Below are 41,684 nucleotides of genomic sequence, written 5' to 3' on the forward strand. Positions count from 1 at the left end.
GCGAGATGCGAGATGCGAGAGAGTATGGCAAAGCCAAATTACAGGCAATAAAAAAGGAGAACCGAAGTTCTCCTTTTCTTAAACCTTTAAGCTAACTCTAAATTATAGAGATGCTTTCGCTTTTTCAACTAGAACAGCAAATGCTGCTTTGTCGAATACTGCGATGTCAGCAAGAATCTTACGGTCGATCTCGATAGATGCTTTCTTTAGGCCATTGATGAAACGGCTGTAAGATAGACCATTTTGACGAGATGCCGCGTTGATACGTGCAATCCAAAGTTGACGGAATTGACGTTTCTTGTTGCGACGGTCACGGTAAGCGTATTGACCAGCTTTGGTAACTGCTTGGAAAGCTACGCGGTAAACACGTGAACGTGCTCCGTAGTAACCTTTAGCTTGTTTTAGAACTTTCTTATGACGTGCACGAGCTTGTACACCACGTTTTACGCGAGGCATTATGCTTCTCCTAAACTAAACGAATTTATAAACTAAAAAGAATTAAGCGTATGGCATCATACGTAGAACTTGAGCAACTTCACATTTAGGAAGGATCGAGTTCGGACGTAGCTGACGCTTGTTCTTAGTAGTACGCTTAGTCAGGATGTGACGTTTACCAGCGTGCTTAAACTTAATACCACCAGCAGTTTTCTGGAAACGCTTAGCAGCACCTTTGTTGGTTTTCATCTTAGGCATGATGAATAACTCCGCATTGTTGAGTTGTTAATAACATAGTAATTAGGGCGAATAAAACCCCGCAACCTGAGGCTGCAGGGTTCAATTACTTGCAAAGCCGTTAATTACTTCTTTTTAGGGGCCAACACCATGATCATCTGGCGACCTTCAATTCTCGTTGGGAAAGATTCGACTACTGCAAATTCTTCAGTATCCGCTTTCAAACGATTAAGAACGTCAACACCGATTTCTTGGTGAGCCATTTCGCGGCCACGGAAGCGAATTGTTACCTTCACTTTGTTGCCGTCTTCTAGGAAACCAGTCAGGTTGCGTAGTTTTACCTGATAGTCTCCAATATCAGTTCCAGGTCGGAATTTAATTTCCTTGATCTGAACCTGCTTTTGCTTCTTCTTCTGCTCTTTCGCAGCTTTGCTCTTCTCGAAGAGGAACTTACCGTAGTCCATCACACGACAAACTGGCGGCTCGGCGTTAGGGCTGATCTCTACAAGATCCATACCAGCTTCATTTGCAGCTTCCATCGCTTCAGCGATTGATACTACACCAACAGCTTCGCCGTCTGCGCCAGTTAGACGCACTTCACGAACGCCACGAATGTCACCGTTTAAACGGTGCTGGTTTTGTTTGGCCGGTTGTTGGCCACGTCTTCCGCCTTTAATAGCTATTCCTCCAGATTGAGCTTACGGCTTGAAACCTCGGCTTGGATGTATGAAATAAAGTCATCCACTTTAAATTTGCCAAGGTCCTTACCTTTACGTGTACGTACTGCAATTTCGCCGGCTTCCATTTCTTGGTCACCACACACAAGCATGAACGGTACACGTTTCAAAGTATGTTCGCGGATTTTAAAGCCAATCTTCTCATTTCTCAAGTCTGCTTTGACTCTAAATCCACTTTTTTGCAGTTTTTTCGTAATTTCTTGTACATATTCAGACTGTTTGTCTGTAATGCCCATTACAACTGCTTGTTCTGGCGCCAACCACGTTGGGAAGAAGCCAGCGTATTCTTCAATAAGAATACCAATGAAGCGTTCTAGTGAACCTAAAATCGCGCGGTGGATCATAACTGGCGTGTGACGCTCGTTATCTTCACCTACGTAAGTAGCACCTAAACGTTCTGGTAATGCAAAATCGAGCTGCACTGTACCACATTGCCAAGCGCGGTCCAAACAATCATGCAAAGTAAATTCAATCTTAGGTCCGTAGAACGCACCCTCGCCTTCTTGAATCTCGTATGCAATGTCCATTGCCTCTAGCGCTTGCTTAAGGTCAGCCTCTGCACGGTCCCACATTTCGTCTGAACCTACACGCTGTTCTGGACGAGTAGATAGCTTAACAACGATGCTTTCGAAGCCGAAAGTTGTGTAAGTATCGTAAACCATTTCAATACAAGCTTTAACTTCTTGTTGAACTTGGTCTTCAGTGCAGAATACGTGAGCATCATCTTGAGTGAAGCCACGAACACGCATAATGCCGTGAAGTGCTCCAGACGGCTCGTTACGGTGACATGAGCCGAACTCAGCCATACGTAGCGGTAGATCACGGTAAGATTTCAAACCTTGGTTGAAGATTTGAACGTGACCAGGACAGTTCATTGGCTTGATAGCGTATTCACGGTTCTCTGAAGAAGTAGTGAACATCGCTTCAGCGTACTTATCCCAGTGACCAGAGCGTTCCCAAAGAACACGGTCCATCATTAATGGGCCTTTAACTTCTTGGTAATCGTACTCAGTCAGTTTTTGACGAATAAATACTTCTAGCTCACGGAAGATAGTCCAACCGTTGTGGTGCCAGAACACCATGCCTGGTGCTTCTTGCTGCATGTGGAATAGGTCAAGCGCTTTACCGATTTTACGGTGGTCACGTTTAGCCGCTTCTTCTAGGCGCACAAGGTGAGCTTTAAGTGCCTTCTTGTCGTGGAATGCAGTGCCGTAGATACGTTGAAGCATCTTGTTGTCACTGTTACCACGCCAGTATGCACCCGCTACGTTAAGTAGAGTGAAGTGCTGGCAGAAGCTCATGTTAGGCACGTGTGGACCACGACACATATCGATGTATTCTTCGTGATGGTACAGGCCTGGACGATCGTCTTTAGAAACGTTCTCGTCCAAGATTTCAATCTTGTAAGTCTCGCCGCGAGCTTCGAATGCGTCGCGCGCTTCCTGCCAGCTAACTTTCTTCTTAACAACCTGGTATTTGGTCTTCGCTAGCTCTTTCATGCGCTTTTCGATCTTTTCTAGATCGTCTTGCGTTAGAGAGTGCTCAAGATCGATATCGTAGTAGAAACCGTTATCGATAGTAGGACCGATCGCCATTTTCGCTTCTGGAAAAAGCTGCTTAACCGCGTGGCCTAAAAGGTGAGCACAAGAGTGACGAACGATTTCAAGGCCATCAACTTCATCTTTAGCTGTGATGATTTCTAGGCTTGCATCGTTTTCGATAAGATCACAAGCATCAACACGCTCGCCGTCTACACGACCAGCAATGGTAGCTTTCGCAAGACCAGGACCGATTGATAGGGCAACATCTAGAGTTGATACAGGGTTGTCAAATTGACGCTGACTACCGTCAGGAAGAGTAATAATTGGCATTATTTGTCCTTTACAGTGGTGTTGCACACCAAGCAACACATGAAAATGTTTAATATATGTCTTTCAATCAACGAGTACGCTGATTGGGGATATATGCATAATAAATATACCCACATAGAAGCAAATACAGATGCCACATCTGTGAGTAGCCGAACATTGTAACGAAATTATATGAAATGACAATGACAGAGCGGATTTGCAAGCTATCCAACGGCTTCGTTTGGTAAGGTAAACCATACTTGTGATGATTTACCTGCTCTTCTAATCCTCTTAATTACCCAGCTGTATCAACTTAACAACTGCACCCTACCTGTTCCGAGTTCGCTCATTCAACTTATCTCTTACAAACTAGTTATTTAGAACTAAGCTATATAGAAGCAACGGAATGCAGATGAGGTACATATGGAGAAACGGGCTACTTGTATATCGCTCATACGACCTTTACCGCTAGTAATAGCCGCCATGTTTTCTGCGCCAAACGCATGGGCCAACAAAGATTACGGCCCCTTAATCAGTTATACCCAAGCACCACTGCAGTCGGTTCGCCTCACCCCGTCGCTCCGTTCAGGCTTCCCTCTTGAAGAGAATAAGGTTGAAGTATTTACAGCCTTAACTGCTGCGAGTATCTGGGCTAACTCCCACGGCTATCACTTAGACTATTATCAAAACCAACTTCAAACAGGCCTGCGATGGCAATTGACTACAGCGTGGCAAGTAGAGCTCAATTACCGCTGGTTATACGCCGCCAATAATCATCTCGACAAAATCACCATTAACTTTCACGACCTATTTAGCATCGACCAAGCAGGTCGAGATCAGAAAGAGAGACACCAATTCGACATCTATGCACCAGACCATGGCGTCAAATATCGAGACTTCTCCGGCGACACATTGACTAGCGCTTTCACGCTCTACACCCAATATCAGATCATAGATATAGAAAACCATGGCTTATCTTTTGGCGTCTCCCTTTATCATAACAAAGTCAGCCACGGTGCATTTAAGGGAAACAGCACCGAACAAAGCGCTCAACTCAATTATGCATACCAACTCGACATCAATACCTTCTATACAAGCTTAGGATTAGCGAATCAGTCCAGTAGAGAAGTGGAGAATAGCTTTTCACATAAAAAAACGACATGGTCATGGATGGGAGGATATCAACTCACGCTATTTGAAAATCATGAGTTACACCTAGAGTATCGTTGGTATGAAGGCGCAGAAGACGGTGAAACTGAGTTTTCAGAAGCCGCGAATGAAATGATGTTTGGCTATCGCTATCTCATGCAACGCTCGGCAATTGAGATATCCATAATCGAGAACATTTTCAATATGGACAACTCCACCGATGTTGCTTTTCAATTGGCCTATCGGCACCAGTGGTAAACCCATTTCAGGACGGGGCAGATAGTAGAATCAAAAAAGCCGAATGGTTAAGTTCGGCTTGAAAAGTTGTATTGTCTCTATTAATTAATAGACAGAGCGACTGCTAACAGAGAGGGAACTACGCACTCATGATTCTTGATACAGCGTTGCGAATGTCTGAGTCGGCCGCATTAGCAGGTAAGCTGAATGAGATGTATTGGTCGCCGCGGAAGCTCATTGAGCGGTCGATTTCTGCTAGGCAGTGAACCATTGAACCTTCAACGATGAATGACAGCTCGATCTCTTTATTATTCATGAAGCCGCCGCAGCGAAACTCAATCTCTTGGTAACAGCCCGAACGAGAAGCAAAGCTGTTGCCTTTTAAGAAGCCCTTCTCTACGTCTGCTTTCACCATTGCCATACCTGATGCTTCCACGCCTCGGATGATTTTAGCCACTGTTGGCAATGGGTGTACGGAGATAAAGTCACGGTCTTTAGGGTCAATCGCGAAGCCTATATCTAGGTTGGTTTCAACCCACACATGGCATTGGTTCATTTGTGCGTTCAACGCGGTGACTGGCGTTTCATCATTTAACTTAAGACGGAATGGAACCAGTTTGGTTTCGTCCGGTTGGATAACGAAAGGCTCTACGGCTTGAATACGACCCAGTGAAAAGGTTTCGTAGCTGGTGCTATCTTCCGTTTCTACTTTTACTTCTGTGTTGAGAACCAAGTTGATCAGGTCGATTTGTTGCTCAACGTCACCACCAACAATGTGAACATTGCCAGACAACTCTCCACCTTGGAAAACTTCAATATTATCTAAGACAGTATCAACCTTTGCTGCACCGATGCCCAACGAGGCCTTTAATTTCTTAAACATATTATTTCCCTTTCTAATTATCTGATTTACGAATAGTTATTGCGTGACAATTTGCGACACTTGCCTCACAGAATCAAGCAATTTGCCCCATCTATGTTGAATAAGGTCACATTGCCCGAGGAAATGTTGAAATCGTGAAAAATTCCGTTACTCTATTTGTATAGTCAAATAAGGTTTCATTATGTCGAAAGCACCACTCTACCTTCAGATAAAACAGTTCATAGATGACAAGATCAGCAGTGGTCATTGGCCGGTGGGTTACCAAATCACCACAGAACTCGAACTTACCGAGCAGTTCAATGTGAGTCGAATGACGGTCAATAAAGCCATTCGAGATCTTGTGTCTGAAGGCAAGCTCATCAGGAAACCAAGACTGGGGACTTTTGTTTGTGAACCCGACGAAAAAGCGCAATCTCCGTTGCTTGATATCAACAACATAGCGCAAGAGATCAAAGACCGAGGCCAAACGTATACTAGCCAAGTTATCAAGCACGATAGTATCAAGGCTGATGAAAGCACGGCTACACGGTTAGGTGTGATGATTAACGCAGAAGTGTTCTATAGTGAAATCATACACTTTGCGGACAACGCACCGATTCAATTGGAAGCGCGCTGGGTGAACTCTCAAGCCGCTCCAAAATACCTAGAGCAAGACTTTTCAACTTCCACACCTAATGAATACCTTTCAAAAAGCTGCCCGTTAAGTGCTATCGAGCACACAGTTGAAGCCATTATTCCAGACTCTCAAATCAGAACGTCACTAAAGCTATCTGAATCAGAGCCTTGCCTTCTTTTGAATAGAAGAACATGGAGCAAAGAACGCCTCATCAGCTTTGCATTGCTCTACCATCCTGGCTCTAAGTACAAATTAAGCTCCAAGATACTTCTAGATTAAAGAACATCATCCTGATCGCCGATCACATTTTTGCAACATCAACTTGATTCGGGTCAGCGTTTAGCCTATTTATTTGTATATACATTTAATATTTAGCAAAGATCTAGGTGATTATGAATTTGATCCTCAAAAACGCACGAGTGGTCTCCATGAGTTCGGGATCCGACGGTTATCAGCCCTCTTCCCCTCAAGATATCGTTATCGAAAGCGGTAAAATCGTGTCCATCTCTTGTTCAAACCAAGGCGTACTTGCTTCTGAGGTAGAACAACCGAGCACTGATAACTCTGAGGATTACATCACCTATGATTGCAAGAACAAGCTCGTCACCCCAGGTCTGATTGATTGCCACACTCACCTCGTATTTTCAGGCAATCGCGCCAACGAATTTGAACAGCGTTTGAATGGTATCTCTTACACCGACATCGCCAAACAAGGCGGCGGGATTCTTGCGACAGTCACTGCAACACGCGTAGCACAAGAGTCTGAACTGGTTGAAATGGCACTACCTAGACTCGATGGCCTGCTAAGAAGTGGCGTAACCAGCATCGAAGTAAAATCGGGCTATGGTTTAACACTTGATGATGAACTCAAAATGTTACGTGCAGCTAAAGCGTTAGAAAATCATCGCCGAATTAAGATCACTACCACTCTCCTTGCAGCACACGCAGTACCGCCAGAATACAAAGAACAACCAGATCGTTACATAGATCTGGTTTGCCAAGAGATCATTCCTAAAGCTGCGGGGCAAGGGCTCGCCGATGCCGTTGACGTGTTCTGCGAATCTATCGGCTTCAACTTAGAACAAACCGAACGTGTATTTGCAGCTGCCAAAGCACATGGGCTAGCGATTAAAGGTCACACTGAACAACTTTCAAATATGGGCGGCAGTGCGCTCGCAGCTAAATACGGTGCACTCTCTGTCGACCATGTTGAATACCTTGATGAAACCGGAGTAAAAGCACTGGCAGAATCAGGCACAGTCGCCACCTTATTACCCGGGGCTTTCTACTTCTTGAAAGAGACTCAACAGCCACCTATTGCTTTACTTCGTGAACACAAAATCCCAATGGCGATCGCGACCGACCTAAACCCCGGCACATCTCCCTTTGCAGACTTAACCCTGATGATGAACATGAGCTGCACCCTGTTTGGTACGACGCCTGAAGAAGCGCTACGCGGTGTAACTTGTAACGCGGCGGCTGCCATTGGTGAGTCACAAACCAAAGGCAAAGTCGAAATCGGTTATGCCGCAGATTTGGCTATCTGGAACATCGACCACCCTGCAGATCTAAGCTATCAAGTCGGTGTTCCTCACCTGCATAAACGCATTGTTAATGGCGAGGTGTGTCATGACTCAATCTAAATCCAACGCTATCCAAGAGAACGCAACAACCGTGCATAACTTTGTGTGGACCGGACGTAATGATCTTGAAGATGGCGCACTCGGTACTCGCGTTCATCACATTACCAAGCAAGTGCAAAGTAGTGAGTTAAGTGACAAGCTGACTGACGGTGATATCGCCTTGGTAGGCTTTGCCAGCGATGCCGGTGTTGCAAGAAATAAAGGACGTGTGGGCGCGAAACAAGCACCTAACTTGATACGCCAAGCGTTGGCGAATATGGCTTGGCACAGTGACGCACACATCGCCGATCTTGGTGATATCGAGTGCAATGATGGTCAATTAGAAGTCAGCCAAAAACAGTGTGCTTCTGTGATTGCCAATGCCTTAGCAACCAACAAAGTGATTACCCTTGGCGGTGGTCACGAGGTGGCTTGGGCAACGTTCCAAGGTCTCGCTGAGCATCTACATAAAAAAGCTGAACACCTTGATAAAATTCAACCAGAGCGCAAACCTAAGATAGGCATCGTTAACTTTGATGCTCACTTTGATCTTCGTGAATTTGAAAGCGACATCGCTGACGTCAAACCAAGCTCAGGCACACCGTTTAACCAAATAAGTGACTACTGCCAAACGCATCAATGGCCGTTTCATTACGCTTGTCTTGGTGTGAGTGCAGCTAGCAATACCAAAGCGCTGTTTAACAAAGCCGACCAACTGGGCGTTTGGTATGAACACGACCGCAACATGACCCAAGTAAACCAAGCCGCTCAACTGGTTAAGTTGCAAAAATTCATCGTTGAGTGTGATTATCTCTATCTCACCATTGATCTCGATGTTTTCCCCGCAGCTACTGCGCCGGGCGTAAGTGCACCAGCGGCAAGAGGCGTGAGCTATGAAGCGCTTGCTCCTTTTCTAGAACAGATTTTCCAACACAGTGAAAAACTCATTATCGCGGACATAGCGGAATACAACCCAGACTACGACGTCGATGGCCAAACGGCTCGATTAGCGGCTCGTTTATGTTGGGATATTGCCAGTGCAATGGCCAGCGACTAATCCAGCTATACCGATAACTACAACTACAACTACAACTACAACGATATAACGTGAAACAGAAGGAATTCCAAAATGACGGAACACCACAACAGTGACCCTCGTCTCGACACGACTCGCGAAATTCGCGCACCTCACGGCACCACTTTGCGCGCTAAATCTTGGTTAACAGAAGCACCCCTTCGTATGCTAATGAACAACCTAGATCCTGATGTGGCAGAACACCCACATGCACTGGTTGTGTATGGCGGTATTGGTCGTGCGGCACGTGATTGGAAATGTTACGACAAGATTGTTGAAGTATTAGAGCGTTTAGAGGACGACCAAACGTTACTTGTTCAATCCGGTAAACCTGTGGGCGTGTTCCCGACTCATAAAAACGCACCTCGCGTACTGATCGCTAACTCGAACCTTGTTCCACACTGGGCGAACTGGGAACACTTCAACGAGCTCGATAAAGAAGGCTTGATGATGTACGGCCAAATGACCGCGGGCAGCTGGATCTACATTGGTTCACAAGGCATCGTTCAAGGTACTTACGAAACCTTTGTCGCTATCGCGAAGAAGCACTTCCAAGGTGAAGCAAACGGCAAGTGGGTTCTAACGGGCGGTCTTGGTGGAATGGGCGGCGCTCAACCTCTTGCTGCAACGATGGCTGGCTTCTCAATGATCGCAGTGGAGTGTGATGAATCACGAATCGACTACCGCTTGCGTACTGGCTATGTAGACAAAAAAGCCACCAGCTTAGATGAAGCGATGGCAATGATTAAAGAGTCAGACACGCCAATCTCTGTTGGCTTATTAGGTAACGCCGCAGACGTCTTCCCAGAGTTAGTTGAACGCAATATCACACCTGATGTGGTGACTGACCAAACCTCTGCCCACGATCCTCTTAACGGCTACTTGCCGCAAGGTTGGACGATGGAGAAAGCCGCACAAGAGCGCTCCATTGATGAAGCAAAAGTGGTGAAAGCCGCTAAGCAATCTATGGCGATTCAAGTACAAGCGATGTTAGACCTGCAATACCGCGGCGCAGCGACCGTGGATTACGGTAATAACATTCGCCAAATGGCACTGGAAGAAGGCGTAGAAAACGCGTTTGATTTCCCAGGTTTCGTTCCGGCTTATATTCGACCTTTATTCTGCGAAGGTATTGGTCCTTTCCGTTGGGCGGCACTATCTGGTGACCCAGAAGACATCTACAAAACAGACCAAAAAGTAAAAGAACTGATTCCAGACAACCCACATCTACATAACTGGCTAGATATGGCAAGTGAACGCATTCAGTTCCAAGGCCTACCAGCTCGTATTTGTTGGGTTGGCTTGAAAGACCGTGAACGCTTAGGCCAAGCATTCAATGAAATGGTCAAAAATGGCGAACTTAAAGCACCGGTTGTTATTGGTCGTGATCACCTAGATTCAGGTTCAGTAGCAAGCCCGAACCGCGAAACAGAAGGCATGATGGATGGATCAGATGCCGTATCAGATTGGCCTCTATTGAACGCCCTTCTAAATACGGCAGGTGGCGCAACATGGGTTTCTCTGCACCATGGTGGTGGCGTTGGCATGGGCTTCTCACAACACTCAGGAATGGTGATTTGTTGTGACGGCAGTGAAGATGCATCGCAGCGCATTACTCGTGTACTTCACAACGACCCAGCAACAGGCGTTATGCGTCATGCTGATGCGGGTTACGATATTGCCAAGCAGTGTGCTAAAGAGCAGAAGCTTGATTTACCTATGCTAAACGAAGAACTTCGTCGCCTTTAACTTCTGGAGAGAACATGTTGAATTTATTACTTAAACCAGGACTTCTAGGCCTGCCTGAACTTCGAAAAATCAGCCGTAGCCCTGTAAACTTATCACTCGATCCAGCAGCGATTCCTGATATTGAAGCGAGCATGCACGTTGTAGAACAAGTGATTGCTGAAGATCGCACTGTGTATGGCATCAATACGGGTTTTGGCTTATTGGCAAATACCAAAATTGCGCCTGAAGATTTAGAAGTACTACAGAAAAGTATCGTGCTTTCTCACGCGGCCGGCATTGGTAAATTCATGTCTGATGAAACCGTGCGCTTGATGATGGTGTTAAAGATTAACAGCTTGTCTCGTGGTTACTCGGGTATCCGACTCAAGGTCATCAATGCTCTTATCGATCTTGTGAACGCACAGGTTTATCCGTGTGTTCCACAAAAAGGATCTGTGGGTGCTTCAGGAGATCTTGCTCCCCTCGCCCACATGAGTACGGTACTTCTAGGTGAAGGCCAAGCGCGCCACAACGGCAAAATCATCACTGGCTTAGAAGCAATGCAGATCGCTGGCTTGGAGCCAATCACACTTGCTCCGAAAGAAGGCTTAGCTCTGTTAAACGGCACACAAGCATCGACTGCCTTTGCATTAGAAGGTCTGTTTGCAGCTGAAGACTTATTCGCGTCTGCAACCGTATGTGGCGCGATGTCTGTAGAAGCAGCGCTGGGTAGTCGTCGTCCGTTTGACCCTCGAATTCATCGCGTTCGTGGTCATCGTGGTCAAATGGATGCCGCGCTTGCTTATCGCCATATGCTTGATCAAAAGAGTGAGATTGGTGAATCACACACTTGCTGTGAAAAGGTTCAAGACCCTTACTCGTTGCGCTGTCAGCCTCAAGTGATGGGTGCCTGTTTACAGCAAATTCGTAATTCAGCAGAAACGTTAAACGTTGAAGCGAACTCGGTATCGGATAACCCACTGGTATTTGCTGAAGACGGCGACATTATTTCAGGTGGTAACTTCCACGCAGAACCTGTGGCAATGGCAGCGGATAACCTAGCACTTGCGATTGCAGAAATTGGTAGCCTTTCTGAACGAAGAATGGCACTGCTGATTGATAGCGCACTAAGCAAACTTCCACCTTTCTTAGTCGATAACGGCGGCGTTAACTCAGGCTTTATGATTGCTCAAGTAACGTCTGCTGCTCTGGCAAGCGAGAATAAAACACTGGCACACCCAGCTTCAGTAGACAGCCTTCCAACATCGGCAAACCAAGAAGATCATGTATCTATGGCAACCTTTGCGGGTCGTCGACTGCGTGACATGGCAGAAAACACCCGTGGCATCTTGGCTGTTGAATACTTAGCAGCAGCACAAGGCTTGGATTTTAGAGCACCAAATCTCTCTTCTCCTCGAGTAGAAGAAGCAAAACAGATACTGCGCGAGAAAGTCAGCTTCTACGACAAAGATCGCTACTTCTCACCAGATATCGAGCAAGCTAACTTATTGCTCAAATTGTCTGTACACAACCATCTAATGCCTGAAGGTATTTTGTGTAGCTTCTGAGTCGTGAAATAACACGTCATATAAACAAGGGCTATCGATTAGCCCTTGTTGCATTGAGCCAGTCACCATATCCCCTGTAAAACTGCCACATACCATCCAACGTATTTATCTAATTGACTGATATATAAGCAAAGTTAACTGGATAGACCATTAGATCGAAGTTAGTTAGCTATAATCCACCCCAGATTTGATGACTAATAGCGATACTATGTTTCTGACACCTTACTTTTCTACTAAAGACAATCAATTTCAATTCACTCGTGAACAAGCAAGCCACTTTGCTAAAAAAGTAGCTGGCGATTTCAACCCGATTCACGATGAAGACAACAAGCGCTTCTGTGTACCTGGCGATCTTTTATTTGCAGTACTTCTGCAAAAAGAAGGCATCAGCCAAAAAATGCGTTTTGATTTTTCAGGTATGGTTGGTAACGGTATTGCGTTAAGCGTTGACAACAAGTGTGAAAAAGAGAGCTCACTTATCGATGCAAATGGTAAAGAGTACCTACACATGTCTTGTGAAGGTGAGAAGAGCCATGATCAAGCATTCATCGAGCACGTAGTAACAAACTACGTTAAGTTCTCTGGCATGAACTTCCCACACATCATGGTTCCTCTTATGGAAGAACAACAAATGATGATCAACTGCCAGCGTCCTCTAGTGATTTACGAGAGCATGGAAGTTGAATTTACTCGCCTAGACCTGTCTCACCCAGAAGTTGAATTCTCTGGCGCGACTTTTGATGTTGAAGGAAAACGTGGCATCGTGACCCTGAACTTCGATTTCAAAGAAGACGGCGAAGTAGTAGGTAAAGGCGTGAAGCGTATGGTAGCAAGTGGCCTTAAGCCATACGACCAAGCTTCTGTAGACGACCTAGTAAACCGCTTCAACGAACGCAAAGAGATGTTTCTAGCTCAGTTCACAGCCGCTGCTTAATCAGCTCTAGAACAAGATCAATAAAGCCCAGCTTGATAATCTCAAGCTGGGCTTTTTTATTTCGATTACTAAGCCAGCACTTAAATCATCACTAAATCCAGCGTCTAACCTTTTGTTTGTAATCAACATATTCTGCGCCGAATAATTGTTCTAGTGCTCGCTCTTCGGGTTTGATTTGGAAGTAATTCATGTAGATTACGAAGCCAAAGCTAAGTAGTACACTGAAGATATTCTGGAAGAAGTAGCCAAAGCAAAATAGCAGGATGAACAACCCTAAGTACATTGGGTTTCGTGTGTAGCCAAAAATTCCACTGTCCACGACGGCTGAAGCGGTTTCTACTTTGATCGGGTTAACGGTGGTTTTCTGTTTTCGAAATTCCAATATGCCGGATATTCCGATCACACCACTCAATGTGACTCCGATTCCTAACACAATCATTCCATAAGGCAATGCCAGTGTCCCTTGGCTCAACTGTTGAGCGCAGAAGTATGATGCTACGAATACAATAATGAACAGTGCAACTGGTGGTACTTTTAATTCTAGAAATTTCATACTTTTCCTTATTAACATTCCTTTGTTAGTTTAGAAAAAAGCCCAGCAATTGCTGGGCTAAATGTATTAGAGAATTTTTGCTAGCGCCTGTAATGGGTGAGCAAGCTTCTCACCTTCAAAACGCTTCACTTGGCTGCGGCAAGAATAGCCCGTCACCAAGCAACGATCTTTTGGTAAGTCCTGCATTTGAGGCTTCCAGCTTAAACCATATATGTCTTTCGACATTTGTAGCTTATCGACTTCGTGGCCGAAAGTTCCCGCCATACCACAACAGCCGACAGGAACGCTGGTTAACGCCGCCCCAAAGTGTTTGAAGATAGTACCCCACTCTTTTTCAGCGTTCGGCATTTTGGTTTTCTCAGTACAGTGAGCAAACAAGTACCACATATCTTCACTTGCTGAGCGTGCTTCGAACTCACCTAGCGATGGCATTAACCATTCATGCACAGTAAGTACATCAAAGTCGCCGCGCTTGTCACCTAAGATCTCGACGTATTCATCGCGGTAACAAAGCACAAGAGCAGGATCAACACCGACCAAAGGAATTCCGATATCCGCCACCATCGACAAGAAATCCGAAGTCGATTTCGCCTCACGTGCAAAACGATTTAAGAAGCCCTTGATGTGCAACGCTTTACCATTCGGTTTGAACGGCAGCAGTACCGGAGTTTTGCCAAGTTTTTGAGCCAGAGTGACGAAGTCTTCAATCACCTCGGCATCATAGAAGCTGGTAAACGGGTCTTGAACGATCAGCACATGCTGTTTCTTCTGTTCAGAAGACAAGCCTTCTAAATACTGTAAATCGAAGAGTTGCAGCTCTTTACTCGCTAGACGATTTTTGAGCGTAGGCACCGACATCAATGGTGCATCAACATAACCGACCGTTTTAGCTGTTGCCGTTTGGATCCACTTTTGACCCAATGCAGCGTTGACTACTTTTGGCGCTTTCGCCATCAGCGGCAGCATGGTTTCAATGTTGGCAACTAGATAATCTTTTGCAGGGCGCTGGTAACGCGAGTAGTAGATGTTCAAGAATCGAGAACGGAAACTTGGTACATCGACTTTGATCGGACATTGACTCGCACACGCTTTACACGCCAAACAACCGTTCATCGCCTCATGAACTTCATGCGAGAAATCGTACTCATGGCGTTTGTTCATCGTATTGCGAACACGCTCAATCATAGTCTTAACGGGTGTGTTGTCTTTCAACGCTTCTTGCTCAAGGTCGAGAATATCAACGCCTTGTTCAGTCAGTTGACGCAACCACTCTCTTACCAAGCCTGCGCGGCCTTTGGGTGAGTGACGTCGGTCAGCCGTAACTTTCATTGAAGGACACATTGGCGAGCTAGTATCGTAGTTGAAACACAAGCCGTTACCGTTACATTCCATTGCTTGCTTGAAGCTGTCACGAACTTGTACGTCGATCTGACGGTCGTAGAAACCACGCTTGGTATCGGTGACTTTCACCAATTCAGCGTCACTTTCTAAAGGCGTACAGATCTTGCCTGGGTTCATCTTGTTGTGCGGGTCGAATGCTGCTTTAATACGTCTTAATTCGGTAAACAGCTCTTCACCAAAGAAGTCTGGGCCATACTCAGAACGGAAACCTTTACCGTGCTCGCCCCACATTAAACCGCCGTATTTCGCCACCAGCTTAACCACTTCATCAGAGACTTCATGCATCAATGCTTCTTGCATCGGGTCACACAGATCCAATGCTGGACGAACGTGTAATACGCCCGCGTCAACGTGACCAAACATGCCGTAATTCAACTCTTTTGAATCGAGTAACACTCTAAATTCAGAGATGAAATCCGCGAGGTTTTCTGGTGGTACACAAGTATCTTCAGCAAAAGCGACTGGCTTAGCTCGGCCTTTCGCCGCACCTAACAGACCCACTGCTTTCTTACGCATGTTGTAGATTCGGCCAATGCTCGCCAAATCGCTACAAACTTGAAAACCAATCACGCCGGCTTCTTCGCTTTCAACCATGGTTTCAAGGCGTGCAGTCAGCGCTTGAACTTGCTGTTCAACTTCCGCTTCATCTTGGCCTGCAAACTCAACCATGTTGATGCCAAGCATCTCTTTGTTCGGAACATCAGTCAGCAAATCGCTCACGGTGTGCCAAACGATGTCTTGCTTCGCTAGGTTCAATACTCTTGAATCTACCGTTTCAACAGACAGTGCTTTCGCTTCCACCATGAACGGCGCATTACGCAGCGCAGAATCAAACGTGTTGTATTTCACGTTAACCAGTGTGCGCGCTTTTGGAATCTTGGTTAGGTTTAACTTTGCTTCAGTGATGAATGCTAAAGAACCTTCAGCGCCACATAGAACGCGAGTTAGGTCAAAGCTGTCATCTTGTTCGTTGATTGCATTCTTTAGGTCATAGCCTGTTAAGAAGCGATTCAGCGGAGGGAATTTATCTAAGATTTGAGCGCGTTTGTCTCGACAAACCGCCTCTGTCACCGCAAGTGCATGGTGAGCGAATTCACCCTCTACAGGTAAGCCGTGTGATAAATCAGATTCTAGACATGAACCATCTGCGAACACCGCTTGCAGCGACAATACATGGTCAGACGTTTTGCCGTACTTCAATGACCCTTGGCCCGAAGCATCGGTATTGATCATGCCACCCAAGGTTGCTCGGTTACTGGTAGAAAGGTCTGGAGAGAAAAAGTAACCATAAGGGCGAACAGCGTCGTTCAATTGATCTTTAACGACACCAGACTGAACTCTTACCCAGCCCTCTTTCTCGTTAATCTCAAGAACCTTATTCATGTATCGCGACAGGTCAACCACGACACCTTTTGTTAAAGATTGTCCGTTGGTTCCGGTACCGCCGCCACGAGGGGAAAAAGTCACGCGTTCGTAAGCGGATTTAGAAACCACTTTACCGATAAGCACAACGTCTTGCGTTGTTTTAGGAAGGATGACCGCCTGCGGCAATTGCTGATAGACACTATTATCAGTCGCCACAGCCAAACGGCTAGAATATTGAGATTCAATGTCGCCAGTAAAGCCCGCTGTTTTTAGTTCATCTAAAAAGCGTACGACAACTGGATCGACATCAGCATTGAGTTGAAGTCTTGGTAACATTTGCTTCCTGCCCCTACTTCGCTGATCCTATCAGCATTGGGTTATCTGAGATTTTTAATAATTTTCTTTGAATTTCGTCACTTTACTACTATTCAGATCATATAAAAAGGTGATCAAATCAGAATCTCAGTGCAAGAATGGAGAAATAGTCACTTTCGTCTTAATTCAGTAACAATATACTGAATAACATTTTGTTTAAGACATCTCCACGAGCACATCACAATGAAAAAAAACAAAACAGTCACAACTGAAGATATCCTTCTTAAACTATGCCAATCAGTCTCAAGCGTACTGACTTCAGCGACGGCTTCTCAGGTGTCCTATTCAGCCATGGTTCAAAAGATCAACAAGACAAGCCTAAAGCCAGATTTTGGTTGCTTCGTTCTGTTTGACGGCGGCTTTTCTGGTCTCGTTGTTATTAATTTTACGTCCAAAGCAGCGCTAGAGATCTACACCAATTACATGCGCAATATGGGCATGCCTGAAAACGAGCTTGCTGTGCTTCATACTTCAGACGAAGTGGGTGATGTATTGGGTGAGTTGATGAACCAATTAGTTGGCGATTTCACCAATAAAATCCGCAAAGAGCTGCAAACCAACATCACACAAAACCAACCGAAAATGCTGGCTCTGAACAAGCAAGTTAACCTTTCTGTTGATACCAATCTCGACCGTCCACAAGCTCGTCGTGTGACCTTCTCTACCGCTAATAACAACATCTTCTACCTTGAGCTTGCGATGGATAAGACTGAGTTCATTCAATTAGAAGAATTTGAAATCGCAGAAGACGAATGTCCAGATAGCATTCTTGAGGCGACTCAGAAAAAAATGCAAGAAGCGAACAAGCCAGCTCAAAGCTCTGGCAATGATTCTGCGGCAGATCTACTCGATGAACTGGGTATCTAGTTTACGAATGCTCTAGACATATTGAAAAAACGTGTCACTAACGCCATCAATACGCTTGATGGCGTTTTTGTTTTTACCGCCAACTGGGCTCATGCAGTTCAATGTTCACCGCCTTCCTTGTTCATCAAACCAGTTTTGCCTTTCTGTTACCCGCGAAAACATGTAAAATGTTGGACTTTTAAAAATTTGCGGTACTGATTAAATTGTCGATGGATAAGAAAAAAGCCCTAAAGAAAATTGCCAAGTGTCTTGAGCTTGGAAATTCTGCGAACGTCAATGAAGCTGCCAATGCGATAAAAATGGCGCATAACTTGATGCTGAAATATGGTCTCGAAAAAGACGATATTGAATTTATCAAGATGGGGAAAACTCAGTCCAGTCACCTGTTACCTGCAAATATCAGTTCTACACTGCTGCGTGTTATTCGCGGTATCAACACCAAATTTGGCGTAGAAGCCGTATTGCTGAATCATAAAGGCCTCAAGCGTGTTGAGTTCATTGGTGAAGCCGACCGCGCGATCTTCGCAGCGTTCGCTTTCGATATCATTTATCGTGAACTGAATGAACACACCGGCCAATTCAGAAATAGCTTTGCTGGCTCTGGCACAGGGTCCTTAGAAGTGACACGCCGCGTGAACTCGTTTGTTTCAGGCTGGGTTGAAGGTGCGCTTGAAAAGCTACCAACCATTACTCCCGACGACGAATCAAACAACAAGATCAATAACTACATTGATAAAGAATTCAAAAATATCGACCGTGAAACGTTCAAGCAGCAACTGAGAGAAGCGATGAAAAACCTCACCGCCGATTATGAAGTTGGTTTGAAGAAAGGTCGTAAATTGTCTGTTAATCGACCAGTTGGCGGTACCCAGGCAGCTAAAAAGATAACTAAATCATAGAGCCACTTTACATTGCTTCGACGTATTGATAAAAACCATCAATAAGATTTACAGGACTATGTTTGTCACTCGGATTCATTCGTTTGACAGAAGTACATGATGGAGAAATACGTTAAAAAAATCACACTAGCCCTAGCGCTTACTATCGCTTTAACGGGTTGTCAGGCAACTCAACGCCAAAACGCGACAACTGGCGAATCTGAGACTAACTCTGCAACTCAAGGCGCTCTAATTGGTGCACTCGCTGGTGCCGTTGCTGGTGCTGCAACTGGTGACTCTAAAGACCGTGGTAAACGTGCACTTATTGGTGCTACCGGTGGCGCCGCTGTTGGTGGTGGTATTGGTTACTACTTTGACCGACAAGAAGCTGCCCTTCGTGAAGAGCTAATGAATTCAGGCGTTCAAGTTGAACGTGTCGGTGAGAACCAACTTCTACTTCGCCTAGAAAACGGCATCGGTTTTGATTCTGGCTCTTACGCTTTGGAATCAAGCATTCACAATACCCTTCGCGGCGTTGCTCGCATCCTCGTTGAATACCCAGATACTAGCCTAGTGATTGAAGGTCACACTGACAGCACTGGCAGCGAATCGACGAACCAAATCCTTTCTGAGCGTCGAGCTGAATCTGTTCGTGCATTCTTGATCTCTCAAGACGTTGCTGCAGGTCGTGCTATTGCTCGTGGTAACGGTGAGCGCTACCCTCTATGTGACAATAACACCTCTCAAGGTCGTGCTTGTAACCGTCGCGTAGAAATTCAAATCTTGCCGCTTAAGTAGCACGATTAAAGCCCAGTCCATCTTTATCTATTGAATTAACCTCTATATAGTTGTTTATCAGTTATGTTACTCATTTAACGTGATAATAATAATCAACGACCATAAAGCGTATTCATACTGACATATCGATTCTGGGCTTTTTTACGAGACTTATCTTTTGCTGATCCTATCCAACATTCTGTCATCATCATTTCTTAGAACACTATTTCTAGCCCTCATCTTTTCCACGATTCAACTGTCCACCACACATTTCGTGCACGCAGCAAGCAGTGATGAATTTTCACTAGAATCACAACCTCAAGATCCAGTTTCTCAATACCAATTGGCTCAAGCTTATGAATCGGGTGTCGACGTTCCTGTTAGCACCAGTGATGCATTGTATTGGTACACGCAGTCAGCAGAAAACGGCAACCCAAACGCGCAATTTAGACTGGGTGAATGGTACTTGGCAGGTACAGGTGTTGAACAAAGTAACAAGCTTGCTTTGGAATGGTTTATTAAAGCGGCGTTGCAAGGTAACCAGCGCGCACCTATCGAGGTAGCAAAACTCTACGAATCCTCGCTAGAACAAGACCTCCTTCAACCATTAGATAAAGCGCAGCTATGGTATGAAGCAGCCTTAAAAGATAATCCACAAGCAGAAGAGGGCTACAACCGCATTTTGGAAGCACAATTCAACCAGCAACGTGCAAAACAGATCTCTTCAATAGAACAGCTCGATGACAGCATCGACTCTGAAATAGACACCAGTCAGGGGGTATCTAAGCACGTTCAATCTAACCAAGCATCACGCTCTAACCTCTCCAGTTCTAACCTAACTAGCTCTGACTATATGATTGGTGCTGCGTTGGCCGTGTTGATTTCAATCATCAGCATTATTGCGACGCTCGTTATCTCAAGAAAAAGACAAGCTCTAAAGTCGGGTGATTCGCGACAGCAACAACAATCACTTGAAGCGCAGCTTAGCTCGAAGGACCTTACGATTAAGCAGCAAAAACGCCAGCTGAACACTATGTTCCACGAATTGAAGAAGCAGAAAAACAGCAAAGGTCTGAGTAATTTGCAGGTTGCCTGCGCGCTATTTGGCTACACACCTAGCTCAATCCCCGACCAGAAAAGCATCAAGATCCGATACAAACAGCTATCAAAGATCTACCATCCAGATGGTCACGGATGTGACGAAGAAATGAAACGTTTGAACAATGCGCTAAAAACCATTTTACAAAATGTTACAAAACCGTAAACAAACACACATCTTCATTTTCCTAGATCTCAAAGATATCGATTTTATTGGTGTTGCAATCGATCCCCCTCTCAAAAACGGGTAACAAACTATTAACTAATGGGTCTTACTTGTGTCATAATTTGCGCCGAAAATACACCTGACTTAAACAGGTGAGGAGAGAATATGTTCACAATAGAAGGCGTTTGTGATTGGTGCAAAAAGCCAAGCCTAGTTAAAAAGCACGACTACCTAGATGGTAAGTGTCATCATGCATGTAACGAGTGCAATGATATTGCAACCATTGATGTTCGCCAGTTCAATATTGGTGAAATTGAAATGAGAGCAAAACTCTCCCAAGCGACATTGAGATAAGCAACACCGTGAAATATAAGAAAGCGCCTAAGGCGCTTTTTTGTGCCTGTGGTTTTAGATCTTCTTTCTTCTTTCTTCTTTCTTCTCTCTTCTATACCGGTATATACAGTACTTTTCTGCAAAAGCCAGTGTATACACCTGTATAAAGCTCACATTTATTCAACTTATGATACAAAACAGCAGATTCATTCAAATTTAATTTATCGAATACTTTCAATGATTTAATCATTTACCATCCATAACCTCAGACGAAATCGTCCAATAATCCCGCAAAAAACGCTTGATCTTATAAGTAACTAAAACTACTGTATACACATACAGCATGTATATAAGGACAGCAAAATGATTCAAGCACACGTTAAAGCACAACACTCTAGCCCGCTAGTTCACTGCGCATTTACATCAGTTTCTCGTAAAAGCAAAAATTCAAACGAGGAAGCGTTGTTTGCAAGAATGGCGTTGCTGTCCAGTCAACATCAGTGGTTACTGTTTACGGCTCAAACACCAAGACCATCGGCTAAGCAGCTTAAGCAACATAATGTTTGCTGCGACCGCGTTATTCATATGAAAGCCTCTCATCAAATGACTGAGGTAGAGACTGTCGAGAAAGCAATCCGCTCTAAGAATGCGAGCGCGATTGTTGCAAGTGCATCGATTGATCAGTTCAGCCAACAGTACCTAAGAACATTAGGGTTACGCTTTCAATGTGAAGTCTTCTTTATGGATGCAAATTCAGAGCGTATTCACTAAGCCACCTTGCTTAATAACATGTTGGCTCAAAAACATGGTCCACAAACATAGCTTAATCTTTTAGCTAACAAACTTAATTTAACTTAAGAAACAATTCGCCAAAACACAGTCCAAACATACTGCCTTCCCCTGCCCTACAATTCGCCCATTTTTTAGCGGATTGTTAGGCGGGGGTTTTTATTTAAACAACAGATTTAGCAATCGTTTGCTTTTTCTCTGGAAGCAAATAGTAGATTGGGTATAATGCCCGTCTAATCATGTGCACACCGCACTTCTCTGTATGACGTTTGATAAAAGATAGGAATGTCTAAATGAGCCTTGCTGATCAAGTTCTTGCCGTAAATGATGACCTACCAATCCGTACTGATAAACCTGTCCACAGTGGCAAGGTTCGTTCGGTCTACTGGTTAACTGAAGAAGATAGCCAACGACTAATTAAAGAGAAAGGCTACGATGTAGCACCAGATGCGCCTTTAGCAATCATGGTGATCAGTGACCGTATCTCTGCATTTGATTGTATCTGGCGTGGTGAAGGGAATCTTAAAGGTGTTCCAGGTAAGGGAGCGGCTCTGAATGCTATCTCTAACCACTGGTTCAAATTGTTTAAAGACAACGGACTTGCTGACAGTCATATTCTTGATATCCCTCACCCGTTCGTATGGATTGTACAAAAAGCTCGCCCAGTCATGATCGAAGCGATTTGTCGTCAATACATCACTGGTTCAATGTGGCGTGCATACGCAAACGGCGAACGTGAATTCTGTGGTATCGAGATGCCTGAAGGCCTTGAGAAAGACAAGAAGTTGCCTGAGCTACTGATCACGCCTTCAACAAAAGGGATTCTGAAAGGTATTCCTGGCGTTCCAGAAGCTGACGATGTGAACATCACACGCAACAACATCGAAGATAACTTCGCAGCATTCAACTTTACTCAAGCAAGCGACATCGCGCATTACGAAAAACTTCTTAAAGAAGGCTTCAACGTAATCAGCCAAGCGCTAGCAAAAGTAGACCAAATCTTTGTTGATACCAAATTTGAGTTTGGCTACGTCAACGATGCTCAAGGCAAAGAAAAGCTTATCTACATGGACGAAGTCGGTACTCCAGATTCATCTCGCATTTGGGATACTCAGGAATATAACAACGGCAACATCGTTGAGAATTCAAAAGAAGGCTTCCGTCAGTTCTTGCTTAACTACTTCCCTGATGCCGACATTCTTTTGAATAAAGAGCGTATGCCAGAACGTGAAGCATTGGCTCGTGACAATGAACTTCCACTGGATTCTCTAATGTCTCTGTCTCGCACTTACCTTGATATCGCAGCGAAAATCACAGGTGCGGAGATCGTACTGAGCGAAAATCCTAAGCAAGAGATCATCGATGTACTGCGCGCTGACTATGGTCTAATCGACTAGTCGCTTAATTGCTAATTGCTTAATCGCTTAATCTCAAAATAAAAAGCTCGAAAGCTAATAAGCTCGTAGACTCAAGTTTTAGATACTAAAAGGGCCTCAATATTTGAGGCCCTTTTTACGTGTACGTTTTTACTATTCCTCGAGAGAGATTATAGGCGAGCTGAAGTTACAGCTTAATCGTGAACTCTTCTCCAGAATTACCCGCAATCACTAAATGACTGCGCGATTCAATATACTCGATCTGCTCTTCTTCAAGTGAATATGGCATCACCACTTTGAGCTCATTGATCCCTTCCAGCTTAGCGAGCTTGAGTAAGGTAACAATGTTCGACTCATCACTTTTACGCGTCGACATTGATTTCAATGCCATCTGCCATAAACGATCCTCTGGGGTGCCCAACTCTTTAATGCTATCTCGCCAGACGGTACTGAACACTGGCGCAATTGTGGTGAGTGCTTCCAGAAAAGTCCATTTTTTACTGCATGAGGCGCCAAGAAATGTTGTGTAATCGAACTCTACACGCGTCTCTTCCTGTTTATCCATGATGTCCCCCGACACTTTGGCAACACAATATACTCAATATCTATCAACTCTTTCTTTATAGCAATAGGATATAGAAGAATAGTCTTTTATGACCTTTTGATTGGTTAAAAAGGCATATAAAAATCAAACTTGTAACAAAATAAGCACTGAAAAATCATATATGCATCTATTTGATTAATATTTTAGAGATAAAACTTATCCATCTATTTGATATCAATTATTCGACTCGCTTTTTTGAACTGAATACGCCAACCAGACCATGTCGGTAGCTCCCAACGTTTTGGCGATAACTTTCGGCTACCCGACTGATAATGGACGTAAATCAGCTTTCTTGCGGGCAAGTATTCAACATCGAGTTGCAAGTCGGCAAGGCTCAATGCAAACGGGTATTTTTCCGAAAATTCTGAGTAGAGCCAAGTTGGAATGCCATCGAACGGTATGTCTGCATGATCGAACATTTCCAATTCGCTGACATCAGTAACACCTAGTACTTCAAGCTGCTCTATAAACCATAGCTCAAAGTTAATGTTCTCAATTTCTGGTGTGTATTTAGTTTGTTCATCGAGACCAAGTTTCACATACAACTGCCAGTGTTTGATTTCTTGAGTGCGAGCCTTTGCAAAACCGGGAAGCTGCTCTCCATTTAACACAAGGTCGACGATAGGTTTTAACGATAGTTGCCCTTCAGCGGCGACGAGTTTGGTTGTAATCGTGCGGCCTGCGTACACCAATGCCATCTCGGTAAAAACACCATCATCATTCACAACGGTTTCGCCTTGCTCCCACTCTCCTAGTTCAGCATCAATGAGAAGCTCAAGAGGAATGGGTGTCGTGACCGTCGCTAAGGTCAGTGTTTGCTTAACGCCTCTTCCCGGCAAGCTGTGAGTATCCAACACCAACATCGCTTGTGCATTATCAGGGAAACGGTTCTGACGACCGAGCACCACTTCTAAAACACCATTGGCAAAGGCTTCTTTCCTTTTCAGTCGGCGCACAAACACCAGTTCAGGATGCAGATTCACAATGGTCTTGAGCAATTCAATGCGTTGGAAACGTGACGCGACTTCTAGCTGAGGAAGTTCAAATACCTCCCGCATTTGCTTCGCCAATCCTTGAGCTTCATTCAGAGCCTGTTGGTCGATGTCTAAATGCGGATATTCTCGACCGCGCACAATCTGAATCAACAGGCTTAAATCACACCCTTCCTTCTCTTGTTGCGCGAGCGCTTCAAGATGTTCTGCATTGTTTGGTAACTGATACAAGCGAGCAGGAACGGACAGCGCCGCAGTGAGATCAACCATCGCCTCTTTTAATGCTTTGGTTTTGATTCGAGTAACGATATCGGCATACAAAGCATCAATCGGCAACGGATACAGCTTTTTACCATGCTCGGTAACTTGATGGTCGGCGTTAATCGCTTCCATCGTCAGCAAGGTTTGAGTTGCACTGTTGAGTGATTTCTCTGGAATAGGGTCAAGGAAGGACAAGCTCTCAAGCGGAGATCCACAACATGCTGCGGCCAACATAGGTTCGGTCAGCTCTTCACGCTGCAATTCAGGCGGTGTGACTAACTCTAACGCCGCATGCTCTCCATATAGACGCACACAAACGCCGTCCATTACCCTACCCGCGCGGCCAGCTCGTTGTTTGGCACTCGCTCGTGATATGGATTTAAGCATCAGTGTGGTTCTGCCATTACGCTGAACGGTGCGTCTCTCTAATCCTGAATCTATCACCACGCCAATGTCAGGAATGGTTAATGAGGTTTCTGCAACGTTAGTCGCAAGGATGACCTTTCTCAAACCATTACCTTCAGTATGGATATTCCGACCCGATAACGCTGAATCTCGCTCTGTATCACTGACCGACGCATGCAATTTAACAACTTGGATATCTGGATTTTTCGCTAAGGCTTGTTCGCATTGCACGATCTCTTTTTTACCCGGTAGAAAAACCAACATATCGCCAGAAGAAGCGATCAACTGATGATTAACTTCTTCCACGATACGCTGCTCTAGATGTCGGATATCAGGCAGTGTTCTGGATTCATTCGCTCTGTGCTCAATCTCAACTTGATAGGTTCTCCCTTCACAGCTTATGCGATTCGCATCCAAATAATGAGCAAGGCGTTCACCCTCAATGGTTGCTGAAGTGATCACCAAACGATGGCTCGCTTTTTGTTTCAGAATCGCCACCAGCAGATCAATGTCCCAGCGCCTCTCGTGAAACTCATCCACCACGATCACATCAAAACTAGCTAATCCATCTTCTGATAACCAACGCAGCGCGATACCGGGCGTCACAAAAACAACGTTAGTTTGCTCGTTGTATTCCGACTCAAGCTTAATCGCATAGCCCACTTTGCTACCCAACTTCTCGCCTGATCGCTGCGCGAGATATTTAGCCAGTGATGTACACGCGATGCGTCTTGGCTCCACCACTAACACTCGTCCATATTGAGAGGCCCAAAGTGGCAGGCGCGTTGATTTACCTGATCCGGTTTCCGCCTCTACGACAAGGTGAGAATTAGCGATTTGTTCGTGGAATACGTTTTGATAAGCATCGATGGGAAGTAATGACATAAAATGGCGAGTAGCGAAAAAGTGTGAGCAAAGTATAACGAATTATCGTGTTGAAATTCGATAAGTGTGGGACAGAGGTAAGAATATCATTTTGTTTGCTCAGATCGCGGAGAAACTATTTACAATTGAATAACTAAACCGTTATCATTTTTTAGTTACCCTTTCTCCCATATTAGGCATCCAATGAACAACGATAAACGCCCTCTATATATCCCTTATGCTGGTCCTGCTCTACTAAGTACACCTCTTCTAAACAAAGGCAGCGCATTCTCTGCTGAAGAGCGCAGTTCTTTCAACCTTGAAGGCTTGTTACCGGAAACGACCGAAACAATCCAAGAGCAAGTAGGACGTGCATACAAGCAATATTGTAACTTCGAAAGTGATATGGATAAGCATATCTACCTTCGTAACATCCAAGACACTAATGAAACACTTTTTTATCGTTTAGTTCAAAACCACATTTCTGAAATGATGCCTATCATTTACACGCCAACGGTTGGCGCAGCATGTGAGAACTTCTCAAATATTTACCGTCGTGGCCGTGGTCTGTTTATCTCATACCCGAACCGCGATCGTATCGATGACCTACTGAACAATGCGACAAACCACAACGTTAAAGTTATCGTGGTTACGGATGGTGAGCGTATTCTTGGTTTGGGAGACCAAGGTATCGGTGGCATGGGTATTCCAATTGGTAAGCTAGCACTGTACACAGCTTGTGGCGGTATCAGCCCAGCTTACATGCTACCTATCGTGCTCGATGTGGGTACAAACAACCCTCAACGTCTTGCAGACCCAATGTACATGGGCTGGCGTCACCCTCGTATCACAGGTGCTGACTACGATGCATTTGTTGAAGAGTTCATCCAAGCGGTTCAACGCCGTTGGCCTGATGCACTAGTTCAGTTCGAAGATTTCGCACAAAAGAACGCAATGCCACTGCTTGAGCGTTACAAAGATCGCCTCTGTTGTTTCAACGATGACATCCAAGGCACAGCAGCCGTAACGGTTGGTTCTCTACTTGCAGCATGTAAAGCAGCAAACAGCAAACTGTCAGATCAGCGTATCACCTTCTTAGGTGCGGGTTCTGCAGGTTGTGGTATTGCTGAAGCTATCATTGCCCAAATGGTGTCTGAAGGTATCAGCGATGCACAAGCTCGCTCTCAAGTTTACATGGTTGACCGTTGGGGTCTGCTACAAGAAGGCATGCAAAACCTGCTTGATTTCCAACAGCGTCTGGTTCAAACCAACGAAAACACCAAAGACTGGGAAAGCGATGGCACTGGTTTCTCTCTACTAGACGTAGTTCGCCACGCGAAACCAACCGTATTGGTTGGTGTGTCTGGTGCTCCAGGTCTATTCAGCAAAGAAGTCATCAAAGAGATGAACCTACACAGTGAACGCCCTATCGTGTTCCCACTGTCGAACCCAACAAGCCGTGTTGAAGCGACGCCAAACGACATTATTCGTTGGACTGATGGCCAAGCACTTGTTGCGACAGGTAGCCCATTTGAGCCAGTCGTTCACAACGGCACAACTTACCCAATCGCTCAGTGTAACAACAGCTACATCTTCCCAGGTATTGGCCTTGGTGTATTGGCTGTGAATGCTTCACGCATCACTGACGAAATGCTAATGGAATCAAGCCGTGCACTTGCTACGTGTTCTCCACTAGCAATCAATGGCACAGGTGCTCTACTTCCACCATTGGAAGAGATCCACACGGTATCTAAGAAAATTGCTCTTGCGGTAGGTAAAAAGGCGATTGAACAGGGCGTTGCTCTAGAGATCACTGAAGAAGCACTGCAACAAGCGATTGACCAGCACTTCTGGCAGCCAGTTTACCGTCGCTACAAGCGCACGGCATTCTAATAAAGCGTACTGCGCTTGGAATAAAGAGCGTTAACGACTCTTATATGAGCCTCTGCAATTGCAGGGGCTTTTTTCTTTAAACTGTCTTGTCTTTTTAACTGATTTTTCTCATTTTTATTTGGTATTATCGAGCACTCAAAAATTAATGCTCAGTGAAAGGACCATACCGAGAGTGAAATTTGATTCTCACATTATCCGTAGCTACATAAAAAAAGCTTACAAAAAACTGCAAGGTTTTCTGTTTGGCGCTTTCCTCGTGTTCTTAGTAGGCAGCGCTGCGGTTATTGCGATCGATTATTGGGTTTCATGGCAAGCGGAAGATCGCATCATCTACGATATAGATGAAGTGCCCGAGCTTGAGGTCGCCGTTGTGCTTGGCACGAGCAAATATTTGGGTCGAACACTCAACGACTATTATAAGCACCGAATCGAAGCCGCGATTGAGCTGTTCGACCGTGAAAAAGTCGACCAGTTTCTGTTAAGTGGTGATAACGCTCATCGCTCTTACAATGAGCCGTGGACGATGAAACGCGACTTGCTGAAAGCGGGTGTACCCGATGAACGCATTAACCTCGATTACGCAGGCTTTAGAACCTTAGACTCGATTGTTCGCGCTAAAAAGATCTTCGACACCGACAACTTCCTGATCATTACTCAGAAATTCCACTGTGAAAGAGCACTATTTATCGCTAATTCTTACGATATTCATGCACAATGTTTAGCGGTTTCAGGCCCTACTCATCATTCAGGCACCTCTATCCGTTTGCGTGAAGTTTTTGCGCGTACCAAAGCCTTCTTAGATTTGTATATTATGGGGACAACGCCAAAGTTCCTTGGACCTAAAGAGCCCATTCAATCGAGTCCAAAACCGGAATCATTTCCGATTCCAAACCCTATGACTGACCCCTCTGTAAACCCTGTTGTAGATCCTACAACAAACCCTATTGCAGACCCAGCAGAGACAGATGTGTAGAAAACTACACATTTTGAATTTGTTGCCTCACATTTCCCCACTGTTACACAAAAACACACCAACACGCCTTTATTAACTTAAGTAACATTCTCCCAACAAAGTCTGACCCTACATCAAGCTATATACCTCGAAAATAATAAGCACGACTCAATGAAGTCGTGCACCAATAAAACGAGGATAACAAAAGGAGCGTCTTATGACGGCACTTGTTACTACACTGAAACACTGGTTGTTCACCCGCAACAGCATGATATTAATTGGTAATTTCACGCTATTCGCACTCTTGCTCAACACCCTTCCTTTCGAATCACAAGTCAATACTGGTTTGAGTATTCTCGTGTTCGTTGCGGTTCTATGGTTAACCGAAGCTATTCATGTCAGCATCACCGCTCTGCTCGTTCCACTCTTGGCTGTCTTGTTTGGTGTGTTCAATACGCCCGCAGCGCTGGCTAACTTTTCAAACCCGATCATCTTCTTATTCATGGGTGGCTTCGCATTAGCAGCTGCACTGAACAAGCAAGAGCTAGATAAAGCGATAGCTGACAAAGTGCTGCTGATAGCAAAAGGCAGAATGTCGGTCGCTGTGTTCATGTTGTTCGGTGTGAGTGCGGGTCTATCAATGTGGATCTCAAACACAGCCACCACAGCAATGATGCTTCCTCTTGTTCTTGGCATCATGAACAAGGTTGACCAAAGTGAAGACCGCAACACGTACGTGTTCGTACTGCTGGGTATCGCTTACTGTGCATCGATTGGTGGTATCGCAACCTTAGTGGGTAGCCCACCGAACGCAATTGCGGCGGCAGAAGTTGGCTTGAGCTTCACAGAGTGGATGGCACTTGGCCTACCAATCTCAATGATCTTACTGCCAATCGCGATGATTATTCTTTACGTGATGACTAAGCCGAAGCTTGACCACAAATTCGAGCTAGACCATGCCCCAGTTGAATGGACAAACAGCAAGAAAATCACACTGTCTATCTTCCTTCTAACCGTAACGCTTTGGATATTCGGTAAACCAATCAACGCAATGATTGGCGGATTCTCTAAATTTGATAGCTTGGTAGCGATTGGCGCAATTGTACTGCTTGGCGCTTCTAGAGCGGTGGAATGGAAAGACGTCGAGAAGACAACGGACTGGGGTGTTCTTATCCTGTTCGGTGGCGGTATCTGTTTAAGTAACATTCTGAAAGCGACAGGAACCAGCGTATTCCTAGCACACTCACTAAGCGGATTTTTAGAAACAGCTGGCGTACTGCTTACGATTCTAGCCGTGGTAGCGTTCGTGGTATTCCTAACGGAATTTGCGAGTAACACAGCGAGTGCAGCACTTCTGGTGCCAGTATTCGCAACCATCGCTGAAGCACTTGGTATGTCGCCAGTTATCTTGTCTGCTCTGATCGCTGTCGCTGCATCTTGTGCCTTCATGCTTCCTGTTGCAACACCACCAAACGCAATCGTGTTTGGCTCGGGTCACATCAAGCAGAAAGAGATGATGCGAATCGGTATGGTGTTGAACCTAGTTTGTATCCTAGTTCTGACTCTGTTCGCTTGGATCTTCTGGTAAACACTAACGTTCTATAAGCGCATGCTTACAGGAATGCTCCCCTAAACTGGTTGAACTTCCCCCGGTTCAACCAAGACAAAAATGCCCGTTCAGCGTAAGCAAGCACTGAACGGGCATATAAAAACAAGAAACGCTTTCCCTTTTGGTGGCCCCGCGCCACCTTTTTTGTTTTGGCTTTTGGGAGAAGAACCATAAAAACGCCACACGTCACATATGCACGTGTGGCTTATAAACTCATCAAAACAATTTTCAGATTAGTGACTCAAGATCACCTGGTTTCGACCTGAATGCTTTGCTTGATATAAAGCTTCATCAGCGCGAGCAATGGTCTCTGTCACTCGCTCTTGCTTCATCTCGGCAACACCGATACTGCATGTCAGCGGATCGCCATGAACCCAAAGGTGCTGGCTAACCAATAATCGAATGCGTTCAGCTTTTATCTGCGCCTCTCCGGCTTCGGTCTCAGGGCAAAAAACAATGAACTCTTCACCACCCCATCTCACCAACTTGTCGGTAGCGCTGATCGAACTGCCCACCACCATGCTGAACTCGCGTAAAATATGGTCACCCATTTGATGTCCGTACTTGTCATTTACACTCTTGAAGTAGTCGATATCGAGATACAACATACCCAGCTTGCCATGTCCTTGCTTCACATGTTGTGACTGCATTTTCAACCAATCACGAATCGCGTGGCGGTTTAGTATTCCGGTTAACTCATCACGATGGGCCATCTCTGAAAATTCAAAATTCTGTTCTCTCAGTGCGCGATTGACGTTCTTTAAGTGGTGATGTCTTTTCTCTGCGATCACCATGCGTTTTCTTGAACGGTTTAACTCTGACAGCAAGAATACGGTGCCCGTCCCCACCCACACAAACAGTAGGATCATGAACAAGCTTTCTGCGGTGATATACGAACCTTCGAACTCAATACTGCGGATGACGATTCTGTGGTGACCGAGTTTCGCTCCAGACGCAGTAGCAAACTCAACCATATTCACATTCGAAAATTCAGGGGCCGAATGCTCTAACGCAATGTCGTTGTCAGCCAGCCACCATGTCATCACTTGCAGATTTTTGATCGGGATTTCAATCACACCACCATCGACTCCTGGAGAAAACTCCATCCCGTTGTACTTATGTGTGTACTCGTCATCGGGAACAGAATAAGCAGGATTGTAGTTGCGTAGGTAAGTTCTCAAACGGCCACGAGAGTCCGCTTCCGCATGGTAATCAATATTCACTCTAAAGGTGTGATACTGGGAGAGATCAAGGCCTTCGGTAATGTCTGGATTGATACGAATCGATAGGCCGCAATAAGGCCAAGGATACTCCGACTCTTTAAGTTCACAGTCGAGAATATACTGCCCATTTTCGTATGATAATTGGGATGTACTGACGCCCCTATCAACTCGATCGCTGGTCGCGATAAATTCATATTTATCAGGGGTTATTGCTGTTATCACACGATTTCCGCTCACACGGTAATACTGCACAATGGCAAGCGTTGCGATAACGAGAAAGATAACAATCTTATGGATCCACTTCACGTCTAAGCTTCCGGCTTAAGATCCCTATAGTTGGGATTTCACGATAAAAAACAAATCAGGTAAATTAGTGATCTTAATACCAATAAATCACTAAAAAACGTTATATCACGCCCGAACAAAATGTCATACTATATTTTTATGCATGTATTTGCCGTTAATTATTCACGGCGAGAATCAAGTAATATTGCGTATAAAAACAGGCTCTATTTGTTATACTCATCGCATAATCATCGTTAACCGTACTGCCTGCTCACAGCGCAATCGAGTCGACGAAATAATAATCAAAATACAACGAGTAATGTCATGTCTTTATTAGCAAAAGGAACACTCAGAAAGATGAGTGCTTCCCTTGATGGCGCGGTTACCTACCGTTTGCCTGTAGGCGAAGAGTTTGTAGAGCTAAACCCTCTGATTGGTAAAACCATCAACCTCACTCACACCGGCAATATTTTTTGCTGCTCATGTGGTAAGAAAACTAAGAAGAGCTACTCTCAAGGCCACTGTTTTGTGTGCATGAAAAAGCTAGCAAGCTGCGACATGTGCATCATGAAGCCAGAGACTTGTCACTACGATGAAGGCACGTGTCGCGAGCCTCAATGGGGTGAAGAGAACTGCATGGTTGATCACTTCGTTTACCTATCAAACACATCAAGCCTAAAGGTGGGTATCACTCGTCATACTCAAATCCCTACCCGTTGGATTGACCAAGGCGCGACTCAAGGTTTGCCTATCTTGAAGGTAAAAACACGTCAGATCTCTGGCCTGATCGAAGTTGAGTTAGCGAAGCACATTGCTGACAAAACCAACTGGCGCACGCTGCTAAAAGGCGATGGCGACGATATGGAGTTGGTAGAAAAAGCCAAAGAACTATTGCCATTGGTTGAGGATAAAATCCAAGAGATCAGAGCAAGGTTTGGTGACGATGCAATCGAGATTCTGAGCGAAAACATCACTTCACTGAGCTACCCGGTTGAGCAGCACCCAGTGAAGATTGTATCGCACAACTTTGATAAGAATCCTGAAGTGACAGGCGTACTTCAAGGCATTAAAGGCCAATACCTTATCCTAGATACAGGTGTGATTAACATCCGTAAATTTGGTTCTTACGAAGTGGAAGTGTCTGCATAACTTGTAGAACTTAAACGTTTCTTATAGTTAGAAGCGCTTAGTGAATAGCCAAAAAATAAAATGCCCTCAAGTGATGACTTGAGGGCATTTTTCGTTGTCGATCCTATTCGCTTTCGATGACGATTTTAGGCGTTAGAGCGCAACCACATCTCCGTCTACACAATTCTTGCCGTTGGCTTTCGCGCGATAGAGAGATTGATCGGTTAAATTCACGAGTGCATCAATCGTGACACCGTCTTCACAGGCTTGGCTATCACTGATTCCGATACTGACACTCGAATTAAATCGTAACTGTTCATCAATCTTAAATTCGGTTTGATTAAACTGCTCTCGGATCTGATCAGACACTTGACGCGAAATCTGAGGCGACGCATTAGGGATAAATACAATGAACTCTTCACCGCCCCATCGACCTGCGACACCGCCCACAGCCTCAACATTACGCTTAGTAATATCAGCCAATGCGCAAATTACCTCGTCACCCACCATGTGCCCGTAGGTATCATTGATCGATTTGAAGTCATCGATATCAAGCAGCATACACACTAAGTGAGTCTCAGAGACAAGGTGCTCTCTCAGCCACTCATAAATCGCCCTACGGTTAAGCAAATCCGTCATTTCATCGTAATTCGCTTGGTGTACCAACTGCTTTTCCAGCATCACCTTTTGAGTCACATCTTCGAGCACAACCTGAACGGCTGGCTGACCTTTCCAAGTAATCGCATTGTCGTAAATATTGAAGAACCGATGAACGCCGTCAAAGCCAATGTTTTCAACCACGGTACTAGTACCTGACAACTCCCCTGATACGATCGCGTGATAGTGCTTGCTGATGCCATCGGCATTCTGTTTTGGTACCAGTTCAAGGATAGAGTCCAGCTCTAATACTTGCTCGATGGAAGCCGCGCCTTGCATGTTGACCCAAGATTGATTAACCATCAGCGGCTTGAAATCTCGGTGAACCAAGATGCCCTGCCCAGATTGCATGATCATGTCGTGATACATCTTATCTTGCTCACGCACCGCATTTTGCAGCTGAATCGCAGGGGAAAGATCGATCACTGTGACTTGCAGTGCAGGTCTTCCCTGCCACTCCGTCACATGGTCGATAGAAAACACGGTGAACTCTCTGCCATTGCGATCAACATTGGTATAGGTGTGAACCTGAGGGTCGCGTTGACCACTGACCGTTTCAAGGTAATTTTGATAGGCGAGAACATGATAATCTTCTGAGATTAGATCTAGAAAGCTATCGATATTAGAAAGTAGTTCTTCGGGCGATTGGTATCCATAGATGCGAGCATAGTTAGCGTCAACACTCACTACATTCATATCTTGAATAGTTATTACACCGTACGTGGATTCGAAATTTATTGAAGACATTGCCAACTCCGCACTCTAGCTACACTTCATAAACTGGAGCATAACAACACATCCTGCCAACGCTTCCACACAATCTATCACGCGCTAGGGACATTAATATGCCATCTAGTATATCGTACTGTTGCGGCCTTCTCTACAACTCAATTGCTAACACGAGTTAGTAAAAGTAGACAAGCATCTCAATCCCATTATTCGCGTCAAAAAACAGAAATAGATAACCTATACCAATGTAACCATTATCTTTTTCTACTTTTGGCCTTGAACTGATGAAAGAATCCGCTCCCAACCACTTCAAATCCTGTTCGCTATTCTTTTAAACCTGCGCACTATTCTTTAAACCTACGAACTATTCATTCCAATCAGAGAAATATGAGACTAAGAAGTCGATAGCTAACCGTGCTCTCTGTGGAAGAAAACGACGGTTCTGATAAACAATCCAACTGCTTGTGCCCGCTCCCCAATACTCTTCTAACACAGGGACGAGTTTTCCATTGCTAAGACTGCCATTGAAACTGCTTTTAGGAAGATAAACGATGCCAAGCCCCTCTTCACATGCTTTCAGTACTGCGCTCGAATTGTTACTGCGCCAGCGTCCATGTACTCGCACTGCATTTAACGGTTTGCCCTCTTTCTCAAATAGCCACTGATCACTGTTGGCGATAATACAGCTGTGCATTTTTAACTGCTCTGGATGAGTAGGCGAACCAAATTGCTCTATATAGTCTTTACTGGCTGCAGCCGCCATTGGACGATCGACCAACTTTCTTGCCACCAGCCCTGAATCGTCTAATCGACCATAACGAATGGCAAAGTCGATACCATCTTCGATGAAGTTCACCATCTTAGTATTGAAGTTCATTTCTATGGTGAGCTCAGGATGATCTTTAGCAAACTCCATCATCGCCGCTGCGACATGATTTTCTGCAAAGGCTCCTGCCGCACTCACACGCAAAGTACCGCTAAGCTGAGTCTGCTGAGAAGTCACTTGCTCGTTCGCTTGCTGAAGCCCAATGACCAAATCTCTACACTGCTGATAATAGGTGTGACCCGATTCGGTCAGGCTCACCATTCGTGTAGAGCGAGCAAGCAGTGCCACACCCACTCTCTCTTCTAGCCTTGAGACTTGGCGGCTTACATGACTGGTACTGCAACCCAGTTGTTTTGCTGCTGCAGAAAAGCCGTGACATTCGGCTACCGCAACAAACTCATTAATACCTTCAAAGCTATCCATACTTCACCTGTTAACGTCTAACGAATTCACATCTGACTATTGCTATATAGCAATAATGTTTTGCCTATTCGGCATATTATCACCTAATCAGTTTGGAACTAGTATTAGATACAACAAGGCGGCGATAGCTAAGTAACAACGCGATACCTAGCGCCTAACGAAAAGCTTCAGTGCTTAACGAAAAGCGTCAGCACCTAAATAAAAAAAACAGCAGCTCAAAGGGACGAATCATGAAAAAAATACTAATACCTGTAACTAACCACGCAACACTAGGCGATACAGATCAAGCGAATGGTACTTATGCGCCTGAACTGACTCATGCTCTCAAAGAGATCATTGCTGCGGGTTTTGAGTACGACATCGCGTCTATCAAGGGTGGTAAAGGCCCATTGTACGGAACCGATATTGAAGGGGATTCAGTAAACGCTGAGATCTTGGCTGATGATGACTTCCAGAACCGTATCAATAACACGATTCCTGTAAACCAAATTAACGTAGAAAGCTACGACGCTATCTTCTACCCAGGTGGTTTCGGTTTGCTTTCAGACCTAGCAACCAACGAGCAATTCGCTGCTATTGCGGCAAAGCATTATGAAGATGGTGGTATTGTCGCGGCAGTATGTCACGGCCCTGCGGCGCTGCTTCCGATTGTTCTGAGCAACGGCGAGAAGCTACTAAGCTCTAAATCGGTGACTGGCTTTACACGTGAAGAAGAGATCGACTTTGGCACCATCAACGACATTCCGTTCCTACTGGAAGAGTCTCTTGCTCGCAGCGCAGCGCGTTTCAACAAGGTTCAACCTTGGCAAGAGCTTGTGATTGTTGATGAGCGAGTGATTACTGGCCAAAACCCAACCAGCGCGCACGCTGTAGGTGCAACTCTGGTTAAGCACCTGTCTTAGTTAAATCAAGGGCTTATTCGAATAACTGGCGTTGTTCAAATAAGCTCAATCAAATAAAAAGAGCATGCTTCCTACTCAATACTCTTGAGAAAAGCATGCTCTTTTTTCGATCTAAAGGCACAAACAGCAAAGGCAAGTGACTTCTTATTAATTACTTCTTGCTAATGGCTTCTCGCTAATTACTTCGCAAGATCCCTTCAAGCACATTGAACAGCAAGTCGATCTCTTCAATCGAGTTGTAATGCATACAACCAATACGCACCACGCCCTGCTCTTCAATACCCAACTGTTTCACCAAACCTAATGCGTAGAAATGTCCGTTCCACACACAGATATTATGTTCACCCAGCTTCTTGGCGATGAACTCTGGAGAATGGTTTTCAAAGGTAACCGCAAAGGTTGGCGTTCTTAGGTTCGAATCAAACTCTGTTTTCCCGTAAAGCTTTGCCCCTTCAAGATCAGACAAGCGTTTAAGGAAGTACTCACTGAGCTGGCTTTCATGCTTATTATAAAGCGCGTAGCTTTGCTCTAAACGAGAACGCAATGAGTCGATTGGCTCACCGAATTGCGCCAAGTAATCTACCGCCGCAATCACACCTGCAAGGCCTTCAAAGCTTTGCGTACCTGTTTCAAAACGGCCTGGGCCGATATTGGTTGCAGGCTCTACCTTGTAAGGCTTTAACGTGTGTAGCCATTGAGGTGCAACATAAGCAATGCCCACATGCGGGCCAAAGAACTTATAAGCTGAGCACGCTAAGAAATCACAATTCAGTTGCTGAACATCGATCAAGTGATGCGGTGCGTAATGTACGGCATCGACATAAACCTGCGCACCATGCTGATGTGCAAGTTCAATAACTTTTGCCATGTCGACAATAGAGCCTGTCGTGTTCGAAGCAAATGTCACCGCGACAAGCTTGGTTTTCTCGTTAAGCAGCGACTCAAAGTGCGCCATGTCTAGGCTGCAATCCGACTCGTCTACACGAACTTGGCGAACAATCGCGCCTTTGTCGTCTGCCGCTTGCTGCCAGCTCGATACATTTGAGTAATGGTCTAACGCCGTGACGATAACTTCATCGCCCTCTTTCCAATCGCGGCTGATCGCACGGCTAAGCTGAAACGTCAGCGAGGTCATGTTGGCACCAAACACAACATTGCCAGAAGATTCAGCATTCAGTAACGCTTGCACCGACTCTCGTGCTTGCTGCATCAAGCCTGTCGTTTTCTGGCTAGAAAAATAGTGCCCACCTAGGTTTGAATTGAAATGCCCAAGGTATTCCGTCATTGAAGCTAAAACATTCTCAGGCACCTGAGACCCACCCGGACCATCAAAAAAGGTCACAGGCTTGCCGTTATGATATTGGCCTAACGCGCTAAACTGTTGGCGCACATCATTAAGAGTGAAGGACATTGCGCGCATCCTTAGCCGTTAATACAAACACATCCATGTAGCCCATCTCGCCGTGGTCTATGGTACGAATCGGTTGTGCATTATGCCAAAGCTTACTATCAGCAAGCATTGCCACTTCGCCATCACCTAACACTTTTCTAAAGAATGGTGCTTCATGTGAATCTTGGTACAGCATGATTTCGCCACCAACAATGTTATGACGGTTCACACCAATTAACGCGATGTGGTCGAAGCCATCTTGGTGCACGCCTTCAGGCGCAACCTGTGTCTCTTCAAAAATGGCGGCGATGCGGATTTGATGGATTTCGATTTCTTGTCCGTCTTCAAGCCCGTTGGTTTCAATAAACAGTTCACACATCTCTTGCATGCCTTGGCTGCTTAGAATTGGTGCTTCAATCGGCTCGAACTGACGAACAACATCACCTTGAAAGTGATTAATGTTTTCAGACTGAACAAAGTTATGTTTGTCTAGCTCAACGACTTGTCCATTACTGAATTGAACCACCGAGTACCTTCTCAATCGAAACTGGCCATCCGCATGCTCTGTACTTGGTAGCTTAGAGAATGAAGGTGACAACTCCTCAACTGCGTGGTTACTGAGGTGGGTAATATGTAGGGTATTTTCGTGAGCATGTAACATCATCGACTCCTTAATGATTGTTAATTTACTTTCGATATTTAACGTTTTGTTTACATAAAGGATACTTGAAGATCTTGTCAAATCAACATTAAACAATCATTTATCCCGTCAGAAATAATAATTCAGATAGTAAAACTAACTTTAAATTCAAAAGCAGTGCATAACACCAGAATAAAAGATGACCAACTCTTAAAACTAGCACACTCCACTAGCTAGTTATAAATCCCTGCAAATTTAAATTTAACGATATTATAAACTAGCAAGCTATGTTTCATATTGTGTCAGCCCTTTCCCTTTAATACGCCAGCCTCCTTGCCTGAGTTCAGGCATCACACTCGCCATCATTCATTTCTATGCTTTTGCACCGCGAAATACGACCTACCTATCAATTGCCAAACTATTGATTATTTACACAACAAACTGAAATTGGTTAATTTATGAGTACGCCAGAAACCAAACGCCTTTGCTTGCGCGTCTGGAACAGGTCGAGTTCGGGGGGAACTCGGCCGCCCTCAAATGGCTCATTTCTTTTAAAAGCGCAACTTGATAGTTCTTTTAGTCTCGAAAATGTTTGAAGTGGAATGTTACGGGTGGGATTTGATCAGTGGTATATTAAAACCTGAGCATGAAGCATTTGAAATCAACGAGAACGATGGATTTAGTTTCTAGATAAGTTACACATGTATACAAGCGTCAGGCGCTCTTCCCTATGCCCCCAAACGTTTCAGGAGCCACAGTAAAACCCATAGGATTAGCTAATGAACAAGTACGAGTAATCCTCAGTAGTTGCAGAGTTTGCAACACCCCCTACATGTCCCAATTGTCCAACAGCCTGTTGGAAAAATTTTAATACCTAAATTTTGCAAGAGGGTCTTGCAAAAATGCGAAACAAGTTGTTTCGTAAATCGTCGTTGCCCCGAAACACGCTAGCAACAGGTAAGAAAACCTTACCTGCTGCTTCATCTTTCCCCCTAAATGTTTTAGACAACATCTCGATATCTTCAGAATTTGCGATGGTGATCAGTGTTGAAATATTTATTATTCATATAATGTAAACAACCTTAAATTGGATAAACATAAGCAAATGAAATCATTAGTAAAAGCCTCTACACTTACGTTAATCGCATTATCAACAATCTCTGGTTGTGTAACAATCCCCTCTTCCCAAACGGAGCGCGGCCTTGAGTACGCTGCCCCTTTTCAAAGCTTCAACTATACCAAAAAGGGAGAAACCATCACTCATAGCGAAGCCATGCAGGTAATGTCACTTTATTCGCGTCAAAGCCCAACTAGATATAACAATTTGGATGACTTCAGTAACAAAAATCACAATGTCTTTTTAAGTGCAACTCAAGTTGGTGTCGCTGCTGGTACTTTCACCTCTGCATTCAACCCTTTTCAAGCAACTACTCGACTAATTGGTTTGCAAGCTACTAAGTCTTCTATGACAAAGAAATACAAAAAGAATGTTCTCATTAGTATCGTTCCTAAAAATGACATGAGCCTTCTTGAGTTAGAAAGTGCCGTACATAAAGCTCATACAGCTCAGTTACAAGTTGCTTCTAACGCCTACAAAGATGCTGGGTTCAACCCTGTAACTTTAGTGGATGGTAAAGATATAAATTGGAATAGAATCTATCCTTTGACATATGTTGCACCGCTAAATAATGATAAAACCGCTCTCTGTGCCTCTCAGTACGACTATCAGAGTATGAAAGACAAGGCAGGTGCAACTTCAGGTCATGAAGAATCAAAAGATTGTTATGCTTACACATCTTACTGGGCTCAATATTACTATGGAGCAGACAACAACAATTCTTACTCAGAAGTAGTTCCTAAAAAGGGTGATTTCATTGTAGTACATACAGTTCTACCTGATGTATTCCCTGTATCTAAAATTAAATCCGACGAAGAAGGAATGTACTTGTATCAGCCGTCCTTCTATTGGTTAAACTCATACAATCTAAGCCAGATGGCTAAGAATCAAATGAATGTACTAATGGACTATGCAAATAAAGGTGAATTCTCGGAGGTTCCAAGAGTTCTTAAATTGAATGCTCGAACGGAATTGATGTTCGGTACTAATTAAATCGAGTAGGAGGAGGCCTTCTGGCCTCTATCCTCTCACACTACCGTACAAGCGTGAGCCGTATGACTCCTAATATAGTGACTCATACCCATCTCACCGTAACATTTGAGTGGCATAGCATGATTTACCGGTGCCGTTAACGCCAACCGCCATAAACCTTTATCTGACATTGCTAGCTTCCACGCACTTCGCTCTGTTACACCTTGTCGCTATGGCAGTGCCTGCGTTTGTGTTGCTTCAAGCGGTAGTATCTTAAACGACGCCGCATCCACTCATCTTAGCGCTGTATGGCACTTTGACTTGTGGCGAGTTTGAAGTGGTGTTGCCAGCCTCGTAGGGATTGAGTTAACTCTGTGATTAACACCTCTAACTCTTGACCTCTATTTCGGATCGTTATTCCACGTGCTCGCTTCTTCATTTGAGCTTGTGCCGATTCTTATATATTGATTACTAATTTAGGAAAGTCACTGACACGCTTCTGTCCAAAAATGAGCTATGTGTAAATGAAAGGCGGTTGCCCCGAGTTTTAATGTTGCATATCATTAACAATGAGTAACCACTTATTATTTAAGTTACATATACCCCGTTTTCTTTGTAACGAGAAGTGGGGGCACTTTGCCCTAGCTATAGTTATTAATTAATAGTAAAACTAAATAAGGAAATATTCGATGGAGAAGGTCATTGCGGTGAGCGTACTTTTGGGGTTTACCTCAGGTATTTTATTGGTTCATCGCGGATTAGC

34 protein-coding genes and 2 pseudogenes are annotated in these 41,684 nt (G+C 44.7%); 21 read left to right on the plus strand and 15 right to left on the minus strand.

Going from position 1 to position 41,684, the window contains the following annotated elements:
- Positions 1–102 precede the first annotated feature (102 nt).
- The 4 genes from rplT to thrS form a co-directional block, all read right to left on the minus strand.
- Positions 103–456 carry a 50S ribosomal protein L20 gene (rplT, locus tag AB4274_RS13295; protein ID WP_004733517.1) on the minus strand — a complete coding sequence of 118 codons (354 nt, stop codon included), beginning with the start codon at positions 454–456 and terminating at the stop codon, positions 103–105.
- A gap of 42 nt (positions 457–498) precedes the next feature.
- Positions 499–693, minus strand: coding sequence for a 50S ribosomal protein L35 (gene rpmI / locus AB4274_RS13300; RefSeq protein WP_004738430.1), 195 nt, complete (start codon positions 691–693; stop codon positions 499–501).
- Positions 694–797: 104 nt separating this feature from the next.
- Complete coding sequence (infC, locus tag AB4274_RS13305) at positions 798–1,349, minus strand: translation initiation factor IF-3 (protein ID WP_076654893.1); 552 nt, start codon at positions 1,347–1,349, stop codon at positions 798–800.
- Between the two features lie 2 nt (positions 1,350–1,351).
- A complete protein-coding gene (gene thrS, locus AB4274_RS13310) occupies positions 1,352–3,280 on the minus strand; it encodes a threonine--tRNA ligase (RefSeq protein ID WP_017059786.1) in 1,929 nt (642 codons plus the stop codon).
- A 462-nt stretch (positions 3,281–3,742) separates the two neighbouring features.
- On the opposite strand from thrS, the gene AB4274_RS13315 reads away from it, so the two are divergent.
- Positions 3,743–4,666: a DUF3187 family protein gene (locus AB4274_RS13315; RefSeq protein ID WP_372112247.1), complete on the plus strand. Its 924-nt coding sequence runs from the start codon at positions 3,743–3,745 to the stop codon at positions 4,664–4,666.
- 118 nt (positions 4,667–4,784) lie between these two features.
- Here the strand turns inward: AB4274_RS13315 and AB4274_RS13320 are convergent, their stop codons facing one another.
- On the minus strand, positions 4,785–5,528 hold the full coding sequence (locus tag AB4274_RS13320) for a sporulation protein (protein WP_372112249.1): 744 nt from the start codon (positions 5,526–5,528) through the stop codon (positions 4,785–4,787).
- A gap of 181 nt (positions 5,529–5,709) precedes the next feature.
- On the opposite strand from AB4274_RS13320, the gene hutC reads away from it, so the two are divergent.
- From hutC to AB4274_RS13350, 6 genes are all read left to right on the plus strand, one after another.
- On the plus strand, positions 5,710–6,423 hold the full coding sequence (gene hutC / locus AB4274_RS13325; protein WP_017059778.1) for a histidine utilization repressor: 714 nt from the start codon (positions 5,710–5,712) through the stop codon (positions 6,421–6,423).
- A 113-nt stretch (positions 6,424–6,536) separates the two neighbouring features.
- Positions 6,537–7,787, plus strand: a complete 1,251-nt coding sequence (gene hutI, locus AB4274_RS13330) for an imidazolonepropionase (RefSeq protein ID WP_372112251.1) — start codon at positions 6,537–6,539, stop codon at positions 7,785–7,787.
- Entirely contained in the window at positions 7,774–8,823 is a 1,050-nt protein-coding gene (hutG, locus tag AB4274_RS13335; protein WP_372112253.1) for a formimidoylglutamase, read from the plus strand. Before hutI ends, hutG begins: the two co-directional genes overlap by 14 nt.
- A gap of 72 nt (positions 8,824–8,895) precedes the next feature.
- Complete coding sequence (gene hutU / locus AB4274_RS13340; RefSeq protein ID WP_372112254.1) at positions 8,896–10,590, plus strand: urocanate hydratase; 1,695 nt, start codon at positions 8,896–8,898, stop codon at positions 10,588–10,590.
- Between the two features lie 14 nt (positions 10,591–10,604).
- On the plus strand, positions 10,605–12,137 hold the full coding sequence (hutH, locus tag AB4274_RS13345) for a histidine ammonia-lyase (protein WP_102428045.1): 1,533 nt from the start codon (positions 10,605–10,607) through the stop codon (positions 12,135–12,137).
- Positions 12,138–12,345: 208 nt separating this feature from the next.
- On the plus strand, positions 12,346–13,071 hold the full coding sequence (locus tag AB4274_RS13350; RefSeq protein WP_372112256.1) for a DUF3581 domain-containing protein: 726 nt from the start codon (positions 12,346–12,348) through the stop codon (positions 13,069–13,071).
- Positions 13,072–13,162: 91 nt separating this feature from the next.
- Here the strand turns inward: AB4274_RS13350 and AB4274_RS13355 are convergent, their stop codons facing one another.
- The gene (locus tag AB4274_RS13355; protein ID WP_017066183.1) at positions 13,163–13,624 is read right to left on the minus strand and encodes an isoprenylcysteine carboxylmethyltransferase family protein; all 462 of its coding nucleotides are present in this window, start codon (positions 13,622–13,624) and stop codon (positions 13,163–13,165) included.
- A gap of 66 nt (positions 13,625–13,690) precedes the next feature.
- Positions 13,691–16,726, minus strand: coding sequence for an FAD-binding and (Fe-S)-binding domain-containing protein (locus AB4274_RS13360; RefSeq protein ID WP_017066184.1), 3,036 nt, complete (start codon positions 16,724–16,726; stop codon positions 13,691–13,693).
- A gap of 222 nt (positions 16,727–16,948) precedes the next feature.
- Between AB4274_RS13360 and AB4274_RS13365 the strand changes: the two genes are divergently transcribed.
- The 8 genes and pseudogenes from AB4274_RS13365 (at position 16,949) to AB4274_RS13400 (ending at position 23,070) form a co-directional block, all read left to right on the plus strand.
- Entirely contained in the window at positions 16,949–17,632 is a 684-nt protein-coding gene (locus AB4274_RS13365) for a DUF3334 family protein (RefSeq protein WP_017059770.1), read from the plus strand.
- A 209-nt stretch (positions 17,633–17,841) separates the two neighbouring features.
- Entirely contained in the window at positions 17,842–18,531 is a 690-nt protein-coding gene (locus tag AB4274_RS13370) for a DUF2786 domain-containing protein (RefSeq protein ID WP_017059769.1), read from the plus strand.
- A 99-nt stretch (positions 18,532–18,630) separates the two neighbouring features.
- Positions 18,631–19,308: an OmpA family protein gene (locus tag AB4274_RS13375; protein ID WP_372112274.1), complete on the plus strand. Its 678-nt coding sequence runs from the start codon at positions 18,631–18,633 to the stop codon at positions 19,306–19,308.
- Positions 19,309–19,465: 157 nt separating this feature from the next.
- Positions 19,466–20,033, plus strand: a pseudogene (locus AB4274_RS13380) (tetratricopeptide repeat protein); the annotation flags it as partial.
- 80 nt (positions 20,034–20,113) lie between these two features.
- A pseudogene (locus AB4274_RS13385) lies at positions 20,114–20,551 on the plus strand (hypothetical protein); the annotation flags it as partial.
- Positions 20,552–20,716: 165 nt separating this feature from the next.
- Positions 20,717–20,905, plus strand: a complete 189-nt coding sequence (locus AB4274_RS13390; protein ID WP_017070242.1) for a hypothetical protein — start codon at positions 20,717–20,719, stop codon at positions 20,903–20,905.
- A gap of 342 nt (positions 20,906–21,247) precedes the next feature.
- Complete coding sequence (locus AB4274_RS13395; protein WP_372112257.1) at positions 21,248–21,655, plus strand: SulA-like leucine-rich domain-containing protein; 408 nt, start codon at positions 21,248–21,250, stop codon at positions 21,653–21,655.
- A gap of 311 nt (positions 21,656–21,966) precedes the next feature.
- Entirely contained in the window at positions 21,967–23,070 is a 1,104-nt protein-coding gene (locus AB4274_RS13400; protein WP_102428047.1) for a phosphoribosylaminoimidazolesuccinocarboxamide synthase, read from the plus strand.
- 166 nt (positions 23,071–23,236) lie between these two features.
- On the opposite strand, the gene AB4274_RS13405 is transcribed toward AB4274_RS13400, so the two are convergent.
- Both AB4274_RS13405 and AB4274_RS13410 read right to left on the minus strand, forming a co-directional pair.
- A complete protein-coding gene (locus AB4274_RS13405) occupies positions 23,237–23,614 on the minus strand; it encodes a hypothetical protein (RefSeq protein WP_017059766.1) in 378 nt (125 codons plus the stop codon).
- A gap of 203 nt (positions 23,615–23,817) precedes the next feature.
- Positions 23,818–26,196: a helicase-related protein gene (locus tag AB4274_RS13410; RefSeq protein WP_372112259.1), complete on the minus strand. Its 2,379-nt coding sequence runs from the start codon at positions 26,194–26,196 to the stop codon at positions 23,818–23,820.
- A gap of 183 nt (positions 26,197–26,379) precedes the next feature.
- On the opposite strand from AB4274_RS13410, the gene AB4274_RS13415 reads away from it, so the two are divergent.
- From AB4274_RS13415 to AB4274_RS13425, 3 genes are all read left to right on the plus strand, one after another.
- Positions 26,380–28,068: an NAD-dependent malic enzyme gene (locus AB4274_RS13415; RefSeq protein ID WP_372083855.1), complete on the plus strand. Its 1,689-nt coding sequence runs from the start codon at positions 26,380–26,382 to the stop codon at positions 28,066–28,068.
- 172 nt (positions 28,069–28,240) lie between these two features.
- A complete protein-coding gene (locus AB4274_RS13420; protein WP_017063589.1) occupies positions 28,241–29,041 on the plus strand; it encodes a vancomycin high temperature exclusion protein in 801 nt (266 codons plus the stop codon).
- A gap of 196 nt (positions 29,042–29,237) precedes the next feature.
- Positions 29,238–30,608, plus strand: coding sequence for a DASS family sodium-coupled anion symporter (locus AB4274_RS13425; RefSeq protein WP_017059762.1), 1,371 nt, complete (start codon positions 29,238–29,240; stop codon positions 30,606–30,608).
- A 254-nt stretch (positions 30,609–30,862) separates the two neighbouring features.
- Here the strand turns inward: AB4274_RS13425 and AB4274_RS13430 are convergent, their stop codons facing one another.
- Positions 30,863–32,158 (minus strand): GGDEF domain-containing protein, encoded by a 1,296-nt coding sequence (locus AB4274_RS13430; protein WP_102393412.1) that lies wholly within the window; start codon positions 32,156–32,158, stop codon positions 30,863–30,865.
- 303 nt (positions 32,159–32,461) lie between these two features.
- On the opposite strand from AB4274_RS13430, the gene AB4274_RS13435 reads away from it, so the two are divergent.
- Positions 32,462–33,286: a DUF2797 domain-containing protein gene (locus tag AB4274_RS13435; protein WP_029235452.1), complete on the plus strand. Its 825-nt coding sequence runs from the start codon at positions 32,462–32,464 to the stop codon at positions 33,284–33,286.
- 132 nt (positions 33,287–33,418) lie between these two features.
- Here the strand turns inward: AB4274_RS13435 and AB4274_RS13440 are convergent, their stop codons facing one another.
- Together AB4274_RS13440 and AB4274_RS13445 are read right to left on the minus strand one after the other, a co-directional pair.
- Positions 33,419–34,669 carry a sensor domain-containing diguanylate cyclase gene (locus AB4274_RS13440; protein ID WP_017059759.1) on the minus strand — a complete coding sequence of 417 codons (1,251 nt, stop codon included), beginning with the start codon at positions 34,667–34,669 and terminating at the stop codon, positions 33,419–33,421.
- Between the two features lie 346 nt (positions 34,670–35,015).
- A complete protein-coding gene (locus tag AB4274_RS13445; RefSeq protein ID WP_017059758.1) occupies positions 35,016–35,900 on the minus strand; it encodes a LysR family transcriptional regulator in 885 nt (294 codons plus the stop codon).
- Positions 35,901–36,130: 230 nt separating this feature from the next.
- Here AB4274_RS13445 and AB4274_RS13450 point away from each other — a divergent pair, with 230 nt between their 5' ends.
- Positions 36,131–36,802 carry a type 1 glutamine amidotransferase domain-containing protein gene (locus tag AB4274_RS13450; protein ID WP_372112262.1) on the plus strand — a complete coding sequence of 224 codons (672 nt, stop codon included), beginning with the start codon at positions 36,131–36,133 and terminating at the stop codon, positions 36,800–36,802.
- Positions 36,803–36,977: 175 nt separating this feature from the next.
- Here the strand turns inward: AB4274_RS13450 and AB4274_RS13455 are convergent, their stop codons facing one another.
- Both AB4274_RS13455 and AB4274_RS13460 read right to left on the minus strand, forming a co-directional pair.
- Positions 36,978–38,213: a cysteine desulfurase-like protein gene (locus tag AB4274_RS13455; protein ID WP_372112264.1), complete on the minus strand. Its 1,236-nt coding sequence runs from the start codon at positions 38,211–38,213 to the stop codon at positions 36,978–36,980.
- Positions 38,197–38,853, minus strand: coding sequence for a 2OG-Fe dioxygenase family protein (locus AB4274_RS13460; RefSeq protein ID WP_372112266.1), 657 nt, complete (start codon positions 38,851–38,853; stop codon positions 38,197–38,199). The genes AB4274_RS13455 and AB4274_RS13460 overlap by 17 nt, the downstream gene beginning before the upstream one ends.
- Before the next feature lie 1,084 nt (positions 38,854–39,937).
- Here AB4274_RS13460 and AB4274_RS13465 point away from each other — a divergent pair.
- Positions 39,938–40,942 (plus strand): hypothetical protein, encoded by a 1,005-nt coding sequence (locus AB4274_RS13465; protein WP_372112268.1) that lies wholly within the window; start codon positions 39,938–39,940, stop codon positions 40,940–40,942.
- Positions 40,943–41,219: 277 nt separating this feature from the next.
- Here AB4274_RS13465 and AB4274_RS13470 read toward each other — a convergent pair whose 3' ends face one another.
- Positions 41,220–41,360, minus strand: coding sequence for a group II intron maturase-specific domain-containing protein (locus tag AB4274_RS13470; RefSeq protein WP_372112270.1), 141 nt, complete (start codon positions 41,358–41,360; stop codon positions 41,220–41,222).
- Between the last annotated feature and the right edge of the window lie 324 nt (positions 41,361–41,684).

This window comes from Vibrio sp. 10N.261.55.A10 (assembly GCF_041470825.1).
In the GTDB taxonomy this organism is placed as follows: Bacteria; Pseudomonadota; Gammaproteobacteria; order Enterobacterales; family Vibrionaceae; genus Vibrio; species Vibrio crassostreae_C.

Bases quoted from the DNA above. Each gene is read 5' to 3' on its own strand.
- rplT (WP_004733517.1), bottom strand. From the start codon at position 456: ATGCCTCGCGTAAAACGTGGTGTACAAGCTCGTGCACGTCATAAGAAA.
- rpmI (WP_004738430.1), bottom strand. From the start codon at position 693: ATGCCTAAGATGAAAACCAACAAAGGTGCTGCTAAGCGTTTCCAGAAA.
- thrS (WP_017059786.1), bottom strand. From the start codon at position 3,280: ATGCCAATTATTACTCTTCCTGACGGTAGTCAGCGTCAATTTGACAAC.
- AB4274_RS13315 (WP_372112247.1), top strand. From the start codon at position 3,743: ATGTTTTCTGCGCCAAACGCATGGGCCAACAAAGATTACGGCCCCTTA.
- AB4274_RS13320 (WP_372112249.1), bottom strand. From the start codon at position 5,528: ATGTTTAAGAAATTAAAGGCCTCGTTGGGCATCGGTGCAGCAAAGGTT.
- hutC (WP_017059778.1), top strand. From the start codon at position 5,710: ATGTCGAAAGCACCACTCTACCTTCAGATAAAACAGTTCATAGATGAC.
- hutI (WP_372112251.1), top strand. From the start codon at position 6,537: ATGAATTTGATCCTCAAAAACGCACGAGTGGTCTCCATGAGTTCGGGA.
- hutG (WP_372112253.1), top strand. From the start codon at position 7,774: ATGACTCAATCTAAATCCAACGCTATCCAAGAGAACGCAACAACCGTG.
- hutU (WP_372112254.1), top strand. From the start codon at position 8,896: ATGACGGAACACCACAACAGTGACCCTCGTCTCGACACGACTCGCGAA.
- hutH (WP_102428045.1), top strand. From the start codon at position 10,605: ATGTTGAATTTATTACTTAAACCAGGACTTCTAGGCCTGCCTGAACTT.
- AB4274_RS13350 (WP_372112256.1), top strand. From the start codon at position 12,346: ATGTTTCTGACACCTTACTTTTCTACTAAAGACAATCAATTTCAATTC.
- AB4274_RS13355 (WP_017066183.1), bottom strand. From the start codon at position 13,624: ATGAAATTTCTAGAATTAAAAGTACCACCAGTTGCACTGTTCATTATT.
- AB4274_RS13360 (WP_017066184.1), bottom strand. From the start codon at position 16,726: ATGTTACCAAGACTTCAACTCAATGCTGATGTCGATCCAGTTGTCGTA.
- AB4274_RS13365 (WP_017059770.1), top strand. From the start codon at position 16,949: ATGAAAAAAAACAAAACAGTCACAACTGAAGATATCCTTCTTAAACTA.
- AB4274_RS13370 (WP_017059769.1), top strand. From the start codon at position 17,842: ATGGATAAGAAAAAAGCCCTAAAGAAAATTGCCAAGTGTCTTGAGCTT.
- AB4274_RS13375 (WP_372112274.1), top strand. From the start codon at position 18,631: ATGGAGAAATACGTTAAAAAAATCACACTAGCCCTAGCGCTTACTATC.
- AB4274_RS13390 (WP_017070242.1), top strand. From the start codon at position 20,717: ATGTTCACAATAGAAGGCGTTTGTGATTGGTGCAAAAAGCCAAGCCTA.
- AB4274_RS13395 (WP_372112257.1), top strand. From the start codon at position 21,248: ATGATTCAAGCACACGTTAAAGCACAACACTCTAGCCCGCTAGTTCAC.
- AB4274_RS13400 (WP_102428047.1), top strand. From the start codon at position 21,967: ATGAGCCTTGCTGATCAAGTTCTTGCCGTAAATGATGACCTACCAATC.
- AB4274_RS13405 (WP_017059766.1), bottom strand. From the start codon at position 23,614: ATGGATAAACAGGAAGAGACGCGTGTAGAGTTCGATTACACAACATTT.
- AB4274_RS13410 (WP_372112259.1), bottom strand. From the start codon at position 26,196: ATGTCATTACTTCCCATCGATGCTTATCAAAACGTATTCCACGAACAA.
- AB4274_RS13415 (WP_372083855.1), top strand. From the start codon at position 26,380: ATGAACAACGATAAACGCCCTCTATATATCCCTTATGCTGGTCCTGCT.
- AB4274_RS13425 (WP_017059762.1), top strand. From the start codon at position 29,238: ATGACGGCACTTGTTACTACACTGAAACACTGGTTGTTCACCCGCAAC.
- AB4274_RS13435 (WP_029235452.1), top strand. From the start codon at position 32,462: ATGTCTTTATTAGCAAAAGGAACACTCAGAAAGATGAGTGCTTCCCTT.
- AB4274_RS13440 (WP_017059759.1), bottom strand. From the start codon at position 34,669: ATGTCTTCAATAAATTTCGAATCCACGTACGGTGTAATAACTATTCAA.
- AB4274_RS13445 (WP_017059758.1), bottom strand. From the start codon at position 35,900: ATGGATAGCTTTGAAGGTATTAATGAGTTTGTTGCGGTAGCCGAATGT.
- AB4274_RS13450 (WP_372112262.1), top strand. From the start codon at position 36,131: ATGAAAAAAATACTAATACCTGTAACTAACCACGCAACACTAGGCGAT.
- AB4274_RS13455 (WP_372112264.1), bottom strand. From the start codon at position 38,213: ATGTCCTTCACTCTTAATGATGTGCGCCAACAGTTTAGCGCGTTAGGC.
- AB4274_RS13460 (WP_372112266.1), bottom strand. From the start codon at position 38,853: ATGTTACATGCTCACGAAAATACCCTACATATTACCCACCTCAGTAAC.
- AB4274_RS13465 (WP_372112268.1), top strand. From the start codon at position 39,938: ATGAAATCATTAGTAAAAGCCTCTACACTTACGTTAATCGCATTATCA.
- AB4274_RS13470 (WP_372112270.1), bottom strand. From the start codon at position 41,360: ATGAAGAAGCGAGCACGTGGAATAACGATCCGAAATAGAGGTCAAGAG.